Genomic DNA, 55,313 nt, shown 5'->3' with positions numbered 1-55,313 from the left:
CGCCGCATTACCGGCGCGCACGCAGACGTAGCCGTAGGCCTTGAGGGCAAAGAGGAAAAATCGCGGCTCCGCCGCCAGCGACTCGAAACGCGCCGGGTCCGGCGCCACAGCCCGCCAGTCCGCGGGAAGGTTCAGGGCGCGCGCCGAATCGCGCACACAGGCCAGCGCGACGGGCGCCGCGGCCGCCAACTCGTGCCGGTAGAAATGCGCCTTGTAGCGGCCGATCAGCACCGCCCGGTGCCCGGGCGCCAGGACCTCGGCCTCCGCCAGGGCGGCATCGACGGCCGCCGGATCGCCCCAGTTGGCCGCCGCCACATGCAGGGCCCGCTCCGCCTCCGCCGGCAGGTCGCCGCCGTAGTAGCGGCGGTTCAGCCAATCCTCGTCCGCGTCGGGCATGGTCCTTCTCCCCGTCTTTCGTACCGGCTTCGGCGCGGGATGTCCGGCGGGAGGATACACGCGCCATACCCGGACGGCGCCCGGTGGCGCACTGACGCATCATGATCGCATAAAATGCTCGCCAGCGCGATCGAAGGGCGTAGCGTGAAAGGCGAAGGGGAGGGGGCTCGCGCCACGGACGCCGTATCTGCCCAAACCCCCAAACGTCCGCGGCGCGAGAGGATGCGGGGCCGAATTCCCCGAGGCGGTTCCGCACCGCCCCTCCTCTTTCCTGTTCCGGGAAAGAGGCATCGATCCACTCACACGGGTCGCCGCGCGTTGAGCGCCGCCAGAAGGGTTCCGTCGTCCAGGTAATCCAATTCACCGCCCACCGGCACGCCCTGGGCGAGGCCGGAGACGGTCACGCCCTCGGCTTCCAGCGCATCGGCAATGTAGTGGGCCGTCGTCTGGCCATCGACCGTGGCCGGCAGGGCGAGAATGACCTCGGTCACCGCGTCGTCCCGCACCCGCGCCACCAGCTTGTCGATGGCGAGATCCTCGGGCGCCACGCCCTCCAGCGCCGACAGCAGCCCGCCCAGAACCTGATAGCGGCCGCGGAAGGCCGACGTGCGCTCCAGCGCCCACAGGTCGGAGACGTCCTGCACCACGCAGATGAGGCTCTTGTCGCGGCGCTCATCGCGGCACACCGCGCAAGGGTCCTGGGTGTCGTAGTTGCCGCAGACGGCGCAGGTGCGCACCGATTCGGCCACCGCCGTCAGGGCCTCGGCCAGCGGCAGGAGCAGGCCCTCGCGCTTCTTGATGAGCGCCAGGGCCGCACGGCGCGCCGACCGGGGGCCAAGCCCCGGCAGGCGCCCGAGCAGCTGCATCAGGCGGTCGATCTCGGGTCCGACCATGGGTCAGGTGCCCGTGTCAGGCGGCAGCAGGATCATGCGAAGGCCGGTGCCGCCTCAGAACGGCAGCTTCATGCCCGGCGGCAGCTGCATGCCGCCGGTGACCTTCTGCATCTCTTCCTGCATGGCCTCTTCGGCCTTGCCCTTGGCGTCGTTGTGGGCGGCGACGATCAGGTCCTCCAGGACCTCCACGTCCTCGGGATCGATCAGCGACTTGTCGATCTTCACGCCGCGCATCTCGCCCTTGCCGTTCAGGGTGACCGTGACCATGCCGCCGCCGGACGTCCCCGCCACTTCCAGCTCGCCCAGCTTTTCCTGCATCTCCGTCATCTTGGACTGCATCTGCTGGGCCTGCTTCATCAACTGGCCGAGGTTCTTCATGCGTCGTCGTCTCCAGGGTTGTCGGTTGAGGCGTCCTCGGCGTCCGGCGCGGGCGCCGGCGCCTCCTCGACCGCCCGCTTGGCGGGGCGGATGAGGTCGATCTTGGTGCCCGGCAGGCCGCGCAGCGCCGCCTCGATCAGCGGATGCGCCGCGACGGTCGCGCGGGTCTGGTCCTTGAGCGTGGGCTCGCCCTGCTCGGTGGTGTTGACGGTGACCATCCAGCGGGCGTCGGTGTAGTCGCGCAACTTCTTGCCGACCCGCTGGGCGAAATCCACCGGCACGCCCGCCTGGGTGCGGAACTCCAGCCGCGGCGGCGCCGCGTCGGGCTCGTAGCGCACCAGATGCACGCTGGCTTCCAGATACCCGGCGATGACGCTTTCCCGGTTGTCCTTGAACAGCTTGACCACGCCGGGGAAGTCGCGCGGCACCGGGGCGAACGCCGGGCCGCGGGGCGCCTCCGCCTGCTCGGGCGGCGCGGCGGGAGCGGGCGCCGGGTCAAAGTCGGGCTCGTAGACCGGCTCGTACTGCGCGCCGGCATAGGGGTCGTAATCCAGCTCCGGCTGCCGGGCGGCCGCGAGGCTTGCGGTCGGCGCACCAGACGGCGCCTGCGGGGCATGAACGGTCTGCGGACGCCCCGGCGGCGCGCCGGCCGGCTGTCCGCCGCCACCGCCACCGCCCGAGGGCGCCGGACCTTGCGGCGGGCGCGGCGGCTGACCCTGGCCCTGCGGCTGAGGCGCCGCGCCCTGCTGGCGCAGCTTCTCCACCGCCTCGGCGGGGCTCGGCAGGTTGGCGGCGTAGGTCAGGCGGATGAGCGCCATCTCCACGGCCTGGAGCGGGCTCGGCGCGCTGCGGGCCTCGGTCAGCCCCTTCAGGATCATCTGCCATGTGCGGGTGAGCACGGCCATGTGCAGGCGACCCGCCATGTCGCGGCCGCGCACCCGTTCCGATTCGCTGACCATGGGGTCGTCGGCCCCGTCGGGCGCGACCTTCAGGCGGGTGAGCCAGTGGGTCAGCTCCAGCATGTCCTGGAGGATGACCGTCGGCTCGGCGCCGGCGGTATACTGCTCGCCGATGATGGACAGGGCCTGCGAGACGTCGCCACCCATGGCCGCCTCGAACAGGTCGAAGACCACCGCCCGGTCGGCGAGGCCCAGCATGTCACGCACCTGCTGCTCCGTCACCGTGCCGCCGCCGTGGGCGATGGCCTGGTCGAGCAGCGACAGGCCGTCGCGCACTGATCCGTCGGCGGCGCGGGCGACCATGGACAGGGCGGCGGGCTCGATGTCCGCGCCCTCGCGCTCGGCGATGGCGGCGAAGTGGTTGGCGAGCGTGGATGCCTCCACCCGGCGCAGGTCGAACCGCTGGCAGCGCGACAGCACCGTCACGGGCACCTTGCGGATTTCCGTGGTGGCGAAGATGAACTTCACATGCTCCGGCGGTTCCTCCAGCGTCTTCAGAAGCGCGTTGAAGGCCGCCGTCGAGAGCATGTGCACCTCGTCGACGATGTAGATCTTATAGCGCGCGCTTGTCGGCCGATACCGCACGCCTTCCAGGATTTCGCGGATGTCGTTGACGCCCGTGCGCGAGGCGGCGTCCATCTCCAGCACGTCGACGTGACGGTCCTCGGAAATGGCGCGGCAGTGCTCGCACACGCCGCACGGCGCGACCGTGGGGCCGCCGGTGCCGTCCTCGCCGATGCAGTTGAGGGCGCGCGCGATGATGCGCGCCGTCGTCGTCTTGCCCACGCCGCGCACGCCGGTCAGCACATAGGCCTGCGCCAGCCGCCCCGATTCGATGGCGTTGGACAGGGTGCGGACCAGGGCATCCTGGCCGATGAGCGTGGTGAAGTCGGTGGGGCGGTACTTCCGCGCGAGCACGCGATAGGCCGCCGGGGCGGCGGTCTTGCTGTCAGGCAGAGGAGTGTCTGTCATCGCCGCCGGCCGGAAACCGCAACCTTGAAGAAGGTGGAAGACTGGACGGCGACCCGGACCGAAAACTCGTTACGGCTGCTCCCTTCCGGGCCTGACCGGGTTGGCGAGGAGTCCGTCCGCCGCCAGCCTTCCGACGCGGTTATATCAGGAGATCGGGGGTGATGCGCAAGGGGATAACCGGCTTTTCTTGCAGAGCGGTTACGGGCTTGGCACACTTGAGCCTGAGGCCCCCGCCCGCGCGACCGAAAAGGAGACCGCCATGTCCCCGTTCGACGCTGCGGCCGACGGGCCGTTGTCCCACGCCATCGCCCTGCACCGGGGCGGCCGCCTCGACGAGGCTGAGAAGGCCTATCGCCGCCTCGCCCGCCGCCGGCCCAAGGACCCCCGCCTGCAATACCTGCTGGGCCTCGCCGTGCACCAGCGCGGTCGGCCGGAAGCCGCGGTCAAGCACCTGCGCCAGGCCGTCCGGCGGGCGCCGGAGGTCGCCGACCATCACCGCAGCCTCGGCCTTGCGCTGAAGGATGCCGGCCGCCTGGACGACGCCGCTGACGCCTATCGCCAGGCCGTCCGCCTGGCGCCGTCCGACCCCGTGCCGCGGGCGAACCTGGGCGCCTGCCTGCGCGCCAGGGGTGAGCCCGCCGCCGCCGCCGAAGCCTATGGAGAGGCGGTCGCCCGCGCCCCGGACCATGCCGGGCTGCGCAACAACCTGGGCCTGGCCTTGCGCGAATCGGGACAACTGGCCGCCGCCGAGGCGGAGTTGCGCGCGGCCCTGCGGCTCAAGCCCGGCCACGCCGCCGCCCGCGCCAACCTCGCCGACGCCCTGTGGCGGCAGGGCCGGCCGGCGGCGGCCGTGGACGAGGCCCGCGCCGCCGTCGCCGCGGATCCGGCCCTGCCCCAGGCGCACTACACGCTCGGCAACGCGCTCAAGGACGCCGACCGCCCGGCCGAGGCGCGAGAGGCCTTCACGTCGGCGGTCGAGCGCGCCCCGCACTATGCCGAGGCGCACGCCGGCCGGGCCGCCGCCGCGCTCGCCCTCGACCGCCCCTCCGAGGCCGCGGAGGCCTGCGCGGTCGCGCTGGCCCACGCGCCGGCGCTGGACGAGGCCCACACGCTGATGGGCCAGGCGCTGTACGCCCTGCGCGCCAGGAACCCGGCCGCGGCCGCGCGCAAGGCCCGGGACTGGCTGTCGAACACGCCCGATGCGCCCATCGCGCGCCACATGGCGCCCCCTCTCATGGGCCGGGCGGAGACGGACGGCGCGGTGCGGGCCGAGAGCGGCTTCGTGAAGGCCACCTTCGACGCCTTCGCGGCAACCTTCGACGACAAGCTGGCGGCGCTGGACTATCGCGGCCCGGCGGTCATCGCCGAGCTGGCGGCCGGCGAGCCGGACGGCCGCCGGGTCCTCGACCTGGGCTGCGGCACGGGGCTCTGCGCTTCGGCCCTGCGTCCCCGCGCGGCCCGGCTGGAGGGCGTGGACCTGTCGCCCGAGATGCTCGCCCGCGCCCGGCCGCTCTACGACGCCGGCCACGAGGCCGAGGCGGTCGCCTTCCTGGAAGCGGCCCCGCCCGGCGCCTGGGACCTGATCGCCGCCGCCGACGTGCTCATCTACATCGGCGACCTTGCCCCCCTGGCCCGTGCCGCGGCGCGGGCCCTGGCGGCGGGCGGCTGCCTCGCCTTTACGGCGGAAAGCCTGGAGGACACCCCGGACGCACCGGACTGGCGCCTGAACCCGCACGGCCGCTACGCCCACCGTGCCGGCTATCTCTCCCGCACCTTCCGAGAGGCCGGCCTGGCGGTGGAGGCGCTGGAGCCAACGCGCCTGCGGACCGAGGCCGGCCGCCCGGTCGCCGCCCTGGCCGGCCGAGCGCGAAAAGCGGCCGGGGCCTGATCCACCGCTTTAACCGACTGCGAAGGTGTGAAATAACCGTCCGCCGGCGGATGCCCCTCCGTTGCCGGACACCACCACGGCGCGTCCCGGCGCACGTCCGTCGCGAGCGTTGATCCGGTGGGGGGAGTTGAGGGATACTCGCCCCCTCATACCGGGGGATTAAGACCGGCGGCAGCGCGCCGCCGTTCCAGGAATCGGAGCATCATGGCCGACCACTCCGCAGCAGCGGCGGCAACACGGCAGGAACCCGCGGGCGACGCCGACGGCGCCGCCTACGAGGCGTTTCGCGCCCGCGTCGCGGACGCCAACATCAACAGCCAGACTTTGCTGGCGACCGATTACCTGAACCATTTCAACGAGATCATCATGCTCCTGGAAATGGTTCCGGACATGCCCGACATGATCGAGGAATGCCGCGCCTGGGAGCCCAAGGGCTATCAGGACCATTTCCGCGATTCCTCGTTCTCGGACAAGCAGCTCGCGATCGAGGCCTACGACTACGTGCCGGAGCGCTTCCGCCAGCCCTTCGAGCAGACCATCGGCCAGATGAACGAACTGGTGGCCCTGTCGCTGGACCGCATGGCCGACGGCCTGGAGGACCCCGACCTTCTGCGCGCCCGCGCCGTCGCCGCCAGCCGGGCGCTGCAGCGCCTGATCGACGTCGCCAGCGCCATCATCCACGGCAACGACGTCGCCCTGCACCAGAACGAGATCGACGAACTGATGGGGTTCTGACCCGGCGGCGGGTCGACACCGGCCTTTGCCCGCGGATGTTTGAGGCCACAGGTCAATTGGGGCATGATCCCTCAGCCCCCAAGTCCAGAGGACGTTCATGGCCGCCGATCCCACCCCCTACCATCAGCTTGAAACCCGTTTCGCCCGCCTGGGCGCGCTGGGCGATGCCGCCGGCTTCCTGCACTGGGACGCCGCGACCATGATGCCCGACGGCGGGGCGGACAGCCGCGCCGACCAGCTCGCGACCCTGTCGGCCATCGAGCACGAGATGACCGTCGATCCGCGGGTGGCGGAATGGATCGCCGCCGCCGAGGCCCGCGTCGACGACCTGGACGCCTGGCAGAAGGCCAACCTGCGCGAGATCGCCCGCCTGCACGCCCACGCCAGCGCGGTGCCCGCCCATCTGGTGGAGGCCCTGTCGCGGGCCTGCTCGTCCTGCGAGATGACCTGGCGCACCGCCCGCCCGGCCAGCGACTTCGCCGCCGTGGCGCCCAAGCTGAAGATCGTCCTGGACCTGACGCGCGAGATGGCCCAGGCCAAGGCCGAAGCGCTGGGCGTCACGCCCTATGACGCACTGCTGGACCAGTACGAGCCGGGCGGCCGCGCCGATTCCATCGACATGCTGTTCGCCGACCTGGAATCGGTGCTGCCCAACCTGCTGGGCGAAGTGCTGGAGGCGCAGGGCCGGCGACCGCCACCGGTGCGCCCCAAGGGTCCCTTTCCCATCGAGACGCAGAAGGCCGTCGCCGCACGCTTCATGAAGACGCTGGGCTTCGACTTCACCCACGGACGGCTGGACGTCTCCGCCCACCCCTTCTGCGGCGGCTCGTCCGACGACCTGCGCCTGACCACCCGGTACGAGGAAGACGATTTCGCCCAGGCCTTCATGGGCGTCCTGCACGAGACCGGCCACGCGCTCTATGAACAGGGCCTGCCGGCGGAATGGCGCAAGCAGCCCGTCGGCAAGGCGCGCGGCATGAGCGTCCACGAAAGCCAGTCGCTTCTGACGGAAATGCTGGCCTGCCGCTCGCGCCCCTTCGCCATCTACGCCGCCCCGGTCCTGCGCGAGGCCTTCGGCGGCGCCGGCCAGGCGTGGGAGGCGGAGAACCTGTACCGCCTGAACACGCTGGTGGAGCCGGGCTTCATTCGGGTCGACGCCGACGAGGTCACCTATCCCGCCCACGTCATCCTCCGCTACCGCCTGGAGCGCGACCTGATCGCCGGCCGGCTGGAGATCGACGACCTGCCCGAGGCCTGGAACGAAGGCATGCAGCGCCTGCTCGGCCTCACCGTGCCCGACGACCGCCGCGGCGTGTTGCAGGACATCCACTGGTACGACGGCGCCTTCGGCTACTTCCCCACCTACACCCTGGGCGCCATGACGGCGGCGCAGCTGTTCCTGTCGGCCTGCGAGACCGAGCCGCGCATCCCCGAATGCCTGGCCGTCGGCGATTTCCGACCGCTGCTGGGCTGGCTGCGGCAGAACGTCCACCGCCACGGCTCCAGCCTGTCGACGCGCGAGCTTCTGGTGAAGGCGACCGGCGAACCGCTGAGCGCCAAGGCCTTCCTCACCCATCTGCGCGGGCGCTATCTGGAGGATTGATCCCGGCTGGAGGATTGATCCCGGAGCAGCCGCGGCGCGTTCATCCTTCATGAGCCTGCGCCGCTGCCTCGCCGCCCTCGCCCTTCTCTTGCTGCTCGCCGCCCTGCCGGCGGCGGCGCAATACGACGTGGCCGACACCACGTCCGCCGGCGCCACCTTCGGCGACATCTTCGTGATGAACGAGGACGACCCCGGCATCTGCACCGCCCTGGCCGCCGGACTGGCCGAGCACGCCATCCAAAGCTTCATCCCCGACCGCGAGCCGGCCCTGGCCTCCCGCGTCTTCGCCGAGGCCCCCATACGGTTCGACGACCTGGGATGCGGGGAGTCGTTCTACCGCGACCTGCTTGACTGCATCGTTCTCCACTACGCCCGCCTCCGCCGCGACCTGCTGGACGACGGCATGGCAGTGGAAGAAGCCCGCCGCCTCCACCGCGAACGGGCGCTCGCCTGCGCGGCGGAGGAGTTCGAATAGGGTGGCGCGAGGCTCCCGCTACCGTCCCTCGGCAGTCCTGTCACCGCCGCCCTTGGGGCGGGTGAGCTGCCAGATGCGGTCGACGGTGGCGTAGTCCTGATAGCCCAGCCGGGCGATGGGCTGGATCTTTTCCACGTCGACGCGGCCGTCTTCCGTCAGGGCATCATCGCGGATATGCACGCCGACCACCCGGCCGATCACCATGGTGTTGCGGCTGTCCGGGTTGTCCGACGGCAGGTCGATGATCTGGTGCACCCGGCATTCCAGGTGGATGGGGCTCTCGGCCACGCGCGGCGGAGCGACCAGTTGGCTCGGCTCCGCCGTCAGGCCGGCGGCGTCCAGTTCGCTCTCGCCCGTGGGCAGCGGGCCGGAGGTGGCGCTGACGGCGTCGCGCAGGGCATAGGTCGCCATGTTCACCACGAACTCGCCGGTCTCACGGCAGTTGGCGAGGGTGTCCTTGCTGGGCCCGCCGCCGCCGTGGCGCCCGTTGATGGAGATCATCACCAGCGGCGGTTCGCTCGCCAGGGCGTTGAAGAAGCTGAACGGCGCCAGGTTCACCCGCCCTTGCGTGTCGACGCTGGTGATCCAGCCGATGGGGCGGGGGATGACGCAGCTCTTGAACGGGTTGTAGGGCAGCCCGTGCGGCTGGCCGACTTCATGGAACATCGCGCATCTCCGAAAGCGCCGCCTCCAGCGCCAGGGCCACGCGCAGCGTGCGCGTGTCGGCTCCCGTCGGCCCGACCACCTGAAGGCCGACGGCGGCCTCGCGGGGGCGGTGAATGGGGATCGTCGCCGCGCAGCCGTCCAGCACGTTGACCAACCGCGTGTTGCGCAGCATGAGGCGGTTCCAGTGGTTGTAGCTTTCCTCGTCGGCATCCACCTGGGCGATGGTGGGCGCCAGCGTCGGCAGGGTGGGCCACAGCAGCGCATCATAGTCCGCCGCAAGGACGTTCCACCGCCGCTGGAAGTCCTTGCGCCAAAGCTGCAGGTCGATGACGTCGGCCGCGCTCAGGCCGTCGGCCGCCTTCATGCGGGCCAGGACCCGCTGGTCGAAGCGCGCCGCGTCCGTGGCCGCGCGGTGGCGGTGGATGGACCAGGCCTCCACCGTCACCTCCAGCGCCTGACGGGCGACATAGGTGGTGTCCAGCAGGTCGGCGACGCCCAGGCCGTCCACGTGCACGCCGGCGGCGGACAGGGTGTGCAGCGCCGTCTCGAACCGCTCCGCCACCGATTCGTCCATGTCGTCGAGCACCAGCCCCTGGGGCACCGCCACGCGCAGGTCCTTGATTGGCATGGGCTCGGGCACCACCGGCTCGGCGCCCGCCAGCACCGCATCCAGCAGCGCGCAGCACGCCACCGTCGGCGCCAGCGGCCCCACCGAGTCCATGGCGTAGGACAGCGGAAAGGCGCCGTCGCGCGGCACGCGGGCCTGCGTCGGCTTGAAGCCGGCCAGCCCGCACAGCCCGGCCGGGATGCGCACCGAACCGCCGGTGTCGGTGCCCAAAGCCGCCGCCGCCATGCCGTCGGTCACCGAGACCGCCGCGCCGGCCGAGGAGCCGCCGGGAATGCGGCCCGTCGCCCGGTCCCAGGGGTTGCGCGGCGTGCCGTGGTGCGGGTTCAACCCGACGCCCGAAAAGGCGAACTCGGTCATGTTGGTGCGCCCGACCACCACCGCCCCGGCCGCCCGCAGGCGGCGCACCGCCGGCGCATCGGCGGTCGCCGGCGGGTCGTCGGCACGCACCACCGAGCCGGCGGCCGTCACCTGGCCCTTCACGTCGAACAGGTCCTTCACCGAGACCGGCAGGCCCAGCAGCGGTCCGCCGTCGATGCCCGCCGCCCGCAGCGCGTCGGCGGCGTCGGCGGCGGCCAGTGCTGCCCGATCGTCAATCAGGGTGAAGACGCGCGCGCCTTCCCCGTCCGGCGCCTTCGCCCGTGCCAGGCAGGCCTCGGTCAGCGCGCGGGAGGTGGTGCGCCCGTCGGCCAGGTCGGCCAGCAGCGCCGCGATGGGCGTCATCGGGTCCATGGCGCGCCTCCTCACTCGCCCAGCGCCACGCCTTCGCGGCGCGGGTCGGCACCGCCCAGGATCGGGCCGTCCTCTGGCATGGCGATGATGTGCAGGCCGCTGGTCATGTCGGTGACCCGGATGGTATGACCCCGCTCCCGCAGGCCGCCGGCCAGCACTTCCGCCGGCGTGCCGGCCTCAAGCTCGGTCGGGCCGCCGCGGCTTTGCACGTGGGGCAGGCTGGCCGCCTCCTGCGGGTCCATGTCCCAGTCGACGGCGGCCATCACCGACTGCGCGGTGTAGCCGATGATGCGCGGCCCGCCCGGCGAGCCCGTCACCAGCACCGGCCGCGCCGTCTGTCCCAGCACGATGGTCGGCGCCATGGAGCTGCGCGGCCGCTTGCCCGGCTCCACCCGGTTGGCGACAGGGCGGCCCTCCTCGTCCCTGGGCGAGAAGGAGAAGTCGGTGAGCTGGTTGTTCAGCAGGAAGCCCTTCACGAAAACCCGCGAGCCGAAGGCGTTCTCGATGGAGGTGGTCATGGACAGGGCGTCGCCGTACTTGTCCACCACGCTGACCTGACTGGTGGACGGCAGTTCCAGCGCATCGCCGTCGCCCAGCGCCGCCGCCTGCTGCGACAGGCCGTTGGGCGTGCCCGGCCTGGGGTTGGGGATCAGGCTGTCGGGGCGGATCATCTGGGCCCGCTTGCGCAGGTAACCCTTGTCCAGCAGGCCCGAGACGGGCACGTCCACGAAGTCGCTGTCGGCGACGTAGCGGTTGCGGTCGGCGAAGGCCAGCCGCTCCGCCTGCGTCAGGAAGTGTGCGGTGCGGACGCTCAAGGGGTCCTTCACCAGCACCGGCGAGACGGTGTCCAGCATGCCGAGGATCTGACCGACTGCGATGCCGCCCGACGACGGCGGACCCATGCCGCACACCAGCTGGGCGCGGTAGCTGATGCACACCGGCGGACGCTCCTTGGCCTCGTAGCCGGCCAGGTCGGACAGCGCCAGATCGCCGGGATTGCGCTCCGCCCCGTTCACCGCCGCCACGATGGCGCGGGCGAGCGGCCCTTCATAGAACGCATCCGCCCCGCCCTCGGCGATGGCGCGCAGCGTGGCCGCCAGTTCGGGATTGCGCAGCACCGTGCCCACCGGCGGGGCCTCGCCGTCCTCGCCGTAGAAGTAGGCGCTGGCGGCGGGCATCTTCGGCAGGTGCTCCTCGGCGGCAAGCATCTGGTGCAGGCGCGGACTGACGGCGAACCCGCCCTCGGCCAGCGCGATTGCGGGCTCGAACAGGTCTGCCCAGGCAAGCCGGCCCTCGCGCGCGTGCACCGCCTCCATCATGCGCAGGACGCCCGGGACGCCGACGGACACGCCGCCCACCACCGCGTCGTAGAAACCGCGGGGATTGCCGGCGTCGTCGAGGAACCGTTCGGGCGTGGCGGCGGCGGGGGCTGTTTCGCGGCCGTCCCAGCTGGTCAGGCGGCGGGTCTCGTCGTCGAAATACAGCAGGAAGGCGCCGCCGCCGATGCCGCTGGACTGCGGCTCCACCAGCGTCAGCACGGCCTGGGCGGCGATGGCCGCGTCGATGGCCGCGCCGCCGCGCTTGAGCATGTCGAAGCCGGCCTTGGCGGCATGCGGATTCGCCGCCGCGATCATGAACTCCGTCGCCCGGACCGGGTCCTTGGCGGTCCAGCCGGTCGCGATCTCGGGCTGGGCCACGGGCTCCGGCGGCGGCGCCTGGACCGCCGCGGGGGGCGGCGTTTCCGGGGTCGCGCAGGCGGCCAGCGTCAGCGCGAAAAGCGCGGCCAAGGGCTTGAAGTGTCTCGGCATTCGGCATCTCCCAGGGGTCACTGCGGCAACATCCGACGCGAGCATAACGCCCCCTCCCCCTGCACCGCACGTTTTTTGGGTTGCATGTTGGAATTCTTCCGACTATTTCTTGACTAAGGCACTCCGGTATAGGCGGAGCGCCCCGGCTCCCGCCGGCCTCCCCTTCAGCCGGTGCGGACAGCCAGAAAAGTCTTGAGACCCGAAACCCCGGTTTCGGGCGTTAAAGCGCCAAGGGGTCCCCTTCCCCCTTAAGGGGCGGCAGTGACCGGAGCATCATCCCCCTCCGTCGACCATCCGGTCACCGCCGCCCCGAGCGCCTCTTTCCCCTCCATCATGCTTGAGCCGACTGTCCGGGATGCCTCGGGGGTTCGCGTCGTCGCGCGCGCGGTGCTATGGTGCGTGCCGAAAAGGCACCATCCGCGCAACGCCCGAGGATTTCGACGCCGTGAGCGACAACCGCGAAATGTATGACGAGATCAACGCCCTGGTCGGCAGCATCGCCAAGGCTTTGGAGATGGAGGACAAGCAGGTCGCGCAGGACCTGGAGTCGGGCGCCATCCAGATCGCCATGGACGAGGACGAGAACGGCCACCGCTTCATCGCCGTGACCCGCGGCGACCGCACCGCCCGCGTCTACCAGGGCGCCATCCAGTACGACCGCCCGCCGGGAGGGTCCGAGGGCTGAAACGCGAACCCGCCGCTGCCGTCCGCCGCCGCCGCGCGCGCCGACGCCCCCGCCACCGGTACGGGGGCTGACCGGCCGTGAAGACGCGGAAGTTCAAGGACGGCGAGATCATCTACGCCGAAGGCGACCGCTCCGACAGCGCCTACATCGTGCAGTCGGGGCGCGTCGACCTGTACCACGACAGCCGGGCCGGGCCCGTGCTGATGGGGACGGCCACCCGCGACGAACTGTTCGGCGAGCTGGGGCTGCTGGACAATTCGCCGCGCACGGCCACTGCCTATGCCTCCGGCGACGTGGCGGTGAAGGTGATTCCCCGCCGCGAGTTCCTGCGCCGCATCGAGGACGATCCGGCGACGGCCATGAAGGTCATGTCCAAGCTGGCCCAGCGCCTGCGCGAGACCGACGACCGTGCCGCCATCTCCTACTGGGGCGGTGACGAGGGCGGCAGCGCCGGGTCCGGGCGCCGGCGCCGGAGCGGCGAGACGACCAACCTGCCCGTGCCCGTCGACGCCTACGGCCTGCCCGAACTGTCGGTCCTGGCCGAGCCGCGCCGCCCCACCCTGCTCGCCCGCCTGTTCGGCCGCTGGCGCTCCTCCAGCGGCGAGAAGCGCGATGGTGCGGTGCGCCCCTTCGAGGTGCTGGTTGCCCCCTTCGCCAACGACCCCGAGGACACCCAGCGCCCCCACCTGATCGCCTGGCTGGAGCAACTGGAGGGCTTCTCCGTCCGCGCCCACGGCACCCCTCTTCCGGCCGAGGCGGACCTTCTGCTCATGCCCGGGGAACAGGCGCGGCGCGCCAACGCCAGCGCCCAGCGCTGGCTGGCCGAGGAGCGCGCCGACCTGGTCCTGTGGGGCGCGGTGGACGGCGAAGGCCGCATGGACCGCATCCACATGACCGCCGCCTCGCTCAGCGAGGAGGAACGTGCCGGGCGGCCGCATCCGCTGCTGTGGCTGCCGGTGCCCTGCTACTTCGACGAAAGCTGGGCGGCGCTGGTGCAGTCGGTGGTCATGGCCGCCATCGAACCGCGCGGCGAGGCCCAGGCGCAGACGCTCGCCGCCCGCCTGCCGGGCTGGCTTGAGGCCGCGCGGGTGTTCATCGATACGCCGGTGGACGGCCTCTACCAGATCGAGACGGCGCAGATCTTCGCCTGCTACGGCATCGCCTGCGCCGCCGCGGGCACCCTGTCGCCCGGCACCGGCCTGCAGGAATACGGCGCCGACGTGCTGCGCGCCGCCATCGAATGGACGCCGCAGGAAGACGCCGAGGTCTGGTACTGCCTGCAACGCCAGCTGGCGCTGGTCTACCAGGCCGTCGGCGAGCGCACCGGCAACGCCGAATACCTGCACGCCGCGGCAGAGGGTTTCCGCAACGCCATCTACGGCACGGAACGCTCGGTGGCGCCGGTGGAATGGGCGGGCCTGCACAACCGCCTGGGCACGGTGCTGTTCCGCCTGGACATGACGGAAGGCAACGTCGACGCGCTGCGCGAGGCCGTCGGAGCCTTCCAGCACGCGCTGACGGTGTTCACGCGGGGCAACTTTCCGTGGCACTGGGCCGACGTCATGCACAACGTCAGCCAGGTGCTGCAGGTCTACGGCGACCAGCACAAGAACCAGGAGGTGCTGGAACGGGCCGTCGGCACCAGCCGCAACGCGCTGACCGTGCGCGACCCGTCGACGACGCCCATCCTGTGGGCGGCCAGCCGCAACAGCCTGGGCACGGCCCTGTTCCTGCTGGCGAAGCACACCCGCGACCCCAAGCCGCTGGACCAGGCCGTGGCGTGTTTCACCGACGCCGTCGAGGTCTACCGCGGCCACGGCGCCGGGATGCTGGCGCGCGTGGCGGAAAAGAACCTGGGCCGCGCCGAGGGCCTGCTGCGCCGCCTGGGCGGCGAGGTGGCGGCGCGCGAGGCGACGGACGGCAGCGGCTAACGGCGGCTTCGCGCCTGCGGCGCGATGAAAGGATGCGAGGGCGACGCGCCCTCGCGCTCCCGGTCAGTGGTCACGTCGTGGTGGTGGCGGTGGCCGTGGCGGCAGGCGACAAAGCGCAACTCTTGCACCCTTCCGGCTACTCTGGCGGCTCGGGCACGTGCACCGTGACGCTGACTTGGCCGGGGCCGCTGGCCTGCGTGGGCATGGGGATCTGTTCGCCGCGGGCGGCCATGTCGTTGATCATGCCCTGAAGCCGCACCTGCGCTTCCGACAGCGCCTCGCCCTCCGTCGGGCCGACGGCCTCAAGCTCGGGAAACTGGGGCAGGCGCACCGTCACGGGCGTGCCCGGCGCGGCGGGCTCGCGGCTGACGGAAGCGGGATAGGCGACATCGCGCGTCATGCGGAAGGTCCTCTGGCGGTTGTCCGGGAGCAGGTGAAACACCCGCCCCTTATCCACGCCCGAGGCGGGGGCTTCGTTCGGACGCCGACGCCCCTCCCTACTCCGCCGCGTCCATGCGCGTCAGGTACTGGCTCAGGTCGACCTCGTCGATCTGCTCGGGCAGCAGGCAGACCTCGGCGTATTCCTTGTAGGCGCCCGAGCGCAGGAACAGCTCGAACAGGTCGCCGTCGATGTGGTTGTCCTTGCGCATGAAATTGAGAATCTTCACGCATTCCGACAGCGTCTTGGGCGTCTTGTAGGGTCGGTCGGCGGCCGTCAGCGCCTCGAAGATGTCGGCGATGCACATGATCCGCTCGGTCACGTCCATGTCCTCGCCCGCCAGGCCGGCGGGATAGCCCGTGCCGTCCATCTTTTCGTGATGATTGCCCGCGATCTGCGGCACCCGCTTCAGGTGCTTGGGGAAGGGCAGGCGCGCCAGCATCTGCTGGGTGACGACGATGTGGTCGTTGATGACCTTGCGTTCCTCGTCGGTCAGCGTGCCGCGGCCGACACACAGGTTGTAGATTTCGCCCTTGTCGTAGATGCCGACCTTGTGGTCCGGCCGGTCTTCCAGCAGGCGTTCGGTCGCCGGCGGGGGCGGCGGCGGGGTGTCCTCCAGGCGTTTGCCTTCCTCCCACGACAGGCCCAGCGTACGGTCGAAATGCCGGGTCCAGGTCCGCGCGCCGATCTCCTTGACGCGGGCCTTGCGCTCGTCGGTGGTGAACTCGCCGCCGATGTTGGTTTCGGCGATGAAGGCCCAGTCGTCCTCCAGCGCCGCCACGGTCTTCTCGAAGTCCGCCCGCAGCGCCGCCTCGTCTCCGCCTTCCGCGATTCCCTTCCACAGGGCGATCTCGGCGTCGCGGCGCAGGACCTCGAAGCGGGTGCGGACCTCGTGGATGCGGTCGTAGATGGTTTCCAGCTTGGTCGCCTTGTCGACCACGTATTCCGGCGTGGTGACCTTGCCGCAGTCGTGCAACCAGGCGCCCAGGTGCAGTTCCTGGCGCTGATCGTCGTCCAGGTCGAACTCGGCAAAGGGACCTTCGGTTTCCCTGCACGCGGCCTCGGCCAGAAGCTCGGCGATCATGGGGACGCGCCGGCAGTGGCCGCCGGTGTAGGGCGACTTGGAGTCGATGGCGTCGGCGATCACCTTGATGAAGCTGTCCAGCAGGTCCCGCTGCGCGGCCATGAGCTGCTGGTTGTCGATGGCCACTGCCGCTTGGCTGGCCAGGGCTTCCACCAGCGGCTGCACCTCGTCGGTGAAGGGGATGACGGTGCCGTCGTCATCGCGCGCGTTGATGAGCTGCAGCACGCCGATGACCGCGCCGCCGAAATTCTTCAGCGGGATGGTCAGGAACGACTTGGAGCGGTAGCCCGTGCCCGCGTCGAACGTCTTGGTGCCGGAAAAGTCGAATCCTTCGGCCTCGTAGGCATCGACGATGTTGATGGATGTCCCGGTCAGGGCGGCGTGGGTGGCGACGTTGTTGTGGTTGGGCGCGCCGTCGGGCAGCGTCATGGGCAGCGGCGGGAAGGGAATGGCCTTGCCGGTGGTGCCGCCCATGGCGGTGTTCAACGTGTCGTTGCGCAGGATCGTGAACCGCAGCGTGTCATCTTCCGTACGCAGGTACAGCGTCCCGCCGTCCGCGTTGGTCAGGTCCTTCGCTTCCAGCAGGATGCGCTCCATCAGCCGGTCGTGATCCCGCTCGGCCGAGAGTGCGATACCCAGTTCGATCAGCCGTTCCAGGCGCTTGCCCCGGCGCGCGTCCTCGGCCGAGGTGCCGCTCATGGCGCCCAGGTTCAGGCCCTGGTTGTGCTGCATACCCATGGTTAAATGCCCTCCGGAAAGGCGCCGGACCGTCTGGCGTCGTCCGGCTGTCTCCCGTCCCGATCCTGCCACGCATGACGCGCGACCATTCCCAGGCCTCACTCTACCAATAGACATAAGAGGTAGATAGGCCTCTTGCAGCGCGCTTGCGGAAAGACTTGCGCTTGACGCCGGAAGCCTCTTCCGGTCCTGTTGTCCAACCCGTTGAATGCACAAGAAAGAGCCCATGCCGTACTCGTCCCTGCGCGACTTCATGGACCGGCTGGAGCGCGACGGCCGCCTGGTCCGCGTTCGCACGCCCGTTTCCACATACCTGGAAATGACCGAGATCCAGACCCGCCTCCTGGCCGAGGGCGGCCCTGCCGTGCTGTTCGAGGACGTGCGCAACCCCGACGGCAGCCCGGCCGAAATGCCGGTGCTGGTCAACCTGTTCGGCACCGTGGACCGCGTCGCCAGCGGCATGGAGCGCAAGCCCGAGGAACTGCGCGAGGTGGGCGAGACACTGGCCTTCCTCAAGCAGCCCGAGCCCCCCGGCGGATGGCGCGAGGCGCTGGAGTTGATGCCGCTGTTGAAGACGGTCATGGCCATGAAGCCCCGCACCGTCGGCTCCGCCCCCTGCCAGGAAGTGGTGCTGACGGGCGATGACGTGGACCTGTCGCGCATCCCGGTCCAGGGCTGCTGGCCCGGCGAGCCCGCCCCGCTCATCACCTGGCCGCTGGTGGTGACCCAGGGGCCCTCCGGCAAAAAGGAGGACGTGTTCAACCTGGGCATCTACCGCATGCAGGTGACGGGCCGGAACACGACGCTCATGCGCTGGCTCAAGCATCGCGGCGGGGCGCAGCACTACGCCCGCTGGGGCAAGGAAAAGAAGGAGCCCCTGCCCGCCGCCGCCGTCATCGGCGCCGATCCGGGCACGATTCTCGCAGCCGTCACGCCGGTGCCGGACACGCTCTCGGAATACCAGTTCGCCGGCCTCTTGCGCTGCAAGAAGGTGGACCTGGTGGACTGCAAGACGGTGCCGCTCAAGGTTCCCGCCACGGCCGAGATCGTGCTGGAAGGCCACGTCATGCTCGATGAGTTTGGCGACGAGGGGCCTTACGGCGATCACACCGGCTATTACAATTCGGTCGAGCCCTTCCCGGTGTTCCGGGTGTCGGCCATCACCATGCGGCGCAAGCCCATCTATTTGTCCACCTTCACCGGCCGCCCGCCCGACGAACCCAGCGTGCTGGGCGAGGCGTTGAACGAGGTGTTCATTCCCCTGCTGGTCCAGCAGTTCCCGGAAATCGTCGACTTCTGGCTGCCGCCCGAGGGCTGTTCCTACCGTATCGCCGTCGTCAGCATGAAGAAAGCCTACCCCGGCCACGCCAAGCGCGTGATGATGGGCGTGTGGTCCTTCCTTCGGCAGTTCATGTACACCAAGTTCGTCATCGTGGTGGACGACGACATCGACTGTCGCGACTGGAAGGACGTCATGTGGGCCATCTCCACCCGCATGGACCCGGCGCGCGACATCACGGTTGTCGAGGGCACGCCCATCGACTACCTGGACTTCGCCTCGCCGGAAAGCGGGCTCGGCGGCAAGCTTGGCATGGACGCCACCAACAAGTGGCCGCCCGAGACGCACCGGGAGTGGGGCGAGAAGATCCGCATGACCGACGAGGTGATCGACACGGTCACCCGCAAGTGGGACAGTTACGGCCTGCCCGGTTCGGGCAAGCCCATCTGGAAATAGCAGCCGAGCCGAAGGAGCATCCATGACCCAGAGCCTTGTCGATTCCGCCGCGCTGACCGTCCTGGACGACGTGGTGAGCCGCGCCCGCAAGGCCGGCGCCGACGCCGCCGACGCCGTCATGGTCGACGGCCGGTCGGTCTCCGTCGGCTGGCGGCTGGGCGAGCTGGAAAGCCTGGAGCGCAGCGAGGGCGCCGACCTGGGCCTGCGGGTGTTCATCGGCAAGCGCCAGGCCATCGTCTCCTCGGCCGACCAGTCGCCGCGCGCCCTGGACGAACTGGTGGAGCGCGCCGTCGCCATGGCGAAGACGGTGCCCGAGGACGACTTCGCGGGCCTCGCCGATCCCGACCAGCTGGCCACCGACCTGCCCAAGCTGGACGGCTTCGACCCGACGGAACTGACCGCAGATCAGATGATCGAGATGGTCAAGGAAGCCGAGGACACAGCCCGCCAGAACCCCGCCGTCACCAACAGCGAGGGCGCGCAGGCGGGATGGAGTTCATCGTCGGTGGCCGTGGTCGGCACCAACGGCATGAACTTTTCCTGGCGCGTCTCCAACACGTCGCTCTCGTGCGTGGTGCTGGCCGGGGGCGGCGAGCAGGGGATGGAGCGCGACTACGAATACGACACCACCAACTACGTCGACGCCCTGAAGAGCCCCGCCGAGATCGGCCGCAAGGCGGCCGAGCGCGCCGCCCGGCGCCTGGGCGCGCGGCGGGTGAAGTCCGCCCGCGTGCCGGTCATCTACGACCCGCGCGTCGCCCGCGGCCTGATCGGCCACCTGCTGGGGGCCATCAACGGCTCGTCCATCGCACGCGGCACGTCGTTCCTGAAGGACAAGATGAACCAGCCGGTCATGGCGCCGGGCATCACCATCGTGGAGGACCCGCACCGCCCGCGCGGCCTGCGGTCCAAGCCCTGCGACGCGGAAGGCCTGCCCAACCAGCGCCGCAACATCGTCGACGGCGGCACGCTGACGACCTGGTTGCTGGACCTGCGCTCAGCCCGCCAGCTCGGCCTGGCGCCGACGGGCCACGCGAGCCGGGGCACGGGGTCTCCGCCGTCTCCGTCGGCCACCAACGTGTGGATCGAGGCGGGCGAGATGTCGGCCGAGGACATGCTGGCCGGCGTGAAAGAGGGTGTGTACGTCACCGACCTGTTCGGGCACGGCATCAACGGCGTGACCGGCGACTACAGCCGGGGCCTGGCGGGCTTCTGGATCGAGGACGGCAAGCTGGCCTTCCCCATCAACGAAATGACGGTGGCCGGCAACCTGAAGGACATGTTCATGAACATGACGGCCGCGAGTGACCTGGAAATGCGCTTCGGCATGGACGCGCCGACGGTGCGGATCGACGGCATGACGGTGGCGGGGGCGTAGGGGCGGCCTCAGATTCCGCTGATGAGAAAGTCCAGCGCCGCGATGATTTCGCCGCGCTGGCTTTCGAGCGATGCAACAACATCGCCAAGGTCGGCAGCGCGAATATTCACAATCTCCAGCGTCGAAAGAATGTAGTCACCGGACTCGATGCGGAAGACTGGATTTAGGCGGCGCGCCGGGACAAGAGCGCCCAGAGGCACCAACGGGATGACCACGCGCGTCGCATTCTCGGCGAGATGGTCGACTTGGATGTTCAACAGATACGGATGGGTTTTGCGGGAGCGTGGACTGCGGTTCCGATGGACGTCGAACTGCGGCATGCCTCAAAACGTCCGGAACTCGTCGCCAAAGCAGCCATTGCGCTCAATATGGGCGTTGTAGCTGTCAATGCTTTCGCGATTTTCTGCCCGCCATTGCGCCGCCCGCTTCTCCCGCAACGCGGCAACCAACGTTTCCTCGACCGCCTCGGACAGGTCGACTCCCAGCTTCTCGGCCTCGAGGAGAATATCCTCGGAGATCATCACGCGGGCTTCGCGCTTGGGTGACATTTGGCGGTCCTCCATCCAGACCTCCTAATTGTAGTGGCAATCCCCCCACAACGCAAAGCCCGGCCGCCGTTGCCGGGGCCGGGCTTTCGGTCTTGGCGCCGACGTCCGCCTCAGCGCGGCGGGCCGGGGCGGTCGGGGTCGGCGTAGCGGCGGGCGTTGGGGTCGATGGGCAGAAGGTGGGACAGGTGCTTTTCCAGCTCCGCCTCGTTGTCGCCGGTATAGTCCTTGGTTTCCTCGGCGACGATCTTCTGCTGCACCGGCTTGGGCATCTGGTCGCGGACTTCGTGCATGGTCTGCGGCGGGGCGCAGACGATCAGCTCGTCGAAGTCGTTGCGCTGAGCGTGACGGTTCAGGTCGTCCATGACCTCGCGCATGAGGTCGTGGCGCTCCTCGTCCATGGGGTTGGTCTTGGGCTCGTAGACGTGCCGGCCCGGAGCGGCCTGGCTGACGTCCGAGGCGCGGCCGGGCTTGTCGCGATAGGCCTCGCGGCCCTTGACGGCCTCACCCTCGAAATCGCGATGGTCGACCGCGCGCAGCGGCTTGCCCGGGCCGTCATGGCTGAACAGGCGCGCGTGCGTTCCGTCGGCGACCAGGATCCACGTCTTCTTGGCGTCCATTGGAGTACCTCGCGTGTTTGCTTGGTTTGCCCCTACAACGGACGGCGAAAGGCGTGGGTTTCCGTGCGACCGGAGGCCGCTACGCCTGCGGGAAGACCACCTCTATGGTCTCTTCCGCCACGCGCATTCGCGTGGGCAGGCGGGCGATGATGTCGCCGTCGCCCTGCACCGGCTCGTCGTTGCCGCCGTCGATGCTGAAGGATGAGCCGCGCAGCACCTCCACGTCGGAGAATCGCGCCAGCCGGCCGGTGGCCAGTCCGGTCGCATACCGTATGACGTTAAACATGCCCTTCCTCTTCAACAGGACCATGTCCAGGCTGGCGGCTGACAGGCCGCCGTCGCCCACCACCTTGTAGGGCCCGCCGTAATGCCGGCCGTTGAGCGCCACCGCCGTGGCCGCCTGGCGGGTCTCGCCGGTGTCCTCGGCCGTGACGTGCAGGGTGGGAAAACCATAGGCCCGCGCCTGGCGCAGCATTTCCAGAATGTAGGCGCCCTTGCCGATCACGCGCTTGAGCTTGAGGTTCACGTGCTCCACCACCTCGGCGTCGAAGCCCGCCCCGGCCATGAGCATGAACTTGCGCCCGTCGGCCTCCCCCAGATGGATGCGGCGGATCGGCCCCTGCGCCAGCGCCGCGGCCACCTTCGCCGGGCGGATCGACAGGCCGATCTCGTGCGCCAGCACGTTGGCGGTGCCCAGCGGAATGATGCCGAGCGCCACCTCGCCGGTGCCACGGCTGATGCCGTTGATGGCTTCGTTGATGGTGCCGTCACCGCCGGCGATCACCACCACGTCGCAGTCCTTGGCGCTCGCCTCCATGGCAAACACTTCGGCATCCCCCGGCTTGGCCGTTTCGCGCAGGGCGACGGCGCAGCCGTGCGCGTCAAGGTGCCTCAGCGTTTTCATCAGCCGCCGCCGGCGGTTGCCGCCAGCCGTCGGGTTGAAGACCACCATAAGCCGCCGTCCGCTACACGCGCCGACGGGGCCGGGGCGGGCCGCGGCGTCGTCACGCTCGGTCGGGCTGCCGGACGCCTGGGCGCCGCGCGGGGAATCGAACACCATGCCTCTCCACTGCAGGACACGCCCGAATCGGGGCCGTTCGCGGCACGATTAACCGCACCCTCCAGGGGCAACGCAAGTCTTAACTACAATATTTCAGAACAATTACAACATCGTGAACCAAGAACTACAGCGCGGTTAATCTTTTTTTCAGCCGCAATGCAAGCATTCACTTAAAGCGCCTTTGGCTCTACACCTGCCTGCGTCAGCAACGCTCCGGACATGGGGAGCCTGAGCGCCGATGAACGCGGTGAGCCACAACCACCGATTCCGGTCGGTCTTCATCTCAGACATCCACCTGGGGACCCGTGGATGCAAGGCGGAGTTTCTGCTGGACTTCCTCAAGCACGTGGAAAGCGACAACCTGTACCTGGTTGGCGACATCGTCGACGGCTGGCGGCTGCGCAAGACATGGTACTGGCCGCAGGCCCACAACGACGTGCTGCAGAAGCTGCTGCGCAAGGCCCGCAAGGGCTCGAACGTGGTGTTCATTCCCGGCAACCACGATGAATTCGCGCGGAACTACATCGACCACGAGTTCGGCGCCATCAAGGTGATGTTCGAGGCCACCCACGTCGGCGCCGACGGCCGCACCTACCTTATCATGCACGGCGACCAGTTCGACGGCGTCATCGCGCACGCCAAGTGGCTGGCCCACCTGGGCGACTGGGCCTACACCACGGCCCTGGCGCTGAACCACTGGTACAACGTGATCCGCACGCGCGCCGGCAAGCCCTATTGGTCGCTGTCGCGCTACCTGAAGCACAAGGTGAAGAACGCGGTCGCCTACATCGCGGACTTCGAGCAGGCCATGGCCGAGGTCGCCCGCCAGCGCGGCGCCGACGGCATCATCTGCGGCCACATCCACCATCCCGAAATCCGCGACATCGACGGCGTGCTCTACTGCAACGACGGCGACTGGGTGGAAAGCTGCTCGGCCCTGGTGGAGCACTTCGACGGCCGCATGGAGATCCTGCACTGGGCCGACCTGCGCGGCCTGTCCCCCATGGAGGCCTACGGCCGCGCCCGTACCGCGGCCTCGCGCCCCGTCACCCTTCCCGAAGCCGCCGACGCGCCCTCGCCCTCCGCGCCCCAGCCGGGCCGGGAGGAGCGGGTCCCGGCCCATGCAGAAAGCGGGTTGCAATGCGCATCCTCATCGTCTCCGACGCCTGGACGCCTCAGGTCAATGGTGTCGTTCGCACGCTTCTCACGCTGAAGGACAAGCTGGAGCAGCGCGGGCATGACGTGCATACCATCACGCCCAACGACTTCCGCACCATCCCCTGTCCGACCTATCCGGAAATCCCGCTGGCGCTCATGCCCGGGTCCAAGGTCGCGCACATGATCGAGGCGGCGCGCCCCTGCGTCATCCACATCGCGACGGAAGGACCGCTGGGCCTGGCGGCGCGGCGCTATTGCGTCAAGCGCGACATCCCCTTCACCACCGCCTTCCACACAAAGTTCCCGGAATACATCCAGGCCCGAACGCGCCTGCCGCTGTCGGTGGGCTACAAGGCGGTGCGCTGGTTCCACGGGCCCTCGCGCTGCGTGATGGTGGCCACCCAGGGCATCGAGGACGAGTTGAAGCACTGGGGCGTAACCAACGTCGCGCGCTGGGGCCGCGGCGTCGACACCGACCTGTTCAAGCCCTCCGCCGACGCCCGCACCCTGTTCGGCGGGGACGACCGGCCGGTGTTCCTCTACGTCGGGCGCGTGGCGGTGGAAAAGAACATTGGCGCCTTCCTCGACCTCGACCTGCCGGGCCGCAAGGTGGTGGTCGGCGGCGGGCCGCAGATGGACGAATTGAAGCGCAAGTATCCCGGCGTCACGTTCACCGGGCCCAAGTTCGGCGAGGATCTGGCGCGTCACTACGCTGCCGCCGACGTCTTCGTCTTCCCCTCGCTGACCGACACCTTCGGTCTGGTGGTGCTGGAAGCCCTGGCCTGCGGCACGCCGGTGGCCGCCTATCCGGTGGCCGGCCCGCGCGACGTCATCGGCGACGCACCCGTCGGCGTGCTGCACGATGACCTGCGCGCCGCCGCTTTGGCGGCCCTGGACATCCCGCGCGACCGCTGCCGCGCGTTCGGCCTGGCCAACAACTGGGACAAGAGCGTCGACCAGTTCCTCGACAACCTGGCGCCCTTCGATACCGACACCCATTTCCCCAGCCTGTCGCAGGAGCGCGAGCCGGCGCCGCAGGGCAAGGCCGCCGCCGAATAGGACATTTCTGCCGGACCGGTGGCGCGACGCCCTGCGCCACCTTATGTTCGGGGCAGATGACCGCCCGTCGCCGGACGATGATGCACACCGGCAATATTACGGGCGGGAGTCGTTGACCCGCGGCCCCTTCGTGGTATGGTCCGGGGTTCCCCAACAATGGTACACCTTCCGGCCTTGAGCAGTCGCCATACAGTCCTCCCCGACGAAGACAAGCCGTCCCGGCGCGGCGGAGGATTCGGGGACATTATGAAACGCATCTCGAAGAACGAGCGCGTGCGCGGCCTGCTGTGCTGGCTCGCCGCACAATACATCCGCCTCGTCCACCGCACCGGCCGGTGGGAGGTGGTCGGACAGGCCATTCCCGACGCCATCTGGAACGACGGCCGGCCGTTCATCCTGTCGTTCTGGCACGGGCGCCTGCTGATGATGCCGCGCGCGTGGCCGGAGTCCCAGCCCATCCACATGCTGATCTCCCAGCACCGCGACGGTCTTCTGATCGCGCGCACCGTCGGCCACTTCGGCATCCGCACGGCGGCCGGATCGTCGACGCGCGGCGGCTCTGGCGCCCTGCGGATCATGCTCAAGGCCTTGAAAAACGGCGAGAACGTGGGCATCACGCCCGATGGCCCGCGCGGCCCGCGCCAGCGCGCCACCGACGGCGTCATCCACATTGCCCGCATGTCGGGCGCGCCCGTGGTGCCGTTGGCCTACGCCGCCCGCAGCCGCCGGCTGCTGGGCACCTGGGACCGCTTCATGGTGCCGCTGCCGTTCTCCAGCGGGGTTTTCGTCTGGGGCCAGCCGATGACCGTTCCGCGGGAAGCCGGCGAGGCGGAAATCGAGGAGTTCCGCACCGCCCTGGAAGAACGCATGAACACGCTGACCGCCGAGGCCGACCGCCTGGTCGGCCGCACCACCACCGAACCCGAGGCGGTGGCGCCATGCTGATCCGCCTCTACCGCGGCGTCACCACCCTGGGCGGGCCGCTCATCGACGTCTACCTCAGCCGCCGCATGGCGCGCGGCAAGGAGGATCAGGTCCGCTTCCCCGAGCGGCGCGGCCGCGCCTCTCAGCCGCGCCCGGCCGGCGGCCTGGTCTGGATTCATGCCGCGTCGGTGGGCGAGAGCCTGTCGCTGCTGCCGCTCGTCCACACCCTGCGCGAGAGCCGCCCGGGCCTGACCGTTCTGGTCACCACAGGCACCGTCACCTCGGCCAAGCTGATGACCGAGCGCCTGCCCGACGGCGCGCTGCACCAGTACTTCCCGGTGGACCGCCTGCCTTTCGTGCGCCGCTTTCTCAACCATTGGAAGCCCGACCTGGTGCTGTGGGCCGAGAGCGAGTTCTGGCCCAACATGATCATGGAACTGCGCCGCCGGGCCGTGCCCATGGTGCTGGTCAACGGCCGGGTCTCGGACAAGTCGTTTCGCAACTGGCAGCGCTTCCAGGGCGTCATCCGCCAGCTCTTGGGCACCTTCACCCTGTGCCTGGGGCAGACCGAGGACGACACCCGCCGCCTGCGGGACCTGGGCGCGCCCAACTGCGACTGCCTGGGCAACCTGAAGTTCGCCGCGCAAGCCCTGCCGGCGGACGAGGAGGCCCTGACCCGCCTGCATGACACCATCGGCAACCGTCCGGTATGGCTGGCGGCCAGCACCCACGCCGGCGAGGAACTGATCGCGGGACAGATGCATCATTCCCTGGCCGACAAGCATCCGGGACTGCTGACCATCATCGTCCCGCGCCACGCCCACCGGGGCGACGAGGTGCGCGCCGAACTGGAGGCCGAGGGCCTGGCCATCGCCCAGCGCTCGCGCGGGGAGATGCCCGATGCCTCGGTGGAGGTCTACATCGCCGACACCATGGGCGAACTGGGCCTGTTCTACCGCCTGGCGCCGGTGGTCTTCATCGGCAAGAGCCTGGCCGGCCAGGGCGGCCAGAACCCGCTGGAGGCCGCCCGCCTGAGCTGCGCGGTGGTGCTTGGCCCCAACATGGACAATTTCGCCGAGATGACCCGGCGCATGGTGCAGGGCGGCGCCGCCAAGCAGGTGGGCAGCGAAGGCGAGTTGCGCCTCATGCTCGACCGCCTGCTGTCCGACGGTGCGGCGCGCGCGACGCTCGGCACCCGCGGGCACGAGTTCGCCACCCAGGAGACGGTGGTGCTGGAGCGCATCCTCGATCGCCTCGCACCCCTTCTCGACGCGGCCGAGCGGGGCGGCCATGCGCGCCCCTGAGTTCTGGCGCACGCAGAACGGCATCGTCCGCCTGCTGGAGCCCGCCGGGCTGCTCTATGCCGCTGCCGGCCGCCTGCGCCGCGCCCGCACCACGCCCCACCGCGCGGGCATTCCCGTTGCCTGCGTCGGCAACATCGTCGCCGGCGGGGCGGGCAAGACGCCCGTCTGCCTGTCGCTGGCCGATGCCCTGACGGGCGCACACTTCCTGACGCGCGGCTACGGCGGGTCCGAGACCGGGCCGCTGGCCGTGGACCTCGACCGTCACACGCCCGAGGACGTGGGCGACGAGGCCCTTCTGCTGGCCGATCGCGCCCCCACCTGGGTCGCCCGCCGCCGCCCCGAGGGCGCCGCCGCGGCCGAGGAGGCCGGCGCCCGCTGCCTCATCATGGACGACGGACACCAGAACCCGACGCTCGCCAAGGATCTGTCGCTCGTGGTCGTGGACGGCGGCTACGGTTTCGGCAACCGGCGCGTCCTGCCCGCCGGGCCGCTGCGCGAGCCCCTGGCCGAGGGCCTGGCGCGGGCGGACGGGGTCGTCCTCATGGGCGACGACACCGCCCGCGTCGCCCGGCGCCTGCCGCCGGACCTGCCGGTGCTGCGGGCGCGGCTGGAGCCGGGGCGGGCCGCCCTGCGCCTGCGCGGGCAGCTGGTTGTCGCCTTCGCCGGCATCGGGCGGCCGGACAAGTTTTTCGCCACCCTCGTCGCCCTGGGCGCGCGGGTGGTGGCGGCGCATCCCTTCGCCGACCACTTCCCCTACCGCCACGACGACATCCAGCCCATTCTGGACGAGGCTTTCCAACTGGGCGCCATCCCCGTCACCACCGCCAAGGACGCGGTGCGGCTGCCGCCTGATCAGCGCCAGCAGGTGGACGTGGTGCCCGTCACCGTGCGATGGGAGGACCCGCCGGCGCTCCGCGCCCTGCTGACCGCCAAGGGTCTGCCCGTCGCCGAGGGCGCCTTCCAGGCCAATCCCGCCGCCCTGCCCGGCGGACAAGAGACCGCCCCGTGACCGAGACCGAAGCAGACACCGCCTCCCGTAAGTCCGCCGCCCCTGCCGAGCCGGCACCGACACTCGGCCAGCGCGCCGAGGCGGTGACCGCACGCGCGCTCTACGGTGCGCTGGGACTGTTGCCGGCAGACCTGGCCTCGGGCCTGATGGGGCGGCTGTTGCGCATGGTCGGACCGTTGATTCCGGTCTCCCGCGTTGGCCGCGACAATCTGGCCCGCGCCTTCCCCGAGAAGACCAGGGCCGAGCGCGAGGCCATCCTGCGCGGCATGTGGGAGAACCTGGGCCGCATCGCCGGCGAGTACCCGCATGTCCACAAGGCCGGCTTCCTGCGCGCGCGCATGACCGTCAACGGCCTGGACACGCTGGAGGCCATGCGCGACGACGGCATCGGTGGGCTGTTCTTCTCGGCCCACGTCGGCAACTGGGAGGTGTCATCCTACGCCGCCACCGCCGCCGACCTGCCGCTGCACCGCTTCTACCGCGCCGCCAACAACCCGCTGATCGAGGCCACCCTCTATCGGCGCGGCCGCAGCGGCATGCAGGGGGAGCTTCTGCCCAAGGGCCGCAAGGGCGCGGCACGGGCTCTGGGGCTCCTCAAGCGCGGCGGCCATGTCGCCATCATGGCCGACCAGAAGCAGAACGAGGGCATTCCCGTCCCCTTCTTCGGCCGCGATGCCATGACGACGCCGGCCGTCGCGGAGTTCGCCCTGCGGCTGAAGCTGCCGGTGATCCCCACGCGCACGGTCCGGCTGGGCGGCGCCCGGTTCCGCGTCGACGTCGGCCCGCCGATGGAGTTCGCGCCGACGGGTGACCATCGGGCGGATGTGGCGGCCCTGACGGCGCAGATCACGCAGGTGGTGGAAGGGTGGGTGCGCGAGCATCCCGACCAGTGGCTATGGGTCCACCGCCGCTGGCCCAAGGGCTGATTCCGGGCGACGTCCGAAATCCGGCATTCGTCGTCCGGCAAGGCCGGCGTTCCGACGAACGCCAGGCGGACACCAGCCGCCGCGCCTCATGGCGTGGCGCGCGCGGCTGCGTGGCGCGTGAACGCACCCTTGATGATTTCAATCATCAAGGCGTATGAAGCCCAACGGGCGCGCACAAGCGCACACCGCAGCACCGATGATTCCATTCATCAGCGGGCAGGAGGCGGGCGTCCGCGACCGGCTGACGCTCGCTCAGGCGGGGCGGCCGTCCACGAAGCGCAAGCCGCCGATCAGCAGCCGCACGATCAGCCACAGGCCGCTTCCGAGGGTCACCACGCTGTGCAGGATAAGGTGCGCCGCCACGGCCTGCAGCAGATGGTCGCCACCCGACGACGCGATGCGGACCGCCTCGACCACCATGAGCGACAACAGGCCGCCGTAAAGGAGAAGCGGGACCAGCATCGTGCGGCGCAGCCACCGGCGGTGGCTGTCTGCGGCGCTGCCCCGGCCTGCGGCGGCGGCGCGGCGACGGCCGAGCAGGACCACCAGGGCCGCGGCAATGGCCATCGCCAGCACGCTGGCATGGAACACCGCCAGCACGGCCGACAGGATCGCCGCACCATAGACCTTGTACAGCCACTGGCGGTCCTGCTCGGGGAACGGTGCGCCGGCGGGTGCCGCCGGCGCCTCGACCACGGCCGTCATGGTCAGAACAGCCGCGACGGGTTCTCGATGGCCTTCCCGTCGTTGAGCTTCAGGAAGCCCACGACGATGCGGTAGATGTACCAGATCGCCACGGCGAGCAGCACCAGGAAGCCGATGCCCACCAGGGTCAGCATCGAGCCGATGAGGCCGCCGGCGAAGCTGATCCAGAACGTGCGGATCAGCCAGCTCATGTGAGACGCATAGATGGTGTCGCGCGCGTCGCCGCTCTTGATGTGCGCCATGATGACGCCGACGATGCTCGTGATACCGAAGATGATGGCGACGCCGTACAGGGCGTAAATCACCATGGTGACGGTCCGCAGCGAGTTCTGCTGCGCGGTGGTGGCCTCTTGCACGGCCCCGGTGCTGCCTTCGCTCATATTCCCCCTCAAAGAAATGAAGCGCGGCCGCCCCCTGCGGCCGCCTCGCGCCACCCCTGTCGGAAGGAAGTGGCGATCACCTTGTCACGGCGGACTATTGCCCATATCACTTTCCGAGTCCGGCGCGCAATTTTTCAGTGAGGGCGGACGAAGAAATTTCTCCTGCGCCGCGCAAACACTTACCCGGACTGCGCCCAAGACCGAAAAGGGCCGGACCCTTGCCGGGTCCGGCCCTTTTGCCTCTCGCCCCTGGGGGAGGGCGGTTGCGATGGTCGCGCGGGTTACGCCAGGCGTTCCCGCACGGCGGCGATGTGCTGGTGAACCATGTCGCGTTGGAGTCCGTCACGGGCCAGCAGGGCGTCCATGATCGGGTCACCCATCAGTTCGTCCAGGGTCGGCTCCTCGTTGGCCGCGAAGCGTTCAGCCCAGTTCTGCAGGGCGTCACCGCGGTTGAACGAGTCCCGGAACCCATCACGGCGGACTTTCAACGTCTTCAACACGGACCCGTTGGTCATCGCGCACACTCCCTTCCTGCATTTTGTTTATGGACGTTTCTCAGGTTTTTTTCGTTCGCAGGTGGATACTCAAGGTTTCATGACAGAGCCTTCGTCGGGCCGTCTCTTTGTTGCCCCGCCCCTTCCGAGAACCAACCCGAAGCCTGGGTCGGATGGAACGACGTCTTGCCAAGAGAAGCGTTCGGAAAGCGAATGTGTTCCTTCAGATAAGACGATTTCGCCACGGAGCAAGGTGTGACACAGGATGTTCATTTTACCGGCCAAGGCACCGCACCGTGACACCGCGGAGGGCGTCCGGCAGTGACCGGCCTCACACAGCCCTAGTTTCCCAAAGGTAATGTCGATTGTCGACTGGTCCGGTGGGGTGTCCGCTACGCCTTCGGGCGAGGCCTGACGTATACGGACCGCGACCAGGGTCTTTCGCCCACGCGACGTTCGACGGTCGACCAAGGACGCGGTCCCCTTCGCAGAGCCGCAATGGCCGCTGCCGGCGGCACCGCGAGGCGATAGGCTCCACGCTTGCACACCGCCACGCGCAGCGCCTTGGAATGAAACAGTAAAAGCGAAAATCGTTTCATCATGACCGCACCCGACCGCTCCGACACCGCCGCCGCAGAGGCCGCCGCCACCGCCGGCGCACCGGCCGCCGAGGCCGCCGCGTCCCCCGCGCCGGGCGCCGGGGCGGGCGATTCGGTCGGGGCCGGCATCGTCTCCATCGTGCTGGCGACGCTGTTCTTCGGGGTGATGGACGCCAGCATCAAATGGCTGTCGGAATCCTATCCGGTGCCGCAGGTGACGTTCTTCCGCGCCCTGTTCGGACTGGTCCCGTTCCTGCCCATCATCCTCGGCACGGGCGGCGGGGCGCTGCGGCTGAACCGACCGGTCCCCGTGCTTTTGCGCTCCCTTCTGGCCCCGGCCGCCATGCTGTGCATTTTCGGCTCGTTCAGCCTGCTGCCGCTGGCCGAGGCCACCACCATCGCCTTCGGTGCCCCGATTCTCATGGCCGCGCTGGGCGTGCCCCTGCTGGGCGAGCGCGTCGGCTGGCGGCGCTGGACGGCGATCCTGGTGGGGTTCGTCGGCGTGCTGATCGCCGCCCGCCCCAACGGCATGACCCTGTCCGCCGGCGCTGCCCTGGCGTTGGGCGGCATGGTGCTCTATTCGCTTCTGATGGTCTGGGGGCGCCTGCTGACCCGTACGGACAGCGCCACCGGCCTGTCCTTCTACGCCATGCTGACGACCACGGCGATCATGGCCTGCGCGCTGCCGTGGTTCTGGGTGACGCCGACGTGGGCGGACCTGGGCATCATGGCGATGATGGGCATGAGCGGCGGCGTGGCGGTCTATTTCCTCACCCGCGCCTTCCAACTGGCGCCGGTGGCGGTGCTGTCGCCCTTCGACTACCTGAACCTGCCGGTGGCCACCTTCACCGGCTGGCTCATCTGGCGCGAACTGCCGGCCGAGCATGTGTGGTGGGGCGCGGCGGTGATCATCGCCAGCGGCCTGTTCATCGTGTACCGCGAGAACCGGACGGGGCGCGCCTAGCTACCGGGCCCGACGCTCCCGCCACAGCGCCGTGACCGCCTGCCCGGCCACCGCGAGCAGGATCAGCGGCGCGGCCAGCAGGGTGGCCGCCGACAGGGTTTCCCCGAAGGCCAGGAACACCCACAGCGGCGCAAGGATCACCTCCAGCAGCAGAACCAGGGCGATTTCCTCCGCCCGGATCATGCGGCTGGCGATGGTGATGAAGATGTACTGCACGCCGATCTGCACGATCCCAAGCGACACGGCGAAGCGCAGGTCGTTCCCCGTCATCACGAGGCCATCGGCCAGGGCGAAGGAGATGACGGCGGCGAACACACCGGCAAGGAAGGTCGCCATCATCATGTCGACGCGACCGTCGGCCTTCAGCAGGACGATGAACAGCGAGTAGGTGAGCATGGTCAGGGTCGCGTAGACGATCCCTTCGTCAAACCGTACCATCATGTCGTCGACGACGATGACCAGAACGCCCGAGACGCCGACCGCGATGAACGCCCAGGTCGAGACCGGCACCCGCGCCTTCAGCACGACCACGGACAGCAGCGCGATGACGAAGGGCGCGGCGCTGAGGATCAGCACCACGTTGCCGACCGTCGTCGCCTGGACCGAGAAAACGTAGAGAATGAAGGCGAGCGCGAGGGACATCGCGGCGACGATGACCGTCGGCGTCGGCATGGCGCGGCCGCCGCTCTTGCCTAGCCACCGCGCGGTCAGGAGGAACAGCGCGACCAGGATCGAAAAGGCCACCGACCGATAGAACAGGATTTGCCAAACCCCGGCGTCCTCCACATGGCGGATGAACAGCCCGCCCATGCTGCCGCCCAGGGCCGCCAGCGCGGCGAGCCCACGCCCGGCCAGCCGGCGCCGGGCGCAGGCCCTGGATGTGGCCTGGGAACTTGGCATGTCGCCCCCCCCTCAGCTTGGCCAACACCCGAGCAAGGGGCGCCAGTTTAATCCCACTGGGAAATACAAGCACTGAACGGGAAGGTCAAGCTTCGGGGGCTTCCACCCCCGATCCCCCGATTGAGAGGCGCAGCCTTTCAAACTCTTCAGTTTCTTGAAAATTGGCGAATAAAAGCGACCATAGAGGACTGCACATAAGAAACGGGAGGTTCGGAGGGCCCGGGGCCCTCCGAGCGGGGATCGGGGCGGCAGCCCCGAGCGCAAAGCGCTCAATCGCCCCTCAAATCACCGCCCGTTCCCAACCCCGGCCGCCGGCGCGGGGCGGTTCGTCGAACAGGTCGGTGAGCTGGCGCATCACCGTGCCGCCCAATTCCTCGGCGTCCATGATGGTCACGGCGCGGCGGTAGTAGCGCGTCACGTCGTGGCCGATGCCGATCGCCACCAGGTCCACCGGTGAACCGGTCTCGATGGCGTGGATGACCTCGCGCAGGTGGCGCTCCAACGTGTTGCCGGGGTTGACCGAGAGCGTCGAGTCGTCCACCGGCGCGCCGTCCGAGATCACCATCAGGATCTTGCGCTGCTCGGGCCGCGCCATCAGGCGGTTGTGCGCCCACATGAGGGCCTCGCCGTCGATGTTCTCCTTGAGGATGCCCTCGCGCAGCATGAGCCCCAGGTTGCGGCGCGACCGCCGCCACGGCGCATCGGCGTTCTTGTAGACGATGTGGCGCAGATCGTTCAGGCGGCCCGGGTTGGGCGGCTTGCCGGCCGCCACCCACTGCTCGCGTGACTTGCCGCCCTTCCAGGCCGACGTCGTGAAGCCGAGGATTTCCACCTTGACGCCGCAGCGCTCCAGCGTGCGGGCCAGGATGTCGGCGCTCATGGCCGCCACGCCGATGGGACGCCCGCGCATGGAGCCGGAGTTGTCGATGAGCAGCGTCACCACCGTGTCGCGGAACTCCATGTCCTTTTCCATCTTGAAGGACAGGCTGTGCATGGGGTTGGCGACGATGCGCGCGAGCCGGCTGGCGTCGAGCAGGCCTTCCTCCAGGTCGAATTCCCAGGCACGGGTCTGCTTGGCCATGAGCTTGCGCTGAAGCCGGTTGGCAAGCCGCGCCACCACGCCCTGAAGGTGGGACAACTGCTGGTCCAACTGCCCGCGCAGGCGGGTCAGTTCGTCGGGGTCGCACAACTCGCCCGCCTCCACCACCTGGTCGAAACGGGTGGTGAAGGGGTGGTAGCGGTGGACCTCGGGGTGTTCGTTGTGGCCCGGGCGGGGCTGGGCGGGCTCGGCCTGGGGCCCGGCGGGTTCTTCCGCGCCCTCGCCCATCTGGCCCATGACGGCGTCGCTTTCCTCGCTCTCGCCCTCGGCGTGCTGGTCGTCGGCGCCGGCCTCGGAGCCCGCGTCCATGCCCTCGTCGCCGGACTGCTGCTCGCCGCCCTGCTGCTTTTCGGACTCGCCTTCCTCGGGCTGGTCCTGGTCGCCGCCGGCGGCGGTTTCCTCCTCGTCCCGCTCCTGGCGCTCCAGTTCCTCGCGGTCGTCGTCCTCCAGCTCCAGGTCCTCGATGAGGCGGCGGAGTTCGTCGGCGAAGGCGGCCTGGTCGTCCAGCGTGTCCAGCAGCGCCGGCAGGTGGCTGCCCAGCTTGTCCTCCAGGTAGGGACGGCAGATGTCGACCATGTGCTGCATGGTCGGCCCCGCCTCCACCGCTCCGAAACGCTCGTGGGCGTACAGCCGCAGCACCTCGTGGAGGGGCATGCGGCTTTGTTCGTTGACCTGGGAGTACCCCTCGCCCGACAGGCGCTGCTCGATCGTGCCCGACAGGTTGCGCGAGATGCCCTTCAGCTTCCGCGCCCCCAGCGCCTCCACGCGGGCCTGCTCCAGCGCGTCATAAACCTCGCGGGCGTCTCGGCTTTGCGGCAGGCGGCGGCGGTGCACGACGTCGTCGTGGTGGCGCAGGCGCATGGCCAGGCTGTCGGAGGTGCCGCGCAGCCGGGTGATCATGTCCGGCGTCAGCTTGGCCGCCGGCAGGGGCAGGCGCACCGTGTTGCCCACCGCCTGGGCGGCATTCTGGGCGTAGGTGAGCGGGGTGTAGGTCACCTGCAGGTCGCGCTCGCCCGACAGCGCGCGCACGCAGGCGGTGGTGGCCCGCTTCACCGTTTCGGTGGGGCCGCCATCCCCGCTGGCCGTGCGGCCGCCGGGCAGGTTGGAGCCGCCCGCATGCCGGGCGGAGGAAGTCGTCGACGGGGCTTTGCGGTCCATGCTGTCTCCACGCGCCGCGTGTCGGAAAGGTCGCTCGGTCGAGGAAGGCGCGGCCGGCGTCCGCCCTGGTCATCGGGCGGCGCCGGCCGGGGCCCGGTCGGTGGGCGGCCGTCAGACGGCGACCGCGCGCACCGGGCTTTCGGGCAGGTCCTCGCCGAAGCAGCGCTGGTAGTACTCGGCGATCACCGGGCGTTCCGTCTCGTCGCACTTGTTGAGGAACGTCAGGCGGAAGGCGAAGGGCACGTCGCCGAAGATCTCGGCGTTTTCCGCCCAGGTCAGCACCGTGCGCGGGCTCATGACCGTGGAGATATCGCCGTTGATGAAGCCCGCGCGGGTCATGTCCGCCACGGCCACCATGGCCGAGATTTTCTCGCGGCCCTCGGGCGTGTCGTACTCCGGGCGCTTCTTCAGGACGATGTCGGCCTCGGCGTCGTGCTCCAGGTAGTTGAGCGTCGCGACGATGTTCCAGCGGTCCATCTGCGCCTGGTTGATCTGCTGCGTGCCGTGGTAGAGGCCGGTGGTGTCGCCCAGGCCCACCGTGTTGGCGGTGGCGAACAGGCGGAAGCCGGGATGCGGGCGGATGACGCGGTTCTGGTCCAGCAGCGTCAGCTTGCCCTCGACCTCCAGCACGCGCTGAATGACGAACATCACGTCGGGGCGGCCGGCGTCGTACTCGTCGAAGACCAGCGCGCAGGAGTGCTGCAGGCACCACGGCAGCAGGCCCTCGCGGAATTCGGTCACCTGCTGGCCCTCGCGCAGGACGATGGCGTCCTTGCCCACCAGGTCGATGCGGCTGATGTGGCTGTCCAGGTTGACGCGGATGCACGGCCAGTTCAGGCGGGCGGCCACCTGCTCGATATGGGTGGACTTGCCCGTGCCGTGGTAGCCCTGGATCATCACGCGGCGGTTGAACTTGAAACCGGCCAGGATGGCGAGCGTGGTCTCGCGATCGAACAGGTAGTTGGGGTCCAGATCGGGAACGTACTCGTTGCCTTCCTTGAAGGCCGGGACGGTCATGTCGGAATCGATGTTGAAAGCCTCGCGGACCGAGACTTCCGTGTCCGGGGTGCCCGTCGGGATGTTGGCGCCGACCTCCATGGTCCTCCTCGAAAGCGGTTCGTGTTCATCTCTGCGCGGCCGTGGACCCGCGGGTCCGGCGGCCGGGGCGGTGGTCGTTGTCCCCTATATAGGGCGCGCGATCAGGCATTCAGGCCGTTGAGCAGGGTTTTATAGGCCTGGTTGACCGCCTTGAAGCGTTCCTCCGACGCCTTGTCGCCAGGATTGAGGTCGGGATGATAGCGCTTCACGAGTTCCTTGTATCGCGCTTTCAACCCCTCCTTCGTCAAGGGCCACTCCAGGTCCATGACGCGCATGGCCTTGTCCTGGTCGGTGCCGCGCTGAGGGCGGCCGGCGGCGTATTCGTGGTTGTAGCGCTGCTCGCGCTTGTGCTCGGCGGCCTCTTCCTCGAAGAAGTCAAAGCTGTCTTTCACGCGGCCCGCCTTGAACGCCCGGTAGGCCGCCGCCGAGGTGCCGAGGCCGGCGTGCACGTGGCCCAGCTTCCAGCTCGGCCGGCCCCAGGTGGTGTCGGCGCGGACGCTGGCCTCCACTTCCTCCTCGCTCATGTCGGCGTAGTAGTTCCAGCGCTTGTTGTACTCGCGCACATGCTCCAGGCAATAGTTGTCGTACTCGCGCAAGGACCGGTCGCGCGGCGCGCGGTACTCGCCCGCCTCGCGGCACCCCGGCCAGGCACAGGTTTCCGTCGCGACCCCGGGCGGGTCGCGGTCCTGGAAGAAGGCGTGTGAGCGTCTGCGGCCGTTCATCGGGTCAATATGCGGAGGTTCGCGCAATCAGGCAACCGGCCTGATGGCCGGGCGGACGCCCGCTTTCAGGCGCTTGACGCCGCCCTGCCCGCACCCCACCCTCAGGCCCCGACCGTCCTTTTCCCGGCCCACGGAGATACCGCACATGCCCACCATTCGCGAGCGCATGGAGCGCAAGCTGACCGACGCCTTCGCCCCCGTCACGCTGGAGATCAAGGACGACAGCCACAAGCACGCCGGCCACGCCGACCGCATCGCGGCGCTGAAGGACCAGGGCCGGGGCGAGGGCCACGCGCCCATCGACGGCGGCGGCGAAACGCATTTCCGCGTCGCCATCGTCTCCGACGCCTTCGAAGGCAAGAGCCGGGTGCAGCGCCAGCGCATGGTGTTCGACACGCTGAAGGAGGAGTTGCAGGAGCGCATCCACGCCCTGCAACTGAAGACCATGACGCCGGAGGAAGCGCGGACGGAGTGACGCCGGAAACAATCGACCCGCCAAGACACAAAAAACCCGGCCAGCGGCCGGGGCGGTCGGTCATTCTTCCAGTTCGGAGTCCCAGTAGAGAAAGTCGCGCCAGCTTTCGTGCAGGTAGTTGGGCGGGAAGCGGCGGCCGATGTCCTGAAGCTGGAAGGCGTTGGGGCGGAAGGGCTCGCGGATCAGGGGCATCCCGCAGTCCTTGGGCAGCTTGCTGCCCTTCCTCAGGTTGCAGGCCCCGCAGGCCGTGACCACGTTCAGCCAGTTTGTCCGTCCGCCCCGGCAGCGCGGGATCACATGGTCGAAGGTCAGGTCGTGGGTGGGAAAGCGCCGACCGCAGTACTGGCAGGTGAAACGGTCGCGAAGGAAGACGTTGAACCGGGTGAAGGCCGGCCTTCGATGGGTGGGCGCGTATTCCTTAAGGGCGATCACGCTGGGAAGCTTCAACTCCATGCGTGGACTGTGGATGATCGCGTCGTCATACTCGTGCACGACGCTCACCCGCCCCAGGAACACCGCCTTGATGGCCTCCTGCCACGGCCAGAGTGACAGCGGATAATAGCTCAAGGGCCGAAAATCCGCGTTCAGAACCAAAGCCGGGCTTCTGTCCAGTATCGCGTTCAAGGTCTACCCCGCTGTCCGGGTCTTTAGACACAAGATATGGTACTCAGTATCAGAGTTCCTGCCAAGCAAGACGATACCGTTTTATGAAATCGCCAAACCCGCCAAAAAACAACAAGACCTTTCAAACGGTTACTCGATTCGCGCCGTCCCCCACCGGGCACTTGCACTTGGGGCACGCGCATTCCGCCCTGTTCTCGTTTCGGCAGGCGCGGGAAGCCGGCGGGCGTTTTCTGCTGCGCATCGAGGACATCGACAAGGGCCGCTGCCGTCCTGAATACGAAACGGCGGTGCTGGAGGATCTGCGCTGGCTGGGGCTGGAGTGGGAAAAGCCCGTGCGCCGCCAATCGGCACACTTCGACGAGTACGCCGATGCGCTGGAGCGGCTGGAGGGCATGGGCCTGCTCTACCCCTGTTTCTGCACGCGCAAGGAGATCCAGGCCGAGGTCGCCCGCAGCCCGAGCGCCCCGCACGGCCCCGACGGCGTTCTCTACCCCGGCACCTGCCGCGCCCTGACCGCCGACGACCGCCGTGCGCTGCGCGCCGAGGGCCGGTCCTACGCCCTGCGGCTGGACATGGCACGGGCGGTGGAGCGGGCCGGGCCGCTGACGTGGCACGACAGGGCGGCGGGGACGCAGGAGGCACGGCCGCAAGCCTTCGGCGACGTGGTGCTGGCGCGCAAGGACACGCCGACCAGCTATCACCTGGCCGTCACCCATGACGACGCGCTCCAGGGTGTTACGCTGGTCACTCGCGGACAGGACCTGTTCGAGGCGACGCACATCCACCGGCTGCTCCAGGCGCTGCTCGGCCTGCCCGTGCCGGAGTACCACCACCACGGCCTGCTCACCGACCCCGAGACGGGCCGCCGGCTGGCCAAGCGCGACAAGAGCCTGACGCTCCGAGCCCTGCGGGAAGCGGGGAAAACGGCGGAAGAGGTGCGGGCGATGGCGGGGGTTGGCGGGTGACGGCCGGCATGGCGCAGCGAGGCCACCAAGACACGAAGAACACCAAGACGATGTGCTGACGGTTCGGCTTTGGCTTCTTTGGCTGCCGGCGGTGTTGGGAACCACCAAGTCACCAAGGCACCAAGACAGCGCGCGCAGGCGCGCCATCTTTCTTCTGGTGGCCGTATTGCCCTCTCCGCAGGCGGTGACAATGAATAACAAGACGAGGGAGCGCGAGGGAGCCCGTGGCTCCCTCGCATTCACATTCCGGCGCAGCCGGAAAGCCTTGGTGTCTTGGTGTCTTGGTGTTTCAACCCCACCTCGCCCCCTAGAACCGCTCCTCCTCCGCCGCCGCGGCTGCGGCGGCCTTGTCGCGCTGGGCCTCCTGGCGGCGCATGAACCAGGCGGCCAGCAGGATGGTCAGCGCCGCCACCAGCACCAGAAGCGTCGCCAGCGCGTTGATCTTCGGGCTTACGCCAAGCCGCACGCTGGAGAACACCACCATCGGCAGCGTCGTCGAGGCGGGGCCGGAGGTAAAGCTCGCCACCACCAGGTCGTCCAGCGACATGGTGAAGGCCAGCAGCCAGCCGGCCACGATGGCGGGACTGATGATCGGCAGGGTAATGGCGAAGAACACCTTGGCCGGTCGCGCGCCCAGGTCGAGTGCGGCTTCCTCCACGCTTTCGTCCATCTGCGCCAGGCGCGACTGGATGATCACGGCCACGAAGGCCATGGTGAAGGTGGAATGCGCGATGGTGATGGTCGAGACGCCACGCCCGGCCGGGATGCCGATGGCCTGCTCCAGCGCCACGAACAGCAGCAAGAGCGACAGGCCGGTGATGACCTCGGGCATGACCAGCGGCGCCGACAGCATGCCGGAAAACATGGTGCGCCCGCGGAACCGCCCGAACCGCGCCATCACCATGCCGGCAATGGTGCCCAGGATGGTGGCGATGGTGGCCGAGAACACCGCCACCCGCAGCGAGACCCATGCGGCGTCAAGGATGTTGTCGTCCTGGAACAGCTCCAGATACCACTTGGTGGAGAACCCCGACCACACGGTCACCAGCCGGTTCTCGTTGAAGCTGTAGATGATGAGCAGCAGGATCGGCACGTAGAGAAACGCAAAGCCCAGGCCCAGCGCCGTCAGCAGAAAGAAGGAGCGGTTGCGGCCCATGGCTCAGGACTCCTTCTTCGCGTCGCGCGCCTGGTAGTGCTGAAACAGCATGATGGGCACCACCAGCAGCACCAGCATGGCGATGGCGACGGCGGATGCCACCGGCCAGTCGCGGTTGTTGAAAAACTCCGACCACAGCACGCGGCCGATCATCAAGGTTTCCGGCCCGCCCAGCAGGTCGGGGATGACGAACTCGCCGACGGCCGGGATGAACACCAGCAGCGAGCCCGCCACGATGCCCGGCACCGACAGGGGCAGCGTCACCGTCAGGAACGCCTTCCACGGCTTCGCCCCCAGGTCGGCGGCGGCCTCCAGCAGCGACCTGTCCAGCTTTTCCAGGTTGGCGTACAGCGGCAGGATCATGAACGGCAGGTAGCTGTAGGTGATGCCCAGATACACCGAGAACTCGTTGTAGAGCAGCGGCAGCGGCTCGTTGATGATGCCGGTCCACATCAGGAAGTTGTTCAGCAGGCCGTTGCTCTTGAGGATGCCGATCCAGGCATAGACGCGGATCAGGAACGACGTCCAGAACGGCAGGATCACCAGCAGAAGCAGCATGTTGCGGGTCGACGGCCGGGCCTTGGCGATGGCATAGGCCATGGGGTAGCCCACCAGCAGCGTCAGAATGGTCGACACCGTCGCCATCTTGAGCGACCCCAGGTACGCCTCCACGTACAGCGGGTCCTCCAGCAGGAACTGGTAGTTGCCGATGGCGAGCTGGATGCGCAGGTACGTGCCCTCGGCCCACTCCACCAGCGCGGTGTAGGGCGGCAGGCCCAGGCGGTACTCGGCGAAGCTGATCTTAAAGACGATGGCAAACGGCAGCAGGAAGAACAGCAGCAGCCACACATAGGGAATGGCGATCACCAGCCCCCGGCCGCCGATGCGCAGGCGCCTGGACATCCAGCGGGAGACATGGCCGGTCATGCGCCGCGCGCGCACGCCTTCCTCGGCTTCCGGCACGCCCACCGCACCCGGCTCGCGCGCCTGCTCCTCGGGTCGGACGTGGGTCATTGGGTCACCACCACGCAGCTTTCGGGATTCCAGTGGATCCACACCCGGTCCTCCCAGGTGATGTCGGCCTGGGCCTGGCGGGTGATGTTGGGCACGGTCACCCGCACCACCTTGCCGCTGTCGAGCGTCACCATGTAGGTCGAGATGCCGCCCAGGTAGACGATGTCGGTCACCGTGCCCTGGTCGACGTTGTCGGTGACGTCCGGCGCCTGCCTGCCGATGAAGACCTTTTCGGGCCGCACCGCCACCCACACCGTCTGGCCCTGGCGGGCGGCGATGCCGTGGCTGACGTAGATGCGGCTGGAAATCTCGGGGCTCTGGATGGTGACGTAGTCGGCCTCGTCCTCGTCCAGCACGCCCTCGAACATGTTCACGCTGCCGAAGAACTCCGCCACGAAGCGGGAGTTGGGGTATTCGTACATGGCGTGGGGGTTGTCGATCTGGATGATCTCGCCGGCGTCCATGACGGCCACGCGGGTGGACATGGTCATGGCCTCTTCCTGGTCGTGGGTGACCATGACGAAGGTGACGTCCAGTTCCTCCTGGATGTCCACCAGCTCAAGCTGGGTGCGCTCCCGCAGTTTCTTGTCCAGCGCCGACAGGGGCTCGTCCAGCAGCAGCACCTTGGGGCGCTTGGCCAGCGACCGGGCGAGCGCCACGCGCTGGCGCTGGCCGCCCGACAACTGCTGGGGCTTGCGCTTGGCAAACCGGCCCAGTTCCACCAGTTCCAGCATTTCCGCCACGCGCTTCTTGATCTCGGCCTTGGGCAGCCCGTCCTGCTTGAGCCCGAAAGCGATGTTCTGCTCCACCGTCATGTGCGGGAACAGGGCATAGGACTGGAACATCATGTTCACCGGCCGCTCATAGGGCGCGAGGCCGCTGATGTCCTGGCCGTCGATGAGGATGCGGCCGGACGTGGGCTCCTCGAACCCGGCGATCATGCGCAACAGGGTGGACTTGCCGCAGCCCGACCCGCCCAGCAGCGAGAACAGCTCGCCCTGGTTGATGGTCAGCGACACCCCGTTGACGGCGGTGAAGTCGCCGAACTTCTTCACCACGTCCTGGATCTGAATGATGGGCTTGGTACGGGTGCGGGTCGCCGCAGCCAGTGTGGTCATGGATCGGGCACTCACAACGCGGGACGAAAGGCTGGATTATACAGGCGACGAGTGTGCGATTTTCAGGTGTCGCCCGGTATCAGGAAAAAGGGGCGCCGGCCGAAGCCGAGGCGCCCCCCGATCCGCTGGTCTTACCGGCCGGTCTTGATCTTGTTCCAGGTCCGGGTGCGCAGGCGGTCCAGCTTCTGGCCCGCCGGCGTGTCGACGAACAGCTTCTGCTTCACCTCCGGCGTCGGGAAGATCGCCGGGTCGTTCCAGATTTCATCCGACACATAAGGCTCGGACGCCGGCACGGCGTTGGCATAGGCCACGTAGTCGGTGATGCCGCCGATCACTTCCGGCTGCAGGATGTAGTTGATGAAGGTGTGGGCATTTTCCGGGTGCGGCGCGTCGGCGGGGATCGCCAGCGTGTCGAACCACATGGCCGTGCCTTCCTTGGGGATCACGTAGCCGACCGTGAAGTCCTTGCCGGCTTCCTCGGCGCGGAATTTGGCCTGGAAGACGTCGCCCGAGAAGCCCATGGCCAGGCAGGCGTCACCATTCGCCAGCGCGTTGATGTATTCGCTGGAGTGGAACTTCTTGATGTAGGGGCGGATTTCCATCCACAGCTCCTCGGCCTCCTGATAGTGGGCCGGGTCGTCCGTGTTGTGGGGGTGCCCCAAGTACGCCATGGTGATCGGGAAGATCTCGGACGGGCTGTCCAGCACGTAGATGCCGCAGTCCGCCAGCTTGGAGGCGTATTCGGGCTTGAACAGCAGATCCCACGAGTTCATGGGCGCTTCCTCGCCGGCCATCGCCGCGTCGATCTTCTCGGGAATGACGCCAAGGCCGTTGGTGCCCCACTGGTAGATGGCGGCGTGCTCGTTGCCGGGGTCGTTGGCCTGGAGGCCCTTCATCAGGTCCTCGTCCAGGTGCTTCCAGTTGGGAATCTTGGACTTGTCCAGCGGCTGGACGATGTCGCCCTGCACGAAGCGGGCAAGGAAGGTCGAGGTGGGCACGATGACGTCATAGCCCGAGTTGCCGGCCAGCAGCTTGGCCTCCAGCATCTCGTTGCTGTCGTAGACGTCGTAGTTGACCTTGATCCCCGTCTCTTTCTCGAAGTTGGCGATCGTGTCCTCGGCGATGTAGTCGGACCAGTTGTAGACGTTGAGGACCTTTTCCTCCTGGGCGACGGCGCCCCCGGCCATGGCCACGGCCATGGCGGTTCCGGCGATCAGGGATCGGGTAAACTGTCGCATCGTCAAAAGCCTCCTCGCGTTCGGATGGCGGCCGGGCCTTGTGCCGGCCGGCGCGCTGGACGCAGGCCCGCCGCGCCGATGCGGCCTCGGGCTCTAGCGCAAGCCATTGTCCAACCGTCAGTCTTTGCAGCAATCTTCGGCGTCCGGCAAGTGACATGATGTCATGCCGGGGCGGGCTGTCATGCGCTGGATGCGCGGCGGTCCGGTCGCGGGGGCGCTGGCGGAAGGGAACGGGTCATGGGTCGGTCTCCCGGTTGTTGATGAAGCCTCCCGGCCCCGCCGGTCTGCCGCCGGCTTGGGCCCTGTTCGTCCGGCCGTTGATTTTGTTTTACAGCCCCGCGCGCCCCGGCCGGTGGCGCGTGCGGAGGAAGGACCGGCGCCGCGCAGGCGGCGGGCGCCGGTGGGGCGTCAGCCCGTGACGCCGGTGTCGTGCGCCGTCTTGTCGAGGACCAGGCGGACCTTCTCCACCAGTTCGTCGATGTGGTCGTGGGTCAGGATCAGCGGCGGCGACAGCACCAGGGTATCGTAGACCGCGCGCATGATGAGCCCGTTGGCGAAGCTGTGGTCGCGGGCGATGGTGCCCACCTTGCCCACGTCGTCGAAGAACTCGTGGCGGGCCTTGTCGCGGATCAACTCGATGCCGGCGATCATGCCGATGCCGCGCACCTCGCCGACGATGGGATGGTCGGCCAGTTCGCGCAGGCGCTTCTGGAAATAGGGGCCGGTGTCGGTGCGCACGCGGTCCACGATGCCCTCGTCGCGCAGGATGCGAATGTTTTCCAGCGCCACCGCGCAGGCCACCGGATGACCCGAATAGGTGTAGCCGTGGAAGAACTCCCCGCCCTTGGAGATCAGCGTGTCGGCCACGCGGTCGCCCACCATGACGGCGGCGATGGGCTGATAGCCCGAGGACATGCCCTTGGCCAGCGGCATCAGGTCGGGCTTGATGTCGAAGGTCTGGCTGCCGAACCAGTTGCCGGTGCGGCCGAAGCCGCAGATCACCTCGTCGACGATCAGCAGGATGCCGTACTTGTGGCAGACGCGCTGGATTTCCGCCCAGTAGGTCGCGGGCGGATAGACCAGGCCGCCGGCGCCCTGGATGGGCTCGGCGATGAAGGCCGCCACCGAATCGGGGCCGACCTCCTGGATCTTGTCCTCGAGCCAGCCGGCTGCCTTGACGCCGAAGGCGTCCGGGTCCTCGTGGTAGCCCAGCTGGAACCAGTGCGGCGGCTCGATATGCGCAAACCCCGGCAGGATGCCCGACTGGGTGTGCATGGCCGACATGCCGCCCAGCGACAGGGCGGCGAGCGTCGAGCCGTGGTAGCCGTTGCGCCGGCCGATGATGACCTGGCGCTGCGGCTGGCCTTCCAGCGCCCAGTAGCGCCGCACCATGCGGATGACCGTGTCGTTGGCCTCGGACCCCGAGCCGGCGAAGAAGGCGTGGTTCAGGCCCTCGGGCGTCAGCTCCACCAGTTGGCGGGCCAGCTCCGTCGCCGGCATGGTGGTGGTCTTGAAGAAGGTGTTGTAGTACGGCAGCTCCTGCATCTGGGCATAGGCCGCCTCGGCCAGTTCCTTGCGGCCGTAGCCCACGTTGACGCACCACAGCCCGGCCATGCCGTCGAGGATCTTGGTGCCCTCGCTGTCATAGAGGTAGGGGCCTTCCGCCCGCACGATCAGGCGCGCGCCGCCTTCATCGGTCAGGCCCTTGAAGTCCGTGAAGGGGTGCAGGTGGTGGGCGGAGTCGATCTTCTTCCACTCTGCGGTGGTGCGGTTGGAGGCCGACAGGGCGGTCATGGAGGCTCCTTGCATCCAGGGGTGCGGGGGAACGCTTGATGAGTATTTTGAACACATCCCACGCCCGCCGCAAACCCGGAATTTGCCGCCACCCCGGCTTCCGCGCCGCAAAACCACGACATGTCAAAGCGTTGGAGGCTGAAATCAAGGCGATCCCGCCGCACTGCCGCACACCTTTCAGTACGGCGAAACTTTACACCGCCTTGACAGTCCCGCCGCCCCGGCCTACCGAAGAGACACCAGCCCTTCTTCCGAGTCCCACCCCGCGCAGCCGCTGCAACCGACGGACAGCTCCCATGGCCGAACCGCACGCCAACTCCTATTACGCCGCCTCCGCCACCACCTTCACGGACCAGCCCCCGCTGGAGGGCGACGCCAAGGTGGACGTCTGCGTGGTCGGCGGCGGCATGACGGGCTGCTCGGCGGCCCTTCACCTTGCGGAGCGCGGCTACAAGGTCATGCTCATCGAGGCCAACCGCATCGGCTTCGGCGCCTCCGGCCGGTCGGGCGGGCAGCTCATCGCGGGCTATGCCGCCGACATGCACAAGGTGGAAAAGTACGTCGGCCCGGAAGAAGCCCAGCGCATGTGGAACATGAGCGTGGAGGCCGTCGACCTGGTGCGGGAGCGCACACGCCGCCACGCCATCGACTGCGACCTGGTGGACGGGCACCTTCACGTCGGCGTCAAGCCGCGCCACTGCGAGGAACTCCAGGATCTGGCTGAAGAGTGGGACCGCTACGGCTACGACGGCGTCCGCTATCTCGACCGCGACGCCGTGCGCGAGCGCGTCGACAGCGACGCCTACGTCTGCGGCCTGCTGGACCCCAAGGGCGGCCACCTCCACCCGCTCAACTACACGCTGGGCCTGGCGCGCGCCTGCCTGGACGCGGGCGTCGTCATCCACGAGGACACTCCCATGACGGGATGGGAGGCCGGCGACCCCGCCACCATCATCACCTCGCGCGGGCGCATCCGGGCCAACCATGTCATCCTGGCCGGCAACGCCTACCTGTGGGAGAAGGAGCGCCGGCTGGGCACCAGCATCATGCCGGTGGGCACCTACATCGTCGCCACCGAACCGCTGGGCGAGAACCGCGCCACCAAGCTGATCCCCAACAACGAGGCCGTCGCGGATATCCTGTTCGTCCTCAATTACTTCCGACGGTCCGCCGATCACCGGATGCTGTTCGGCGGGCGCGTCAGCTATTCGCGGATCGAGCCCGCCAGTGTCGGCGAGGCCATGCGCAAGACGATGCTGAAATACTTCCCGCAGCTCGATGACGTGAAGGTGGACTACGCCTGGGGCGGCTATGTCGCCATCACCGCCAACCGCCTGCCGGACTTCGGCCGCCTGGCGCCCAACGTAGTGTACGCCCAGGGCTTTTCCGGCCACGGCGTGGCGCTGACCAGCCTTGCCGGCAAGCTGATGGCCGAGGCCGTCGCCGGCCAGGCGGAACGGTTCGACCTGCTGGCGAAGATCCCTCACATGCCGTTCCCCGGCGGTACCATGTTCCGCACCCCGGCCCTGGTGCTGGCCATGGCCTGGCACCGGCTGCGGGACATGCTCTGATCCGGGTCCGCGGCCCGTCCCGTAGGAGGAGCGATCGCCATACCGGAGTCGCCCCATGCCCTACGACCCCGCCCTGCCCCTGCCCGAACCGACTCGTGCTGAGGGCCTGCGCCGCCTTGAGGACATGCTGCCGCGTGCCGGCCGCGCCTATGCCGCCGGCCGCAACTACGACCGCGGCCCCGGCCGGCACGCGCCGGTCTCCATGCTCTCGCCCTATCTGCGCCACCGCCTGCTGACCGAACGCGACGTGGTGGCCGCGGTGCTGGAACGTCATACTCCGCAGGCGGCCGAGAAGTTCCTGCAGGAAGTGCTCTGGCGCACCTACTGGAAGGGCTGGCTGGAGATGCGGCCCGAGGTCTGGCGCCGCACCCGCCGTGCCGTCGCCACGCTGGCGCGCGACCGCGCCATGATGGACCGCGTTGAAACCGCCGCCGCGGGCCGCACCGGCATCGACTGCTTCGACGCCTGGATGACGGAACTGTCCCAGACCGGCTACCTGCACAATCACGCCCGCATGTGGACGGCCAGCATCTGGGTCTTCACATTGAAGCTGCCGTGGGAACTGGGTGCCGACCTGTTCCTGCGCCGCCTGCTGGACGGCGATCCGGCGTCGAACACCCTGTCCTGGCGCTGGGTGGCGGGGCTGCACACGCCGGGCAAGGCGTATCTGGCGCGGCCCGACAACATCCGCCGCTACACCGACGGCCGCTTCGATCCGCAAGGTCTGGCGGACACGGGCGAACCGCCCGCGGGCGATGCCGGGAACCCGCCGCCCGCGCCTCTGCCGGAGCCGCCACCGATCGACCTGTCGCTGCCCTCGGCCCTGCTGTTGACCGAGGAGGACCTGCTCCCCGAGGACCTGCTGCCGCCGGACCTCGACATCCGCGCCGCCGCCGCCATGCCCTGCGCCGCGGCGCGCTCGCCGCTGCCGGTGGCCGCGGGGGTGCGCGGGTTCACCCAGGGCGCCCTTGGGAACGCCCTTGACCGTCTCGGTTTCCTCGGTCGCTACCTGCCACGCGATCCGGCGGCGGTGGTCGCCTGGGCGCGCGAGCACGGGGCAAGGCAGGTGGTGACGCCCTACGCCCCCGTCGGTCCGGCGCGGGACGTGCTGGATGCCCTGGAGCCGGCACTGACCGCCGCCGACATCCGCCTCGCCCGCCCCCGCCGGGCGCGGGACACGGACCTCTGGCCGCTGGCGACGGCGGGGTTCTTCGGCTTCTGGAAGACGGCGCGCGGGCGGATCGGAGCGTGATGCCCGCAAACACCGGCGAAGCGGCGGCGGCCGGCGTGCGTTATCATCAAAAGCCCCGTCACCCGCCTTTCGACCAGCCACGGAGCCCGCATGGAGGACCTGCTCGGCTACTCGCTACGGGACATGCTGTTGTTCTCGCGGGAAACCTACGTCCGGCTGTTCACCCTGACCAACCAGGCCCACTGGCCCCTGCCGATCATCGCGGGACTTGCCGGGCTGGCCGGCCTGTGGCTCATGCGCGGCCGACGGGTCTGGCACGGGCGCGTGCTGCTGGCGCTGACCGGCGCCGGCTGGCTGTGGACCGGATGGGTCTTTCTCATTCAGCGCTACGGCACCATCAACTGGGCCGCGCCCTGGGCGGGGTATGCCTTCCTGGCAGAGGGCGCGCTGCTGCTGGCCCTGGCGATCACGGGCCGACGGCCGCGCACCGACCGGCGCGACGCCGCGGCCGGGGCGGCCTGGGCCTTGCTGGCGGCGGCAGTGCTGGTCCTGCCGCTTGTCTATCCGCTTCTGGACGGGCAGTGGATGCGCGCCGCCCCCTTCGGCATCGCCCCCGACGCCACGGCTGCCGGAACGCTGGCCGTTCTGGCGCTGATCCGCGGCGGGTGGGCGGCGCTGGCCGTGCCGGTGCCGATGGCATGGCTGGCCGCCTCCGCCGTCACCCACGACCTGCTGGGGATGACGGCTGTGGCCGTTGGGCTGGGACTGGCGGCGCTGGCGGGCCTTGCGGTCCGCGTCGCCGCCGCCCGCGGCCTCAGCGGTTGACGGTGAAGTCGTTCAGGTGCGTGCGGATGTTCTGCGCCATGGCGGCGTCGAAATCCTGCATCAGCGCGGTGACGAGCGCATACCACATTTCCTCGCGCTCGTTCAGGCTGGCCTTCTCGCCGAGCGTCTTGGACCGGTAGGCCTCCGTGCTGGCGGTGGCGAGCACGTCGCGATCGCTCAGCACCTGAACCTCGGCCACCACGTGGGCGGTGTACTTCCAGGCCTGCTGGTCGGTCAGGAAGCCGCGAATGCCTTCCTCGGTCTCCAGCCGTTCCTCGCGCACCGAGGCGTCCCGGATGACGAAGCGCAGGGTGCGCAGCGAGCCGTCGGCGGCGCCGCCCGTGCCGGTCACCGCCAGCCGGTCCTCAGCCCAGGTGCGCAGCGCGCGCTCCGGCGGCAGAGGCATCAGGTGCTCCACGAAGGGCGTCTGGAAGCTGGGCTCGAAGTCCGACAGGATCACCTTCTCGTCGGCGCGGAAGGTGATGGCCCCCTTGTTGGTGAAGCGCAGGTCCTTGAACTCCGGCACGGGCTCCGGCGTGGTGCAGGCGGCCAGCGCGAGAACGCCGGCCAGCACGAGGGCGAAGGCACGCAGCGGATGGGCGAGGCGGGCGAGGCTCATGAAGGGACGATCCCTGGCAGTGGTTACGGTCTGCGCATTGTCGCATGCGATCATGGCCGGTCAAGGGCGGGCGGTGCCGGCCGGCGCCACGGCGCCCGCCCCCTACTGCTTCGGCGCCTTGTCGGCGTCCATGGCGTCCAGGTCGGCGTCGGTGAAGGGATAGTGCTCGTTGCAGAACTCGCACGAAACCTCCACCACGCCGGCGTCGGTCTTCATGGTCTCCAGTTCCGCGCGCGGAAACTGGGACAGCGCCGTCACCACCCGCTCGCGCGAGCAGCGGCAGCCGAAGTGCGGGTGGCGGGCGTCGTAGGCCTTCAGGCCCTCGCTGTGGAACAGGCGGCGCAGCACGTCGGCCGGCGGCAGGTCCGGGGCCAGCAGTTCCTCGTTGGTCACGCTGCCCATGAGCACGACGCCGGTGCGCCAGGCGTCCTCCACCATCTCCTCGTCGTCAGCCGAAAGCTGGGCGCCCGAAGGCAGAGGCATCCGCTGGAGCATGAGTCCGGCGGCACGCCAGCGGCCGTCGGCATGGGTGGTCGCCATCTTGATGGCGGTCTCCAGCTGCTCGGACTGGCGGAAGTAGGCGTGCGCACAGTCGGCCAGCGTCGCGCCGGTCAGTTCGGTGATGCCCTGGTAGCGGTCCGTCTCCGGTCCCTGGTCGACGGTGAACGCCAGGTAACCGGACCCCATCAGCGCCGGCACCCGGTCGCCCAGGGCCGCGATGCCGCCGGCTTTCTCCACCGCCGCGTTCAGGCGCGCCTCGTCGAAGTGGGCGACGCCGCGCACGTCGCCACCGCTGGTGACGTCCACCACCATCTGCGAGATCGGCCCGTCGGAGCGCGATTGCAGGGTGAAGATGCCGTCGTACTTCAGGCTGTCGGCCAGCACCACGGCCAGCACCGCCGTCTCCGCCAGCATGAGCGCGACGGGCTCGGGATAATTGTGGCGCGAGACGATGGTGGACACGGTGTCGTCCAGACGAACCAGGCGCCCGCGAAAGGCGCCGTGGTCGATCATGAACGGGACGATCTGGTCGGTCACGACTGCGTCAGACACCAAACAAGGATTCCTTTTTGCGCATGGAGGCGGTTTTCGGCCTCGTCCCACACCACCGACCGGGGGCCGTCGATGACCTCGGTGGTCACCTCTTCCTCGCGGTGGGCGGGCAGGCAGTGCATGAACAGGGCGTCGGCCTTGGCCTTGGCCATGAGCGCTCCGTTCACCTGGTAGGGGCGGAAGATGTTGTGCAGGTTCGCCCCGTCCTCGTGCATGGACACCCAGGTATCGGTGACGACGCAGTCCGCGCCGTCGGCCAGCTTTTTCGGGTCGCGGTCGATGACGACGGTCGCACCCTTCTCCCGTGCCCATTGGACAACGCGCGCATCCGGCTCGCGGTTTTCCGGGCAGGCCACCCGCATCTCGAAACCGAACTGGGCGGCGGCCTCGATCCAGGACGCCGCAACGTTGTTGCCGTCGCCAGACCAGCAGACCACCTTTCCGGCGATCGGCCCCTTGTGTTCCTCGAAGGTCATGACGTCGGCCATGATCTGGCAGGGATGGCTGTCGTCGGTCAGCCCGTTGATGACCGGCACGGTGGCGTGCCGCGCCATCTCTTCCAGCTTCGCCGGATCGTCGGTGCGGATCATGATCATGTCGCAGTAGCGCGACAGCACTCGGGCGGTGTCGGCGATGGTCTCGCCCCGGCCCAACTGGCTGCCGTTTCCGTCCAGGATCACCACGTCGCCGCCCAACTGCTTGGCACCCACCTCGAAACTGACGCGGGTGCGCGTGGACGGCTTCTCGAAGATCATGGCAAGCGTCCTGCCCTCCAGCGGCCGGCGCTTCTCCGCCATCACCGCGCCGCGCTTGTACTCGGCCGCCAGGTCCAGGATGGCCCGAAGATCGGCGGAACCGTGTGTGTGCAGGTCGAGGAAGTGCTTGGGCGCGGAGCCGGTCATGGAAGGTGATCTCGCTTTGTCAGCGTGCCGGGGCCGTGTCCTTGCAGACCCGGGACAGGATGTCGACGGCGGCGTCGGCCTCGGCCGTGCCGATGATGAGCGGCGGCAGCAGCCGCACCACGTTGTCGCCCGCCGGAACGACGAGCAGGCCGGCCTTCAGCGCCCGGCCGACGATATCGGTGTTGGTCACGCCCTCGGCCATCTTCAGGCCGAGCATGAGGCCGAGCCCGCGCACCTCGGCGATGACGCCGGGGTTCTCGGCGGCCAGCGCCTGAAGCTTTTCCCGCAGGTGGGCGGCGGTGGCCTGGACGTTTTCCAGAAAGCCCGGCGCCAGAACCTCGTCCAGCACGGCGTTGACGGCGGCCATCGCGAGCGGATTGCCGCCGTAGGTGGTGCCGTGGGTGCCGGCGGTCATGCAGGATGCCGCGCGCTCGGTCGCCAGCACGGCGCCGACGGGGAAGCCGCCGCCCAGGCCCTTGGCCGTCGCCATGACATCGGGCGCCATGCCGGTCCACTGGTGGGCGTAGAGCTTGCCGGTGCGACCGTTGCCGGTCTGCACCTCGTCGAACATGAGCAGCAGGCCGTATTCGTCGCACATGGCGCGCAGGCCGCGCAGGTACTCGGCGTCGGCGGGCACGATGCCGCCCTCGCCCTGCACGGGCTCCACCAGGACGGCGGCGGTCTGTTCGGTGACGGCGTTGCGGGCCTCGTTCATGTTGCCGAAGGGCACGCGGTCGAAGCCTTCCACCATGGGGCCGAAGCCGGCCAGGTGCTTTTCCTGCCCGCCGGCGGCGATGGTCGCCAGCGTGCGGCCGTGGAACGCATTGCGGGTGACGATGACGCGATGCTTGTCCACGCCCTGCGACTGGTGGAAGCGGCGCGCGATCTTAAGCGCCAGTTCCAGCGCCTCGGCGCCCGAGTTGCCGAAGAAGACGGTGTCGGCGAAGGTGTTGGCGACCAGCTTCTCGGCGGCCGCCTCCTGCCCCGGAACGCGGTAGAGGTTGGAGGTATGGATGACCTTCGCCGCCTGCTCCTGGATCGCCGCGACCAGGCGCGGGTGCCCGTGCCCGAGGGCGGAGACGGCGATGCCGGTGCCGAAGTCCAGGTACTTGCGGCCGTCGGTGGCGAACAACCATGCCCCCTCGCCGCGCTCGAAGGCGACGTCCATGCGGGCGTAGGTGGGCATCAGGGCGGGAATGGTCATGCGCTTTCCGGGCCTTGAAAACGGGGGCGGTTGCAAGGCGCAATGCCCCTCGGAAAGCGGTGGACTATCCGGCCTGGCAAGCGGTTTGTCAAGAGAGGGGAGGCAGCGTCTCACGCCTTCAGCTTGTATCCCGTCTTGAACATCGTATAGGCCACCGCCAGCAGCACCAGGTTCGTGCCGCCCACCACCGCGATGCCGATGCCCGGCAGGGCGTCGTCGTGGCCGATGAAGCCGTAGCGGAAGCCGTCGATCATGTAGAAGAACGGGTTCACATGCGCCAGGAACTGCATGTTCTCCGGCAGCCGGTCGATGGTGTAGAAGGTGCCCGACAGGAACGACAGCGGCGTGATGACGAAGTTGGTCACCGCCGCGATGTGGTCGAACTTGTCCGCCCAGATGCCGCCGATCACGCCCAGCAGGCTCAGCATCAGCGACGCCATGATGCCGTGGTACAGGATGAAGAACAGGTTGTGCAGGTGCAGGTCGACGAACAGGCCCATCACCGGCGTCACCACCACGCCCACCACGATGCCGCGCGACATGCCGCCCAGCGCATAGGCCGCCGTCAGTTCCCCCGCCGACAGCGGCGGCATCAGAATGTCGACGATGTTGCCCTGCACCTTGGAGATGGTCAGCGACGAGGACGTGTTGGCGAAGGCGTTCTGCACCATCGCCATGATAATGAGGCCCGGCGCCAGGAATTCGATGAAGCTGACGTGGTAGCTTTCCGGCACGCTGCGGCCCAGCGCCAGGCTGAAGATCGCCAGGAACAGAAGCGTCGTCACGATGGGCGCGGCCACCGTCTGCAGGTAGACCTTGAGGAACCGCCGCACCTCCTTGAGGTAAAGCTCCCACGTGCCGCGCCAGTTGACGGCGCCCATCTGGCGCGGGCGGGGCGGGAAACTGGCGGTGGTGCGGGTCTGCGCGCGCGATTGCGACGACGACACGGGGTTGTCTCCTGGCTCTGGCATGGGTTCTGGCGTGGAATCCTGGATCAGGGGCGCTAACATAGGCCGCATGGACGAAGAATGCACCCCGCCGGCCGGCCCGGAGCCCAAACGGCCCCGTCGGGCGGAACGAAATGGCCGCAAACGAAAGCAGCCCCGCAAGGTCTCGCCGGAGTACCTGGAGAACAGCGCCCTGCATTACCTGGAGCGCTTCGCCTCCAGCGCGGCGAACCTTAAGCGCGTGCTCATGCGCAAGGTGATGCTGTCGGCCAGCGTCCACGACACCGACCCCGACGAGGGCGCGGCCTGGGTGGATGCGCTGATCGAACGCTACCAGCGCGCCGGGCTGCTGGACGACGGCGCCTATGCCGCCATGCGGGCGCGCTCCATCAACCGCCAGGGCGGGCCGGAGCGGGCGATCCGCGCCAAGCTTGCCGCCAAGGGCGTGGCGGCGGAGCATGTGGACGCCGCCGTCGACGAGCTGCGCGAGGACGTCGGCGGCGACCCCGACATGGCGGCGGCGGTGGCTCTGGCCCGCCGCCGCGGCTTCGGGCCCTTCCGCCGCCCCAGCCTTTCCGCCAAGCCCCTGCCGCCCGAGGAGCGCCGCATGAAGGAACTGGCCGCCATGGCGCGCGCCGGCTTCTCCTTCGACACCGCCACCCGCGTGATTGACGCCGAGCGCCCCGAGGACCTGGACGAGGACATGGCAGCCTTCCCCTGAGCGCGTGGCGAGCCGTCTCGTGCTGCTGCTAGACTGGCGCAAGCAGGGGGAGAAGAGGCACCGACGGGAGGCCCGCCATGGCCGATGATCCGCCCCTGGTCACCGCCGCCGACCTGCGCCACCTCATGGCGGAGCGCGAGGAAAAGCGCCACCGCGAACGCCTGGAAGCCGAGGCCGAGGCACGCCTCCACCACGACATGATGGTGGAACGCTTCCGCACCACGCACCTGACGGAAGCCGAAAAACGCAGCATCATTAGCCACTTCCAAAGCGCCGCCCAACGCGGTGAGAAGGAAATCCAGGTCTGCCGCTTCCCCAGCGACGTCTGCACCGACGGCGGGCGGGCCATCAACAACAGCGATCCCGCCTGGCCCGAAACGCTGGAGGGCAAGCCGCGCGACATCTATGACCTGTGGCACGAGCACTTGCGGCCGCTGGGCTACCGTCTGCGGGCGCGGATCGTGGACTTCCCCGGCGGCATCCCCGGCGATGCCGGGCTGTTCATCAGTTGGTCCGTGTAGGAGGCCGCGAAAATCCGCGGTTGTATTTTCCTACCTTTTCGGGCGGCTTCCTGGTGCGGTGCGACACGGGCTAGACTTCCCGCCTGATCGCGCTCGGGCAAGGGAGGACGAGCCGTGAGGATACCCCTGCTTCTGGCGGTGGTGCTTGCCTTGAGCGCCGCCATCGTCTCCTGGCTTTCCGATACCGGCCGCCTGCTGGCCGACACGCATGTCGCCGTTACCCCCGATGCGGTGGCAGACGGCGGGCGCCTCTATGCCGAAAACTGCGCGGCCTGCCACGGGTCGGGCGTGGACAATCCTCCGGGGTGGCGCCCGGTGATCGGCGGCATCGCCCCGCCGCCGCTGACCGCCGACGGCCTGCCGACTGACTCTACCGACGGCTACCTGGTCCGCGTCATCCGCGAGGGCGCCGCCGCCGTCCATGGCGATCCCGCCCGCCACCGCATGCCGCCCTTCCGCGACGTGCTGACCAACCGCGAGATTCACGCGGTGGTGGCCTTCCTGAAGGACCGCTGGCCCGACCACCTCCA

General features: G+C 69.0%; 54 protein-coding genes and 1 other RNA gene (2 of these 55 running past the window's edge). 23 read left to right on the top strand and 32 right to left on the bottom strand.

Features of this window, described 5'->3' with window-relative positions:
- The 5 genes from C882_RS02750 to ffs form a co-directional block, all read right to left on the bottom strand.
- A protein-coding gene (locus tag C882_RS02750; protein ID WP_009539013.1) for a hypothetical protein crosses the window boundary here: on the bottom strand, window positions 1-396 show its 5' portion. The gene continues 126 nt to the left of window position 1, outside the view; only the first 396 of its 522 coding nucleotides appear in the window; its start codon is at window positions 394-396; the stop codon falls past the left edge of the window.
- A 299-nt stretch (window positions 397-695) separates the two neighbouring features.
- The gene (recR, locus tag C882_RS02745; RefSeq protein WP_009539012.1) at window positions 696-1,289 is read right to left on the bottom strand and encodes a recombination mediator RecR; all 594 of its coding nucleotides are present in this window, start codon (window positions 1,287-1,289) and stop codon (window positions 696-698) included.
- 54 nt (window positions 1,290-1,343) lie between these two features.
- Window positions 1,344-1,667 carry a YbaB/EbfC family nucleoid-associated protein gene (locus tag C882_RS02740; protein WP_009539011.1) on the bottom strand — a complete coding sequence of 108 codons (324 nt, stop codon included), beginning with the start codon at window positions 1,665-1,667 and terminating at the stop codon, window positions 1,344-1,346.
- Window positions 1,664-3,598 carry a DNA polymerase III subunit gamma/tau gene (locus tag C882_RS02735; protein ID WP_009539010.1) on the bottom strand — a complete coding sequence of 645 codons (1,935 nt, stop codon included), beginning with the start codon at window positions 3,596-3,598 and terminating at the stop codon, window positions 1,664-1,666. The genes C882_RS02740 and C882_RS02735 overlap by 4 nt, the downstream gene beginning before the upstream one ends.
- 33 nt (window positions 3,599-3,631) lie before the next feature.
- Window positions 3,632-3,729: signal recognition particle sRNA small type (gene ffs / locus C882_RS23800), an RNA gene on the bottom strand.
- 128 nt (window positions 3,730-3,857) lie between these two features.
- On the opposite strand from ffs, the gene C882_RS22850 reads away from it, so the two are divergent.
- The 4 genes from C882_RS22850 to C882_RS02715 all read left to right on the top strand — a co-directional run bounded on the left by C882_RS22850 (window position 3,858) and on the right by C882_RS02715 (window position 8,299).
- The gene (locus C882_RS22850) at window positions 3,858-5,486 is read left to right on the top strand and encodes a tetratricopeptide repeat protein (protein WP_009539008.1); all 1,629 of its coding nucleotides are present in this window, start codon (window positions 3,858-3,860) and stop codon (window positions 5,484-5,486) included.
- Between the two features lie 204 nt (window positions 5,487-5,690).
- Window positions 5,691-6,221 carry a hypothetical protein gene (locus tag C882_RS02725; protein WP_009539007.1) on the top strand — a complete coding sequence of 177 codons (531 nt, stop codon included), beginning with the start codon at window positions 5,691-5,693 and terminating at the stop codon, window positions 6,219-6,221.
- A 97-nt stretch (window positions 6,222-6,318) separates the two neighbouring features.
- Window positions 6,319-7,824, top strand: a complete 1,506-nt coding sequence (locus C882_RS02720) for a carboxypeptidase M32 (RefSeq protein WP_009539006.1) — start codon at window positions 6,319-6,321, stop codon at window positions 7,822-7,824.
- 49 nt (window positions 7,825-7,873) lie between these two features.
- Window positions 7,874-8,299 (top strand): hypothetical protein, encoded by a 426-nt coding sequence (locus C882_RS02715; protein WP_009539005.1) that lies wholly within the window; start codon window positions 7,874-7,876, stop codon window positions 8,297-8,299.
- Window positions 8,300-8,317: 18 nt separating this feature from the next.
- On the opposite strand, the gene C882_RS02710 is transcribed toward C882_RS02715, so the two are convergent.
- The 3 genes from C882_RS02710 to ggt are packed head-to-tail and all read right to left on the bottom strand — an operon-like array spanning window position 8,318 to window position 12,130.
- The gene (locus C882_RS02710) at window positions 8,318-8,965 is read right to left on the bottom strand and encodes a flavin reductase family protein (RefSeq protein WP_009539004.1); all 648 of its coding nucleotides are present in this window, start codon (window positions 8,963-8,965) and stop codon (window positions 8,318-8,320) included.
- On the bottom strand, window positions 8,955-10,322 hold the full coding sequence (locus C882_RS02705; RefSeq protein ID WP_009539003.1) for an amidase: 1,368 nt from the start codon (window positions 10,320-10,322) through the stop codon (window positions 8,955-8,957). Before C882_RS02705 ends, C882_RS02710 begins: the two co-directional genes overlap by 11 nt.
- Before the next feature lie 11 nt (window positions 10,323-10,333).
- Window positions 10,334-12,130, bottom strand: coding sequence for a gamma-glutamyltransferase (gene ggt / locus C882_RS02700; protein ID WP_009539002.1), 1,797 nt, complete (start codon window positions 12,128-12,130; stop codon window positions 10,334-10,336).
- A 445-nt stretch (window positions 12,131-12,575) separates the two neighbouring features.
- On the opposite strand from ggt, the gene C882_RS02695 reads away from it, so the two are divergent.
- Entirely contained in the window at window positions 12,576-12,815 is a 240-nt protein-coding gene (locus tag C882_RS02695) for a hypothetical protein (RefSeq protein WP_009539000.1), read from the top strand.
- Between the two features lie 77 nt (window positions 12,816-12,892).
- Window positions 12,893-14,746 (top strand): cyclic nucleotide-binding domain-containing protein, encoded by a 1,854-nt coding sequence (locus C882_RS02690; RefSeq protein WP_009538999.1) that lies wholly within the window; start codon window positions 12,893-12,895, stop codon window positions 14,744-14,746.
- 136 nt (window positions 14,747-14,882) lie between these two features.
- Here C882_RS02690 and C882_RS02685 read toward each other — a convergent pair whose 3' ends face one another.
- Together C882_RS02685 and C882_RS02680 are read right to left on the bottom strand one after the other, a co-directional pair.
- Window positions 14,883-15,146 carry a type II toxin-antitoxin system HicB family antitoxin gene (locus C882_RS02685; RefSeq protein WP_009538997.1) on the bottom strand — a complete coding sequence of 88 codons (264 nt, stop codon included), beginning with the start codon at window positions 15,144-15,146 and terminating at the stop codon, window positions 14,883-14,885.
- A 97-nt stretch (window positions 15,147-15,243) separates the two neighbouring features.
- On the bottom strand, window positions 15,244-17,007 hold the full coding sequence (locus C882_RS02680) for an HD family phosphohydrolase (protein WP_009538996.1): 1,764 nt from the start codon (window positions 17,005-17,007) through the stop codon (window positions 15,244-15,246).
- Between the two features lie 226 nt (window positions 17,008-17,233).
- Between C882_RS02680 and C882_RS02675 the strand changes: the two genes are divergently transcribed.
- Together C882_RS02675 and C882_RS02670 are read left to right on the top strand one after the other, a co-directional pair.
- Complete coding sequence (locus C882_RS02675; RefSeq protein ID WP_009538995.1) at window positions 17,234-18,742, top strand: UbiD family decarboxylase; 1,509 nt, start codon at window positions 17,234-17,236, stop codon at window positions 18,740-18,742.
- 22 nt (window positions 18,743-18,764) lie between these two features.
- A complete protein-coding gene (locus C882_RS02670; protein WP_009538994.1) occupies window positions 18,765-20,120 on the top strand; it encodes a TldD/PmbA family protein in 1,356 nt (451 codons plus the stop codon).
- Window positions 20,121-20,128: 8 nt separating this feature from the next.
- On the opposite strand, the gene C882_RS02665 is transcribed toward C882_RS02670, so the two are convergent.
- From C882_RS02665 to C882_RS02650, 4 genes are all read right to left on the bottom strand, one after another.
- Entirely contained in the window at window positions 20,129-20,440 is a 312-nt protein-coding gene (locus tag C882_RS02665; protein WP_009538993.1) for a CcdB family protein, read from the bottom strand.
- 3 nt (window positions 20,441-20,443) lie between these two features.
- Window positions 20,444-20,683 carry a type II toxin-antitoxin system CcdA family antitoxin gene (locus C882_RS02660; RefSeq protein ID WP_009538992.1) on the bottom strand — a complete coding sequence of 80 codons (240 nt, stop codon included), beginning with the start codon at window positions 20,681-20,683 and terminating at the stop codon, window positions 20,444-20,446.
- 95 nt (window positions 20,684-20,778) lie between these two features.
- Window positions 20,779-21,285 (bottom strand): host attachment family protein, encoded by a 507-nt coding sequence (locus C882_RS02655; RefSeq protein ID WP_009538991.1) that lies wholly within the window; start codon window positions 21,283-21,285, stop codon window positions 20,779-20,781.
- A 79-nt stretch (window positions 21,286-21,364) separates the two neighbouring features.
- A complete protein-coding gene (locus C882_RS02650) occupies window positions 21,365-22,345 on the bottom strand; it encodes a diacylglycerol/lipid kinase family protein (RefSeq protein ID WP_083875659.1) in 981 nt (326 codons plus the stop codon).
- Window positions 22,346-22,583: 238 nt separating this feature from the next.
- On the opposite strand from C882_RS02650, the gene C882_RS02645 reads away from it, so the two are divergent.
- The 6 genes from C882_RS02645 to C882_RS02620 all read left to right on the top strand — a co-directional run bounded on the left by C882_RS02645 (window position 22,584) and on the right by C882_RS02620 (window position 28,725).
- Window positions 22,584-23,558: a UDP-2,3-diacylglucosamine diphosphatase gene (locus C882_RS02645; RefSeq protein ID WP_009538989.1), complete on the top strand. Its 975-nt coding sequence runs from the start codon at window positions 22,584-22,586 to the stop codon at window positions 23,556-23,558.
- Entirely contained in the window at window positions 23,486-24,562 is a 1,077-nt protein-coding gene (locus C882_RS02640; protein WP_051999950.1) for a glycosyltransferase family 4 protein, read from the top strand. The genes C882_RS02645 and C882_RS02640 overlap by 73 nt, the downstream gene beginning before the upstream one ends.
- A gap of 246 nt (window positions 24,563-24,808) precedes the next feature.
- On the top strand, window positions 24,809-25,507 hold the full coding sequence (locus C882_RS02635) for a lysophospholipid acyltransferase family protein (RefSeq protein WP_009538987.1): 699 nt from the start codon (window positions 24,809-24,811) through the stop codon (window positions 25,505-25,507).
- Window positions 25,501-26,790, top strand: coding sequence for a 3-deoxy-D-manno-octulosonic acid transferase (locus tag C882_RS02630; RefSeq protein ID WP_009538986.1), 1,290 nt, complete (start codon window positions 25,501-25,503; stop codon window positions 26,788-26,790). The genes C882_RS02635 and C882_RS02630 overlap by 7 nt, the downstream gene beginning before the upstream one ends.
- Window positions 26,777-27,799 carry a tetraacyldisaccharide 4'-kinase gene (lpxK, locus tag C882_RS02625; protein ID WP_009538985.1) on the top strand — a complete coding sequence of 341 codons (1,023 nt, stop codon included), beginning with the start codon at window positions 26,777-26,779 and terminating at the stop codon, window positions 27,797-27,799. The genes C882_RS02630 and lpxK overlap by 14 nt, the downstream gene beginning before the upstream one ends.
- Window positions 27,796-28,725 carry an LpxL/LpxP family acyltransferase gene (locus C882_RS02620; protein WP_009538984.1) on the top strand — a complete coding sequence of 310 codons (930 nt, stop codon included), beginning with the start codon at window positions 27,796-27,798 and terminating at the stop codon, window positions 28,723-28,725. The genes lpxK and C882_RS02620 overlap by 4 nt, the downstream gene beginning before the upstream one ends.
- Before the next feature lie 252 nt (window positions 28,726-28,977).
- Here C882_RS02620 and C882_RS02615 read toward each other — a convergent pair whose 3' ends face one another.
- The 3 genes from C882_RS02615 to C882_RS02605 form a co-directional block, all read right to left on the bottom strand.
- Window positions 28,978-29,430, bottom strand: coding sequence for a hypothetical protein (locus tag C882_RS02615; RefSeq protein ID WP_009538983.1), 453 nt, complete (start codon window positions 29,428-29,430; stop codon window positions 28,978-28,980).
- A gap of 2 nt (window positions 29,431-29,432) precedes the next feature.
- Window positions 29,433-29,810 carry a DUF4870 family protein gene (locus tag C882_RS02610; RefSeq protein ID WP_009538982.1) on the bottom strand — a complete coding sequence of 126 codons (378 nt, stop codon included), beginning with the start codon at window positions 29,808-29,810 and terminating at the stop codon, window positions 29,433-29,435.
- Between the two features lie 281 nt (window positions 29,811-30,091).
- Complete coding sequence (locus C882_RS02605) at window positions 30,092-30,325, bottom strand: hypothetical protein (RefSeq protein ID WP_009538981.1); 234 nt, start codon at window positions 30,323-30,325, stop codon at window positions 30,092-30,094.
- Between the two features lie 579 nt (window positions 30,326-30,904).
- On the opposite strand from C882_RS02605, the gene C882_RS02600 reads away from it, so the two are divergent.
- Window positions 30,905-31,867 carry a DMT family transporter gene (locus tag C882_RS02600; protein ID WP_009538980.1) on the top strand — a complete coding sequence of 321 codons (963 nt, stop codon included), beginning with the start codon at window positions 30,905-30,907 and terminating at the stop codon, window positions 31,865-31,867.
- Here the strand turns inward: C882_RS02600 and C882_RS02595 are convergent, their stop codons facing one another.
- From C882_RS02595 to C882_RS02580, 4 genes are all read right to left on the bottom strand, one after another.
- Window positions 31,868-32,767: a DMT family transporter gene (locus C882_RS02595; RefSeq protein ID WP_043643092.1), complete on the bottom strand. Its 900-nt coding sequence runs from the start codon at window positions 32,765-32,767 to the stop codon at window positions 31,868-31,870.
- A gap of 280 nt (window positions 32,768-33,047) precedes the next feature.
- Window positions 33,048-35,024 (bottom strand): cobaltochelatase subunit CobT, encoded by a 1,977-nt coding sequence (gene cobT, locus C882_RS02590; RefSeq protein ID WP_009538978.1) that lies wholly within the window; start codon window positions 35,022-35,024, stop codon window positions 33,048-33,050.
- A 111-nt stretch (window positions 35,025-35,135) separates the two neighbouring features.
- A complete protein-coding gene (gene cobS / locus C882_RS02585) occupies window positions 35,136-36,122 on the bottom strand; it encodes a cobaltochelatase subunit CobS (RefSeq protein ID WP_009538977.1) in 987 nt (328 codons plus the stop codon).
- A gap of 101 nt (window positions 36,123-36,223) precedes the next feature.
- The gene (locus C882_RS02580) at window positions 36,224-36,844 is read right to left on the bottom strand and encodes a J domain-containing protein (protein ID WP_009538976.1); all 621 of its coding nucleotides are present in this window, start codon (window positions 36,842-36,844) and stop codon (window positions 36,224-36,226) included.
- 145 nt (window positions 36,845-36,989) lie between these two features.
- Here C882_RS02580 and C882_RS02575 point away from each other — a divergent pair, with 145 nt between their 5' ends.
- The gene (locus tag C882_RS02575) at window positions 36,990-37,319 is read left to right on the top strand and encodes a BolA family protein (RefSeq protein WP_009538975.1); all 330 of its coding nucleotides are present in this window, start codon (window positions 36,990-36,992) and stop codon (window positions 37,317-37,319) included.
- Window positions 37,320-37,379: 60 nt separating this feature from the next.
- Here the strand turns inward: C882_RS02575 and C882_RS02570 are convergent, their stop codons facing one another.
- Entirely contained in the window at window positions 37,380-37,886 is a 507-nt protein-coding gene (locus C882_RS02570; protein WP_407637666.1) for an HNH endonuclease, read from the bottom strand.
- A 140-nt stretch (window positions 37,887-38,026) separates the two neighbouring features.
- Between C882_RS02570 and gluQRS the strand changes: the two genes are divergently transcribed.
- A complete protein-coding gene (gluQRS, locus tag C882_RS02565; RefSeq protein WP_051999947.1) occupies window positions 38,027-38,908 on the top strand; it encodes a tRNA glutamyl-Q(34) synthetase GluQRS in 882 nt (293 codons plus the stop codon).
- Between the two features lie 307 nt (window positions 38,909-39,215).
- On the opposite strand, the gene C882_RS02560 is transcribed toward gluQRS, so the two are convergent.
- The 5 genes from C882_RS02560 to C882_RS02540 all read right to left on the bottom strand — a co-directional run bounded on the left by C882_RS02560 (window position 39,216) and on the right by C882_RS02540 (window position 45,228).
- Complete coding sequence (locus tag C882_RS02560; RefSeq protein WP_009538972.1) at window positions 39,216-40,064, bottom strand: ABC transporter permease subunit; 849 nt, start codon at window positions 40,062-40,064, stop codon at window positions 39,216-39,218.
- Between the two features lie 3 nt (window positions 40,065-40,067).
- Entirely contained in the window at window positions 40,068-41,078 is a 1,011-nt protein-coding gene (locus C882_RS02555; RefSeq protein WP_009538971.1) for an ABC transporter permease subunit, read from the bottom strand.
- Window positions 41,075-42,196 carry an ABC transporter ATP-binding protein gene (locus C882_RS02550; RefSeq protein WP_009538970.1) on the bottom strand — a complete coding sequence of 374 codons (1,122 nt, stop codon included), beginning with the start codon at window positions 42,194-42,196 and terminating at the stop codon, window positions 41,075-41,077. Before C882_RS02550 ends, C882_RS02555 begins: the two co-directional genes overlap by 4 nt.
- 131 nt (window positions 42,197-42,327) lie before the next feature.
- Window positions 42,328-43,434: a polyamine ABC transporter substrate-binding protein gene (locus C882_RS02545; RefSeq protein WP_009538969.1), complete on the bottom strand. Its 1,107-nt coding sequence runs from the start codon at window positions 43,432-43,434 to the stop codon at window positions 42,328-42,330.
- A gap of 408 nt (window positions 43,435-43,842) precedes the next feature.
- A complete protein-coding gene (locus C882_RS02540) occupies window positions 43,843-45,228 on the bottom strand; it encodes an aspartate aminotransferase family protein (protein WP_009538968.1) in 1,386 nt (461 codons plus the stop codon).
- A gap of 296 nt (window positions 45,229-45,524) precedes the next feature.
- Between C882_RS02540 and C882_RS02535 the strand changes: the two genes are divergently transcribed.
- From C882_RS02535 to C882_RS02525, 3 genes are all read left to right on the top strand, one after another.
- The gene (locus C882_RS02535; RefSeq protein ID WP_009538966.1) at window positions 45,525-46,799 is read left to right on the top strand and encodes an NAD(P)/FAD-dependent oxidoreductase; all 1,275 of its coding nucleotides are present in this window, start codon (window positions 45,525-45,527) and stop codon (window positions 46,797-46,799) included.
- Window positions 46,800-46,854: 55 nt separating this feature from the next.
- Window positions 46,855-48,051, top strand: coding sequence for an FAD-binding domain-containing protein (locus C882_RS02530; protein ID WP_009538965.1), 1,197 nt, complete (start codon window positions 46,855-46,857; stop codon window positions 48,049-48,051).
- 90 nt (window positions 48,052-48,141) lie between these two features.
- A complete protein-coding gene (locus C882_RS02525) occupies window positions 48,142-48,816 on the top strand; it encodes a DUF6064 family protein (RefSeq protein WP_009538964.1) in 675 nt (224 codons plus the stop codon).
- Here the strand turns inward: C882_RS02525 and C882_RS02520 are convergent.
- From C882_RS02520 to C882_RS02500, 5 genes are all read right to left on the bottom strand, one after another.
- Window positions 48,806-49,435: a hypothetical protein gene (locus tag C882_RS02520; RefSeq protein WP_009538963.1), complete on the bottom strand. Its 630-nt coding sequence runs from the start codon at window positions 49,433-49,435 to the stop codon at window positions 48,806-48,808. The genes C882_RS02525 and C882_RS02520 overlap by 11 nt on opposite strands.
- Before the next feature lie 102 nt (window positions 49,436-49,537).
- Entirely contained in the window at window positions 49,538-50,488 is a 951-nt protein-coding gene (hslO, locus tag C882_RS02515) for an Hsp33 family molecular chaperone HslO (RefSeq protein WP_236262453.1), read from the bottom strand.
- Window positions 50,470-51,390 carry an ornithine carbamoyltransferase gene (gene argF, locus C882_RS02510; protein WP_009538961.1) on the bottom strand — a complete coding sequence of 307 codons (921 nt, stop codon included), beginning with the start codon at window positions 51,388-51,390 and terminating at the stop codon, window positions 50,470-50,472. Before argF ends, hslO begins: the two co-directional genes overlap by 19 nt.
- Window positions 51,391-51,409: 19 nt before the next feature.
- Window positions 51,410-52,594, bottom strand: coding sequence for an aspartate aminotransferase family protein (locus C882_RS02505; protein ID WP_009538960.1), 1,185 nt, complete (start codon window positions 52,592-52,594; stop codon window positions 51,410-51,412).
- 110 nt (window positions 52,595-52,704) lie between these two features.
- Window positions 52,705-53,541 carry an ABC transporter permease gene (locus tag C882_RS02500; protein WP_009538959.1) on the bottom strand — a complete coding sequence of 279 codons (837 nt, stop codon included), beginning with the start codon at window positions 53,539-53,541 and terminating at the stop codon, window positions 52,705-52,707.
- A 70-nt stretch (window positions 53,542-53,611) separates the two neighbouring features.
- Between C882_RS02500 and C882_RS02495 the strand changes: the two genes are divergently transcribed.
- From C882_RS02495 to C882_RS02485, 3 genes are all read left to right on the top strand, one after another.
- Window positions 53,612-54,262: a regulatory protein RecX gene (locus tag C882_RS02495; protein ID WP_083875658.1), complete on the top strand. Its 651-nt coding sequence runs from the start codon at window positions 53,612-53,614 to the stop codon at window positions 54,260-54,262.
- A gap of 77 nt (window positions 54,263-54,339) precedes the next feature.
- A complete protein-coding gene (locus tag C882_RS02490) occupies window positions 54,340-54,783 on the top strand; it encodes a hypothetical protein (protein ID WP_009538957.1) in 444 nt (147 codons plus the stop codon).
- Between the two features lie 114 nt (window positions 54,784-54,897).
- Window positions 54,898-55,313: the 5' portion of a c-type cytochrome gene (locus tag C882_RS02485; RefSeq protein ID WP_009538956.1), read on the top strand. 43 nt of this gene lie beyond the right edge of the window; 416 of the gene's 459 nt are visible here — the first part of the coding sequence; it begins with the start codon at window positions 54,898-54,900; its stop codon lies off the right edge, out of view.

The sequence above is a fragment of the Caenispirillum salinarum AK4 genome, from assembly GCF_000315795.1.
In the GTDB taxonomy this organism is placed as follows: Bacteria; Pseudomonadota; Alphaproteobacteria; order Rhodospirillales; family Rhodospirillaceae; genus Caenispirillum; species Caenispirillum salinarum.
The sequence above is the reverse complement of the archived record's forward strand: the minus strand, read 5'-3'. Positions and strand labels throughout refer to the sequence as shown.

What these genes read in the sequence shown, in the direction of transcription:
- C882_RS02680 (WP_009538996.1), bottom strand. Translation starts at nt 17,007, where the DNA reads ATGGGTATGCAGCACAACCAGGGCCTGAACCTGGGCGCCATGAGCGGC.
- C882_RS02725 (WP_009539007.1), top strand. Translation starts at nt 5,691, where the DNA reads ATGGCCGACCACTCCGCAGCAGCGGCGGCAACACGGCAGGAACCCGCG.
- ggt (WP_009539002.1), bottom strand. Translation starts at nt 12,130, where the DNA reads ATGCCGAGACACTTCAAGCCCTTGGCCGCGCTTTTCGCGCTGACGCTG.
- C882_RS02575 (WP_009538975.1), top strand. Translation starts at nt 36,990, where the DNA reads ATGCCCACCATTCGCGAGCGCATGGAGCGCAAGCTGACCGACGCCTTC.
- C882_RS02650 (WP_083875659.1), bottom strand. Translation starts at nt 22,345, where the DNA reads ATGGTGTTCGATTCCCCGCGCGGCGCCCAGGCGTCCGGCAGCCCGACC.
- C882_RS02610 (WP_009538982.1), bottom strand. Translation starts at nt 29,810, where the DNA reads ATGAGCGAAGGCAGCACCGGGGCCGTGCAAGAGGCCACCACCGCGCAG.
- C882_RS02555 (WP_009538971.1), bottom strand. Translation starts at nt 41,078, where the DNA reads ATGACCCACGTCCGACCCGAGGAGCAGGCGCGCGAGCCGGGTGCGGTG.
- cobT (WP_009538978.1), bottom strand. Translation starts at nt 35,024, where the DNA reads ATGGACCGCAAAGCCCCGTCGACGACTTCCTCCGCCCGGCATGCGGGC.
- C882_RS02655 (WP_009538991.1), bottom strand. Translation starts at nt 21,285, where the DNA reads ATGGACGCCAAGAAGACGTGGATCCTGGTCGCCGACGGAACGCACGCG.
- C882_RS02675 (WP_009538995.1), top strand. Translation starts at nt 17,234, where the DNA reads ATGCCGTACTCGTCCCTGCGCGACTTCATGGACCGGCTGGAGCGCGAC.
- C882_RS02630 (WP_009538986.1), top strand. Translation starts at nt 25,501, where the DNA reads ATGCTGATCCGCCTCTACCGCGGCGTCACCACCCTGGGCGGGCCGCTC.
- C882_RS02595 (WP_043643092.1), bottom strand. Translation starts at nt 32,767, where the DNA reads ATGCCAAGTTCCCAGGCCACATCCAGGGCCTGCGCCCGGCGCCGGCTG.
- C882_RS02535 (WP_009538966.1), top strand. Translation starts at nt 45,525, where the DNA reads ATGGCCGAACCGCACGCCAACTCCTATTACGCCGCCTCCGCCACCACC.
- C882_RS02640 (WP_051999950.1), top strand. Translation starts at nt 23,486, where the DNA reads ATGCGCATCCTCATCGTCTCCGACGCCTGGACGCCTCAGGTCAATGGT.
- C882_RS02530 (WP_009538965.1), top strand. Translation starts at nt 46,855, where the DNA reads ATGCCCTACGACCCCGCCCTGCCCCTGCCCGAACCGACTCGTGCTGAG.
- C882_RS02685 (WP_009538997.1), bottom strand. Translation starts at nt 15,146, where the DNA reads ATGACGCGCGATGTCGCCTATCCCGCTTCCGTCAGCCGCGAGCCCGCC.
- C882_RS02525 (WP_009538964.1), top strand. Translation starts at nt 48,142, where the DNA reads ATGGAGGACCTGCTCGGCTACTCGCTACGGGACATGCTGTTGTTCTCG.
- C882_RS02715 (WP_009539005.1), top strand. Translation starts at nt 7,874, where the DNA reads ATGAGCCTGCGCCGCTGCCTCGCCGCCCTCGCCCTTCTCTTGCTGCTC.
- C882_RS02495 (WP_083875658.1), top strand. Translation starts at nt 53,612, where the DNA reads ATGGACGAAGAATGCACCCCGCCGGCCGGCCCGGAGCCCAAACGGCCC.
- C882_RS02520 (WP_009538963.1), bottom strand. Translation starts at nt 49,435, where the DNA reads ATGAGCCTCGCCCGCCTCGCCCATCCGCTGCGTGCCTTCGCCCTCGTG.
- C882_RS02710 (WP_009539004.1), bottom strand. Translation starts at nt 8,965, where the DNA reads ATGTTCCATGAAGTCGGCCAGCCGCACGGGCTGCCCTACAACCCGTTC.
- C882_RS02580 (WP_009538976.1), bottom strand. Translation starts at nt 36,844, where the DNA reads ATGAACGGCCGCAGACGCTCACACGCCTTCTTCCAGGACCGCGACCCG.
- C882_RS22850 (WP_009539008.1), top strand. Translation starts at nt 3,858, where the DNA reads ATGTCCCCGTTCGACGCTGCGGCCGACGGGCCGTTGTCCCACGCCATC.
- C882_RS02705 (WP_009539003.1), bottom strand. Translation starts at nt 10,322, where the DNA reads ATGGACCCGATGACGCCCATCGCGGCGCTGCTGGCCGACCTGGCCGAC.
- cobS (WP_009538977.1), bottom strand. Translation starts at nt 36,122, where the DNA reads ATGGAGGTCGGCGCCAACATCCCGACGGGCACCCCGGACACGGAAGTC.
- C882_RS02645 (WP_009538989.1), top strand. Translation starts at nt 22,584, where the DNA reads ATGAACGCGGTGAGCCACAACCACCGATTCCGGTCGGTCTTCATCTCA.
- C882_RS02665 (WP_009538993.1), bottom strand. Translation starts at nt 20,440, where the DNA reads ATGCCGCAGTTCGACGTCCATCGGAACCGCAGTCCACGCTCCCGCAAA.
- C882_RS02490 (WP_009538957.1), top strand. Translation starts at nt 54,340, where the DNA reads ATGGCCGATGATCCGCCCCTGGTCACCGCCGCCGACCTGCGCCACCTC.
- C882_RS02660 (WP_009538992.1), bottom strand. Translation starts at nt 20,683, where the DNA reads ATGGAGGACCGCCAAATGTCACCCAAGCGCGAAGCCCGCGTGATGATC.
- C882_RS02550 (WP_009538970.1), bottom strand. Translation starts at nt 42,196, where the DNA reads ATGACCACACTGGCTGCGGCGACCCGCACCCGTACCAAGCCCATCATT.
- lpxK (WP_009538985.1), top strand. Translation starts at nt 26,777, where the DNA reads ATGCGCGCCCCTGAGTTCTGGCGCACGCAGAACGGCATCGTCCGCCTG.
- C882_RS02740 (WP_009539011.1), bottom strand. Translation starts at nt 1,667, where the DNA reads ATGAAGAACCTCGGCCAGTTGATGAAGCAGGCCCAGCAGATGCAGTCC.
- C882_RS02670 (WP_009538994.1), top strand. Translation starts at nt 18,765, where the DNA reads ATGACCCAGAGCCTTGTCGATTCCGCCGCGCTGACCGTCCTGGACGAC.
- C882_RS02560 (WP_009538972.1), bottom strand. Translation starts at nt 40,064, where the DNA reads ATGGGCCGCAACCGCTCCTTCTTTCTGCTGACGGCGCTGGGCCTGGGC.
- C882_RS02505 (WP_009538960.1), bottom strand. Translation starts at nt 52,594, where the DNA reads ATGACCATTCCCGCCCTGATGCCCACCTACGCCCGCATGGACGTCGCC.
- C882_RS02615 (WP_009538983.1), bottom strand. Translation starts at nt 29,430, where the DNA reads ATGACGGCCGTGGTCGAGGCGCCGGCGGCACCCGCCGGCGCACCGTTC.
- recR (WP_009539012.1), bottom strand. Translation starts at nt 1,289, where the DNA reads ATGGTCGGACCCGAGATCGACCGCCTGATGCAGCTGCTCGGGCGCCTG.
- C882_RS02545 (WP_009538969.1), bottom strand. Translation starts at nt 43,434, where the DNA reads ATGCGACAGTTTACCCGATCCCTGATCGCCGGAACCGCCATGGCCGTG.
- C882_RS02540 (WP_009538968.1), bottom strand. Translation starts at nt 45,228, where the DNA reads ATGACCGCCCTGTCGGCCTCCAACCGCACCACCGCAGAGTGGAAGAAG.
- C882_RS02720 (WP_009539006.1), top strand. Translation starts at nt 6,319, where the DNA reads ATGGCCGCCGATCCCACCCCCTACCATCAGCTTGAAACCCGTTTCGCC.
- C882_RS02605 (WP_009538981.1), bottom strand. Translation starts at nt 30,325, where the DNA reads ATGACCAACGGGTCCGTGTTGAAGACGTTGAAAGTCCGCCGTGATGGG.
- C882_RS02600 (WP_009538980.1), top strand. Translation starts at nt 30,905, where the DNA reads ATGACCGCACCCGACCGCTCCGACACCGCCGCCGCAGAGGCCGCCGCC.
- gluQRS (WP_051999947.1), top strand. Translation starts at nt 38,027, where the DNA reads ATGAAATCGCCAAACCCGCCAAAAAACAACAAGACCTTTCAAACGGTT.
- C882_RS02735 (WP_009539010.1), bottom strand. Translation starts at nt 3,598, where the DNA reads ATGACAGACACTCCTCTGCCTGACAGCAAGACCGCCGCCCCGGCGGCC.
- argF (WP_009538961.1), bottom strand. Translation starts at nt 51,390, where the DNA reads ATGACCGGCTCCGCGCCCAAGCACTTCCTCGACCTGCACACACACGGT.
- C882_RS02635 (WP_009538987.1), top strand. Translation starts at nt 24,809, where the DNA reads ATGAAACGCATCTCGAAGAACGAGCGCGTGCGCGGCCTGCTGTGCTGG.